62 protein-coding genes and 2 pseudogenes (2 of these 64 cut by a window edge) are annotated in these 56,529 nt (G+C 35.9%); 58 read left to right on the forward strand and 6 right to left on the reverse strand.

The genetic code is table 11. The features are described 5' to 3' along the window. On the reverse strand, positions 1-840 hold the 5' portion of the coding sequence (locus BXU11_RS04585; RefSeq protein ID WP_078211176.1) for a replication-associated recombination protein A. 438 nt of this gene lie to the left of the window's left edge; the window shows 840 of its 1,278 coding nt (coding positions 1-840); the start codon lies at positions 838-840; its stop codon lies beyond the left edge, outside the window. A 504-nt stretch (positions 841-1,344) separates the two neighbouring features. Here BXU11_RS04585 and BXU11_RS04590 point away from each other — a divergent pair. Next, a complete protein-coding gene (locus BXU11_RS04590) occupies positions 1,345-2,124 on the forward strand; it encodes a rhomboid family intramembrane serine protease (protein ID WP_078211177.1) in 780 nt (259 codons plus the stop codon). Between the two features lie 68 nt (positions 2,125-2,192). Here the strand turns inward: BXU11_RS04590 and rlmB are convergent, their stop codons facing one another. From rlmB to BXU11_RS04610, 4 genes are all read right to left on the reverse strand, one after another. Beyond that, complete coding sequence (rlmB, locus tag BXU11_RS04595) at positions 2,193-2,927, reverse strand: 23S rRNA (guanosine(2251)-2'-O)-methyltransferase RlmB (RefSeq protein WP_024981501.1); 735 nt, start codon at positions 2,925-2,927, stop codon at positions 2,193-2,195. 71 nt (positions 2,928-2,998) lie between these two features. Then, the gene (locus tag BXU11_RS04600) at positions 2,999-4,441 is read right to left on the reverse strand and encodes a SusD/RagB family nutrient-binding outer membrane lipoprotein (RefSeq protein ID WP_078212069.1); all 1,443 of its coding nucleotides are present in this window, start codon (positions 4,439-4,441) and stop codon (positions 2,999-3,001) included. A 17-nt stretch (positions 4,442-4,458) separates the two neighbouring features. After that, positions 4,459-7,542: a SusC/RagA family TonB-linked outer membrane protein gene (locus tag BXU11_RS04605; protein ID WP_189318502.1), complete on the reverse strand. Its 3,084-nt coding sequence runs from the start codon at positions 7,540-7,542 to the stop codon at positions 4,459-4,461. 86 nt (positions 7,543-7,628) lie between these two features. Beyond that, positions 7,629-9,326 (reverse strand): ShlB/FhaC/HecB family hemolysin secretion/activation protein, encoded by a 1,698-nt coding sequence (locus tag BXU11_RS04610; protein ID WP_078211178.1) that lies wholly within the window; start codon positions 9,324-9,326, stop codon positions 7,629-7,631. Positions 9,327-9,506: 180 nt separating this feature from the next. Here BXU11_RS04610 and rpsL point away from each other — a divergent pair, with 180 nt between their 5' ends. From rpsL to ctlX, 37 genes and pseudogenes are all read left to right on the forward strand, one after another. After that, complete coding sequence (gene rpsL / locus BXU11_RS04615; RefSeq protein ID WP_007136570.1) at positions 9,507-9,890, forward strand: 30S ribosomal protein S12; 384 nt, start codon at positions 9,507-9,509, stop codon at positions 9,888-9,890. Positions 9,891-9,979: 89 nt separating this feature from the next. Then, entirely contained in the window at positions 9,980-10,456 is a 477-nt protein-coding gene (rpsG, locus tag BXU11_RS04620; protein ID WP_024981505.1) for a 30S ribosomal protein S7, read from the forward strand. A gap of 11 nt (positions 10,457-10,467) precedes the next feature. After that, positions 10,468-12,624 carry an elongation factor G gene (gene fusA, locus BXU11_RS04625; RefSeq protein ID WP_078211179.1) on the forward strand — a complete coding sequence of 719 codons (2,157 nt, stop codon included), beginning with the start codon at positions 10,468-10,470 and terminating at the stop codon, positions 12,622-12,624. 11 nt (positions 12,625-12,635) lie between these two features. After that, positions 12,636-12,941 (forward strand): 30S ribosomal protein S10, encoded by a 306-nt coding sequence (rpsJ, locus tag BXU11_RS04630; protein ID WP_007803605.1) that lies wholly within the window; start codon positions 12,636-12,638, stop codon positions 12,939-12,941. Positions 12,942-13,096: 155 nt separating this feature from the next. After that, complete coding sequence (rplC, locus tag BXU11_RS04635; protein WP_024981507.1) at positions 13,097-13,714, forward strand: 50S ribosomal protein L3; 618 nt, start codon at positions 13,097-13,099, stop codon at positions 13,712-13,714. Beyond that, positions 13,714-14,343, forward strand: a complete 630-nt coding sequence (gene rplD, locus BXU11_RS04640) for a 50S ribosomal protein L4 (RefSeq protein WP_024981508.1) — start codon at positions 13,714-13,716, stop codon at positions 14,341-14,343. Before rplC ends, rplD begins: the two co-directional genes overlap by 1 nt. Positions 14,344-14,350: 7 nt before the next feature. Further along, the gene (rplW, locus tag BXU11_RS04645; RefSeq protein ID WP_024981509.1) at positions 14,351-14,641 is read left to right on the forward strand and encodes a 50S ribosomal protein L23; all 291 of its coding nucleotides are present in this window, start codon (positions 14,351-14,353) and stop codon (positions 14,639-14,641) included. A 6-nt stretch (positions 14,642-14,647) separates the two neighbouring features. Beyond that, positions 14,648-15,472 (forward strand): 50S ribosomal protein L2, encoded by an 825-nt coding sequence (rplB, locus tag BXU11_RS04650; protein ID WP_078211180.1) that lies wholly within the window; start codon positions 14,648-14,650, stop codon positions 15,470-15,472. Between the two features lie 6 nt (positions 15,473-15,478). Further along, positions 15,479-15,757 carry a 30S ribosomal protein S19 gene (gene rpsS, locus BXU11_RS04655; protein ID WP_024981511.1) on the forward strand — a complete coding sequence of 93 codons (279 nt, stop codon included), beginning with the start codon at positions 15,479-15,481 and terminating at the stop codon, positions 15,755-15,757. 6 nt (positions 15,758-15,763) lie between these two features. Further along, a complete protein-coding gene (rplV, locus tag BXU11_RS04660; protein ID WP_024981512.1) occupies positions 15,764-16,177 on the forward strand; it encodes a 50S ribosomal protein L22 in 414 nt (137 codons plus the stop codon). Between the two features lie 5 nt (positions 16,178-16,182). Then, positions 16,183-16,935 (forward strand): 30S ribosomal protein S3, encoded by a 753-nt coding sequence (gene rpsC / locus BXU11_RS04665; protein WP_024981513.1) that lies wholly within the window; start codon positions 16,183-16,185, stop codon positions 16,933-16,935. Positions 16,936-16,954: 19 nt separating this feature from the next. Beyond that, a complete protein-coding gene (rplP, locus tag BXU11_RS04670; protein WP_017495016.1) occupies positions 16,955-17,380 on the forward strand; it encodes a 50S ribosomal protein L16 in 426 nt (141 codons plus the stop codon). 11 nt (positions 17,381-17,391) lie between these two features. Continuing rightward, positions 17,392-17,589, forward strand: coding sequence for a 50S ribosomal protein L29 (gene rpmC / locus BXU11_RS04675; protein WP_024981514.1), 198 nt, complete (start codon positions 17,392-17,394; stop codon positions 17,587-17,589). Positions 17,590-17,600: 11 nt separating this feature from the next. Then, complete coding sequence (gene rpsQ, locus BXU11_RS04680; RefSeq protein WP_024981515.1) at positions 17,601-17,858, forward strand: 30S ribosomal protein S17; 258 nt, start codon at positions 17,601-17,603, stop codon at positions 17,856-17,858. Positions 17,859-17,860: 2 nt separating this feature from the next. Continuing rightward, positions 17,861-18,229: a 50S ribosomal protein L14 gene (gene rplN, locus BXU11_RS04685; protein WP_007803649.1), complete on the forward strand. Its 369-nt coding sequence runs from the start codon at positions 17,861-17,863 to the stop codon at positions 18,227-18,229. Between the two features lie 11 nt (positions 18,230-18,240). Further along, positions 18,241-18,555, forward strand: coding sequence for a 50S ribosomal protein L24 (rplX, locus tag BXU11_RS04690; RefSeq protein WP_024981516.1), 315 nt, complete (start codon positions 18,241-18,243; stop codon positions 18,553-18,555). 2 nt (positions 18,556-18,557) lie between these two features. Next, complete coding sequence (gene rplE / locus BXU11_RS04695) at positions 18,558-19,109, forward strand: 50S ribosomal protein L5 (RefSeq protein WP_024981517.1); 552 nt, start codon at positions 18,558-18,560, stop codon at positions 19,107-19,109. Between the two features lie 3 nt (positions 19,110-19,112). Beyond that, entirely contained in the window at positions 19,113-19,382 is a 270-nt protein-coding gene (gene rpsN / locus BXU11_RS04700) for a 30S ribosomal protein S14 (protein WP_024981518.1), read from the forward strand. Positions 19,383-19,490: 108 nt separating this feature from the next. Then, the gene (gene rpsH / locus BXU11_RS04705) at positions 19,491-19,889 is read left to right on the forward strand and encodes a 30S ribosomal protein S8 (protein WP_078211181.1); all 399 of its coding nucleotides are present in this window, start codon (positions 19,491-19,493) and stop codon (positions 19,887-19,889) included. A gap of 18 nt (positions 19,890-19,907) precedes the next feature. Beyond that, entirely contained in the window at positions 19,908-20,450 is a 543-nt protein-coding gene (gene rplF / locus BXU11_RS04710; protein WP_024981520.1) for a 50S ribosomal protein L6, read from the forward strand. A gap of 11 nt (positions 20,451-20,461) precedes the next feature. Further along, positions 20,462-20,812, forward strand: a complete 351-nt coding sequence (gene rplR, locus BXU11_RS04715; protein ID WP_078211182.1) for a 50S ribosomal protein L18 — start codon at positions 20,462-20,464, stop codon at positions 20,810-20,812. A gap of 6 nt (positions 20,813-20,818) precedes the next feature. Next, positions 20,819-21,343 (forward strand): 30S ribosomal protein S5, encoded by a 525-nt coding sequence (gene rpsE, locus BXU11_RS04720; protein WP_024981522.1) that lies wholly within the window; start codon positions 20,819-20,821, stop codon positions 21,341-21,343. Between the two features lie 12 nt (positions 21,344-21,355). Then, positions 21,356-21,537: pseudogene (gene rpmD / locus BXU11_RS04725) on the forward strand (50S ribosomal protein L30). Positions 21,538-21,548: 11 nt separating this feature from the next. Continuing rightward, complete coding sequence (gene rplO, locus BXU11_RS04730; RefSeq protein ID WP_024981524.1) at positions 21,549-22,001, forward strand: 50S ribosomal protein L15; 453 nt, start codon at positions 21,549-21,551, stop codon at positions 21,999-22,001. 13 nt (positions 22,002-22,014) lie between these two features. Then, the gene (gene secY / locus BXU11_RS04735) at positions 22,015-23,361 is read left to right on the forward strand and encodes a preprotein translocase subunit SecY (protein WP_024981525.1); all 1,347 of its coding nucleotides are present in this window, start codon (positions 22,015-22,017) and stop codon (positions 23,359-23,361) included. A 4-nt stretch (positions 23,362-23,365) separates the two neighbouring features. After that, complete coding sequence (gene infA / locus BXU11_RS04740) at positions 23,366-23,581, forward strand: translation initiation factor IF-1 (RefSeq protein ID WP_007136545.1); 216 nt, start codon at positions 23,366-23,368, stop codon at positions 23,579-23,581. 11 nt (positions 23,582-23,592) lie between these two features. Beyond that, positions 23,593-23,709 (forward strand): type B 50S ribosomal protein L36, encoded by a 117-nt coding sequence (gene ykgO, locus BXU11_RS04745; protein WP_002987490.1) that lies wholly within the window; start codon positions 23,593-23,595, stop codon positions 23,707-23,709. Between the two features lie 2 nt (positions 23,710-23,711). Further along, positions 23,712-24,086 (forward strand): 30S ribosomal protein S13, encoded by a 375-nt coding sequence (gene rpsM, locus BXU11_RS04750; protein ID WP_024981526.1) that lies wholly within the window; start codon positions 23,712-23,714, stop codon positions 24,084-24,086. Positions 24,087-24,094: 8 nt separating this feature from the next. Then, on the forward strand, positions 24,095-24,478 hold the full coding sequence (gene rpsK, locus BXU11_RS04755; protein WP_024981527.1) for a 30S ribosomal protein S11: 384 nt from the start codon (positions 24,095-24,097) through the stop codon (positions 24,476-24,478). A gap of 93 nt (positions 24,479-24,571) precedes the next feature. Beyond that, the gene (gene rpsD, locus BXU11_RS04760; protein ID WP_024981528.1) at positions 24,572-25,177 is read left to right on the forward strand and encodes a 30S ribosomal protein S4; all 606 of its coding nucleotides are present in this window, start codon (positions 24,572-24,574) and stop codon (positions 25,175-25,177) included. A 21-nt stretch (positions 25,178-25,198) separates the two neighbouring features. Continuing rightward, positions 25,199-26,191, forward strand: coding sequence for a DNA-directed RNA polymerase subunit alpha (locus tag BXU11_RS04765; protein ID WP_024981529.1), 993 nt, complete (start codon positions 25,199-25,201; stop codon positions 26,189-26,191). A gap of 39 nt (positions 26,192-26,230) precedes the next feature. Beyond that, entirely contained in the window at positions 26,231-26,719 is a 489-nt protein-coding gene (rplQ, locus tag BXU11_RS04770) for a 50S ribosomal protein L17 (RefSeq protein WP_024981530.1), read from the forward strand. A gap of 157 nt (positions 26,720-26,876) precedes the next feature. After that, on the forward strand, positions 26,877-27,986 hold the full coding sequence (carA, locus tag BXU11_RS04775) for a glutamine-hydrolyzing carbamoyl-phosphate synthase small subunit (protein WP_078211183.1): 1,110 nt from the start codon (positions 26,877-26,879) through the stop codon (positions 27,984-27,986). A 111-nt stretch (positions 27,987-28,097) separates the two neighbouring features. Then, positions 28,098-29,390: a phosphopyruvate hydratase gene (gene eno / locus BXU11_RS04780; protein ID WP_024981532.1), complete on the forward strand. Its 1,293-nt coding sequence runs from the start codon at positions 28,098-28,100 to the stop codon at positions 29,388-29,390. 153 nt (positions 29,391-29,543) lie between these two features. Continuing rightward, positions 29,544-30,827 (forward strand): citrate synthase, encoded by a 1,284-nt coding sequence (locus BXU11_RS04785; RefSeq protein ID WP_024981533.1) that lies wholly within the window; start codon positions 29,544-29,546, stop codon positions 30,825-30,827. A gap of 68 nt (positions 30,828-30,895) precedes the next feature. Continuing rightward, complete coding sequence (locus BXU11_RS04790) at positions 30,896-31,810, forward strand: dimethylarginine dimethylaminohydrolase family protein (protein WP_024981534.1); 915 nt, start codon at positions 30,896-30,898, stop codon at positions 31,808-31,810. A 60-nt stretch (positions 31,811-31,870) separates the two neighbouring features. Further along, a complete protein-coding gene (gene ctlX, locus BXU11_RS04795) occupies positions 31,871-32,806 on the forward strand; it encodes a citrulline utilization hydrolase CtlX (RefSeq protein WP_078211184.1) in 936 nt (311 codons plus the stop codon). Positions 32,807-32,874: 68 nt separating this feature from the next. Here the strand turns inward: ctlX and BXU11_RS04800 are convergent, their stop codons facing one another. Then, a complete protein-coding gene (locus BXU11_RS04800; RefSeq protein WP_024981536.1) occupies positions 32,875-33,501 on the reverse strand; it encodes a MarC family protein in 627 nt (208 codons plus the stop codon). A gap of 153 nt (positions 33,502-33,654) precedes the next feature. Between BXU11_RS04800 and BXU11_RS04805 the strand changes: the two genes are divergently transcribed. The 20 genes and pseudogenes from BXU11_RS04805 to BXU11_RS04905 all read left to right on the forward strand — a co-directional run. Beyond that, positions 33,655-34,020, forward strand: coding sequence for a CoA-binding protein (locus BXU11_RS04805; RefSeq protein ID WP_024981537.1), 366 nt, complete (start codon positions 33,655-33,657; stop codon positions 34,018-34,020). 96 nt (positions 34,021-34,116) lie between these two features. Further along, entirely contained in the window at positions 34,117-35,265 is a 1,149-nt protein-coding gene (locus BXU11_RS04810; RefSeq protein ID WP_078211185.1) for a DegT/DnrJ/EryC1/StrS aminotransferase family protein, read from the forward strand. Between the two features lie 78 nt (positions 35,266-35,343). Continuing rightward, on the forward strand, positions 35,344-35,973 hold the full coding sequence (recR, locus tag BXU11_RS04815; RefSeq protein ID WP_078211186.1) for a recombination mediator RecR: 630 nt from the start codon (positions 35,344-35,346) through the stop codon (positions 35,971-35,973). 59 nt (positions 35,974-36,032) lie between these two features. After that, positions 36,033-36,833 carry a polysaccharide biosynthesis/export family protein gene (locus BXU11_RS04820; protein ID WP_078212073.1) on the forward strand — a complete coding sequence of 267 codons (801 nt, stop codon included), beginning with the start codon at positions 36,033-36,035 and terminating at the stop codon, positions 36,831-36,833. 15 nt (positions 36,834-36,848) lie between these two features. Continuing rightward, entirely contained in the window at positions 36,849-39,317 is a 2,469-nt protein-coding gene (locus BXU11_RS04825; RefSeq protein ID WP_078211187.1) for a polysaccharide biosynthesis tyrosine autokinase, read from the forward strand. Then, entirely contained in the window at positions 39,317-40,291 is a 975-nt protein-coding gene (locus BXU11_RS04830) for an SDR family oxidoreductase (RefSeq protein ID WP_078211188.1), read from the forward strand. Before BXU11_RS04825 ends, BXU11_RS04830 begins: the two co-directional genes overlap by 1 nt. 80 nt (positions 40,292-40,371) lie before the next feature. After that, entirely contained in the window at positions 40,372-41,763 is a 1,392-nt protein-coding gene (locus BXU11_RS04835; protein WP_078211189.1) for a UDP-glucose 6-dehydrogenase, read from the forward strand. 968 nt (positions 41,764-42,731) lie between these two features. Further along, positions 42,732-44,021, forward strand: coding sequence for a nucleotide sugar dehydrogenase (locus tag BXU11_RS04840; protein ID WP_189318503.1), 1,290 nt, complete (start codon positions 42,732-42,734; stop codon positions 44,019-44,021). Positions 44,022-44,846: 825 nt separating this feature from the next. After that, positions 44,847-45,893, forward strand: a complete 1,047-nt coding sequence (rfbB, locus tag BXU11_RS04845; RefSeq protein WP_078211190.1) for a dTDP-glucose 4,6-dehydratase — start codon at positions 44,847-44,849, stop codon at positions 45,891-45,893. A 578-nt stretch (positions 45,894-46,471) separates the two neighbouring features. Continuing rightward, positions 46,472-46,957 (forward strand): UpxY family transcription antiterminator, encoded by a 486-nt coding sequence (locus BXU11_RS04850; protein ID WP_078211191.1) that lies wholly within the window; start codon positions 46,472-46,474, stop codon positions 46,955-46,957. A gap of 572 nt (positions 46,958-47,529) precedes the next feature. Next, entirely contained in the window at positions 47,530-47,946 is a 417-nt protein-coding gene (locus BXU11_RS04860) for an adenylyltransferase/cytidyltransferase family protein (RefSeq protein WP_078211193.1), read from the forward strand. A 4-nt stretch (positions 47,947-47,950) separates the two neighbouring features. Continuing rightward, a complete protein-coding gene (locus BXU11_RS04865; RefSeq protein ID WP_078211194.1) occupies positions 47,951-48,982 on the forward strand; it encodes a polysaccharide biosynthesis protein in 1,032 nt (343 codons plus the stop codon). A gap of 392 nt (positions 48,983-49,374) precedes the next feature. Then, on the forward strand, positions 49,375-49,836 hold the full coding sequence (locus BXU11_RS04870; protein ID WP_078211195.1) for a WxcM-like domain-containing protein: 462 nt from the start codon (positions 49,375-49,377) through the stop codon (positions 49,834-49,836). Positions 49,837-50,006: 170 nt separating this feature from the next. Next, positions 50,007-50,261: a winged helix-turn-helix transcriptional regulator gene (locus BXU11_RS18575; RefSeq protein ID WP_223253705.1), complete on the forward strand. Its 255-nt coding sequence runs from the start codon at positions 50,007-50,009 to the stop codon at positions 50,259-50,261. Continuing rightward, a complete protein-coding gene (locus BXU11_RS04880; RefSeq protein WP_078211197.1) occupies positions 50,258-51,376 on the forward strand; it encodes an NAD-dependent epimerase/dehydratase family protein in 1,119 nt (372 codons plus the stop codon). The genes BXU11_RS18575 and BXU11_RS04880 overlap by 4 nt, the downstream gene beginning before the upstream one ends. Before the next feature lie 57 nt (positions 51,377-51,433). Next, positions 51,434-51,819, forward strand: a pseudogene (locus BXU11_RS04885) (GxxExxY protein). A 130-nt stretch (positions 51,820-51,949) separates the two neighbouring features. Next, on the forward strand, positions 51,950-53,092 hold the full coding sequence (gene wecB, locus BXU11_RS04890) for a non-hydrolyzing UDP-N-acetylglucosamine 2-epimerase (RefSeq protein ID WP_078211198.1): 1,143 nt from the start codon (positions 51,950-51,952) through the stop codon (positions 53,090-53,092). A gap of 10 nt (positions 53,093-53,102) precedes the next feature. Next, the gene (locus tag BXU11_RS04895) at positions 53,103-54,320 is read left to right on the forward strand and encodes a glycosyltransferase (protein ID WP_078211199.1); all 1,218 of its coding nucleotides are present in this window, start codon (positions 53,103-53,105) and stop codon (positions 54,318-54,320) included. Continuing rightward, on the forward strand, positions 54,310-55,422 hold the full coding sequence (locus BXU11_RS04900; protein WP_078211200.1) for an EpsG family protein: 1,113 nt from the start codon (positions 54,310-54,312) through the stop codon (positions 55,420-55,422). Before BXU11_RS04895 ends, BXU11_RS04900 begins: the two co-directional genes overlap by 11 nt. A 462-nt stretch (positions 55,423-55,884) precedes the next feature. Further along, on the forward strand, positions 55,885-56,529 hold the 5' portion of the coding sequence (locus BXU11_RS04905) for a glycosyltransferase (RefSeq protein ID WP_078211201.1). 492 nt of this gene lie beyond the right edge of the window; 645 of the gene's 1,137 nt are visible here — the first part of the coding sequence; its start codon is at positions 55,885-55,887; the stop codon falls past the right edge of the window.

A 56,529-nucleotide genomic window follows, 5' to 3' on the forward strand; every position in this document is an offset into this window, starting at 1 on the left:
CATTCGTCTGGCGATGAATTTAACATCCTCGCCACCTTCAATCATCCGTGCCAGCCAATATACCGCTCCGTTGGGATCACTCCCTCGAATCGATTTTATAAAAGCGGAAACAATGTCATAATGTTGTTCTCCCGTCTTGTCATACAACACCGTATTTTGTTGCACCAATTCCAAAACCCGCTCATTGGTAATAATAATCGGTTCCGAGGCCGACGCATTGACCACCAATTCAAAAATATTCAGCAGTTTTCTACCATCGCCTCCAGATAATCGCAACAAAGCTTCGGTTTCTTTTAGCTCAATTTTTTTGCTGGCCAAAATGGCGTCCGCTTGCATCGCTCTTTCCAGTAGAGCTTCTAAATCTTGTTTGGTAAAAGCATTCAAAATATACACTTGACAACGCGATAACAAAGCGGGAATCACCTCAAAACTCGGATTTTCAGTCGTAGCACCAATCAAAGTAATCCATCCTTTTTCCACCGCTGCCAAAAGCGAATCTTGTTGCGATTTACTAAATCGATGAATCTCATCAATAAACAAAATCGGATTTTTAGCCGTAAACAATCCGCCACTTTGTTTGGCTTTTTCAATCACATCCCGAATGTCCTTCACCCCAGAATTGATAGCACTCAATTCATAAAAAGGTCGTTTAGATTCCTGTGCAATAATCTGCGCCAACGTAGTTTTTCCAGTACCCGGCGGTCCCCACAATAGCAGCGAGGGGATGATTCCGTTCTTAATTTGTTGCGTCAACGAGCCGTTAAGCCCCACCAAATGCGTTTGACTAATATAATCCGTCAAGGCTTGTGGCCGAATGCGTTCTGCTAAAGGTGCTTCCATACCACAAAAATAAACATTTTTTATAGTTTTCAGGAGCCAATCCAGCTGTACATTACAAGTCCTCGCACCGCGCTCTATTTTTCTAAGCATAAAAGGAGCTTCCTTTGGTCGCTCTTTTCTGCCAAGAAAAAAGTTGAGCGCGGTACTCCGGGCTTTTCATTCCCATCTGGGCTAAACCCTACCACAACACATTAGGTATGACAATTTAGCATTTTCGCTATTTTGGATGTATTTTTGACAGACCAGTATTGAGTTTGTCTGCTTAATGCTATAAAAGCAGTACTTAATAAAAAATGTAAAACATATAAGTCATTTTAGTTTTACATTAAGTAAGTAAAGTGAAAATAATAGATCATTTAAGTATTTTAGATTGTTTTAAATGAAGAGTAGGAACTTATTTTCACTTTTAAATATCAGTCTTAAAAAGCTATCGTAAAAAACTTACGTGACTTATATATTGACAATTTAAACACTGATTATTTTGTTATATAGTACCTTTATCCTATGGAAGAAACCCATTTTCAATTTCGTAATCGCGTAGTCCTATTACCGCTACTTTTTTTATTGACGATATGGTTGGTCTACTGGCTCGAAGTTCGTTTCCATTTCGATTTTGACAAAAATGGGATTTATCCACGTACTTTCTCGGGTTTACAAGGTGTACTTTTTAGTCCTTTCATCCATTCCGATTTATTGCATCTGTATAATAATTCCCTGCCATTACTCGTTTTGTTGACTGCCCTGTCTTATTTTTATCCAAAACAAACGCTAGCTGTTCTTTGTTTTGGAATAGTTTTGTCGGGTGTTATTACTTGGGTTATTGGTCGCCCTAATTATCATATTGGTGCTAGTGGACTCATTTATGTTTTAGTGAGTTTTATCTTCTTCAAAGGAATTCAAACCCAATATTATCGTTTGGTAGCACTTTCTTTAACTGTAGTTTTAGTTTATGGTGGTTTGATTTGGTATGTCTTTCCCGAAGTAGACAATACTATTTCTTGGGAAGGTCATTTAGCGGGTTTTATCACTGGATTTTTATTATCTATTGTTTTCAAAGCCGAAGAATATCAAAAAATATATAAATACGAATGGGAACGCCCAGATTATGACCCATCGCAAGATAAATTTATGCAACGCTTTGACGAAAACGGCAATTTTGTAAATCCGCCAAAACCAGAGGTAGAGGAGGAGGTTGATCCCATAATGGCGTATTTTACCTCCAATTTACCCATTCATTACGATTGTATACCCACACAAAAAAAGGAACCAAAACAAGAGTCCTGATTCCTTTAATATTAAGTAATTCGTGATTTTCTACCACGAACTGTATTCTATAATCTGCATTCTACAATCTAGCTACGCTGTCTCACCGCTTCATATAGGAAAGCACCACAAGCAACTGAAACGTTTAATGAACCAATGGTTCCAAACATAGGCAATTTTGCCTTCTCGTCAATGATTTTTAAAACCGATGGATTAATACCTCGGTCTTCGGCTCCCATTACAATAGCAGTAGGGCCAGAAAGGGTTACATCATACAAACTTTTTTCTGTTTTTTCAGTAGCTGCTACTGTGGTAATGCCGCTCGCTTGCAGCAAGAAAATAGCATCTTTTATATGGTCTACTTTGCAAATCGGAATGTTAAAAACAGCCCCTGCAGATGTTTTTACTGTATCTCCATTTACAGGTGCCGATCCTGATTTTTGAACGATTATTCCATTAACGCCAGTACATTCAGCTGTTCTAATAATAGCTCCAAAATTTCTAGCATCAGATATTCCATCCAATACTAAGAATAATGGATTTTTACCATTTTCAAGAACTGTTTCAATTAAAGATTCTAAATCAAAAAAGGAGATAGGAGAGATAGTAGCTACCGCACCTTGGTGGTTATTAGGTGTGAGTCGGTTTAGTTTCTCAACAGGAACATAAGAGAAATTAATATTTTCTCTTTTCATGACTTTCATTAAGTCTTTCATTAGGTCGCCACTAGCTTCCTTTTGTATGTAAACTTTATCTACTGTTGCCCCTGCTTGAATCGCTTCAATGATGGCTCTTATCCCAAATATTTGATGTTCTTTTTCCATAGGGGCAAAGATATAAAAAAAAACCACTCCAAATTTTGGAGTGGTTTTAATTGTTGGTTACATGATGTTATTTAGTTGTCCCACCATACTTTAGTAAGAAGTGTCACGTAAGGAACAGGTATGCCTGGTCCAGCTTGAAGTGAAGCACGGTTTACATTAATTTCAATTTGTGGATAAGGCAATCTTCTAGGAGTAACTCCTCCAGTACGATTTGTTTTAGGAGTAGTTAGTATTGGAAATCCTGTTCTTCTCCAGTCTACAAATGACTCATAAGAAGCTTGGTACATAGTTATCCATTTTTGCTCCATAATTCTTGCTAAAGTGTTGTTAAAGGCCACTAGTGGATTTGTTATATAAGTAGCGTCTGTTACTCCTAAAGCAGCGAAGTCATTAGCAATAGCTTTTTCATAAGCTATTTTAGAGTTAGATAAATCATTAGCTCTAAAATAAATCTCAGCTTTAATAAATTCAACTTCAGCAGCGCTAAGTAAAATTACTGGAGAATTTATTGATGCATAGCTTGGTCCTACACGAGAAAACAAATTTTCCCCAGAGTCATCTGTATCGTTACCAGGTAGGTTTCCTAAGTATTGTCCAGCAAGCCCACTATTGTTATTTGTAACTGGTAAAAAGTATTTGCTAATTCTTGGGTCATTTAATGACTTCATGTTATCTACAAGAGTTTTACAAACAGCGTTATCTTTTCTGCCTGAAAGAACATCAAATTGGTGGATTGGATTTGCATTGTTTGCAACGGTACCAAAAGTTACTTTAGCATTATTAGTAACAGTAGTGATCAATGAAGGATTTGTTTGTAAAAAGCTTAAGGCTTGTGTTGGGTTTTTTTTGCTAAGATGATTAAGCAATCTTAGTTTTAACGAATTAGCAAAAGCTTCCCATTTTACAATATCTCCATTGTATATTAAATCTGCAGTTGAAGGTTTAGCTCCAGCTCCACTCTTTAAGTTTGCTATAGCTTGATCAAGAGTTGTAATTAAAGCGGGATAAATCACTTCTTGTTTGTCATAAGCTGGGGTAATATTGCCTAGAGCACCTTTTGAGCTTTCGTTGTACGGTATGTCACCAAAAAGGTCTGTGGCAACACTAAAAGTGTAAGCTTTAAGAACTTGGGATATACCTAAATATATTTTGTCACCACTAACGATTGTTCTATCCTCAATTGTTTTTAGATCCATTAAAACATCATAAAGATTTCCCCATAAGCCATCTGTGTCAGCAGATGTTATGTTGTATTGTCCATAATTTAATGGTTGTCCTCTATGTCCAGCATAATGTTGGACAATAGTCGCAGGAATTCTTGTACCATCGCCACCTAGGGTATAAGTAAGGTTAACCTCTGATGCTGATAGTAAAGTTGCTAATGGAGCTTCTGTAGGATTATTAGGGTCGCTATTTATATCTAGTTCGTGGTCGCAAGACACGAAAACCGCTGATAATGTTATTAAGCCAACCAAAAGAGATCGCTTAAAACTACTATTGTGATTTTTTTTCATTTTCATTAATTTTAGTATTAGAATTGTGCTTTTAGATTGAAACCAATTGTTCTTGTTGTTGGAAATGCAAATCTTGAAACACCCTGAGCGTTACCTGTTCCAAATGAACTTGATTCTGGGTCAACATGAGGTATGTCAGACCAGATAAATAAGTTACGACCATACATACCTAAATCTAAAGACTGTATGTGTTTGTTTTTTAGTTTGAAGGTATAGCCTAGAGTCACTTCTCGTAATTTAATCCAGTTGTTTTCATAGACATATTGTTCATTTGGATAAGCACCAATTCCATACCAAGTTGCATCACGTTTTACAACAACATCATTAGTTGCTCCAGTTGTAGCATTTACTCCAGGAAAAATGTAGTCGTCATTACGTGTTAAAGTATTTTTGCTAACACCATAAAAATCTAATAATTCTTCAGTACCATTGTACATATATCCACCTCGTCTCATGTCAACAAGTGCTGTTAGATAAATATTTTTGTAATTAAAAGAAGAACTTATACCTGCTGTCCAATCGGCTTCAGTATGACCAAGTATTATTCCATCTAATACAGATGGTATTCCTTCATCATCTACTAATATGTTGCCGTCTTTGTCTCTTGCATAGCCTGATCCTATTAAGGTGCCTAATCTTTCTCCTTTAACTGCATATACCGCAGGGTTTCCACTAAATCCTCCAAGATATACTCTGTCTACACCAGGGTATGTTTCATCTACATGAGATCTGATTCTGCTAAAGTTAAACGTTAAATCCCATCTGAAATCTTTAGTTAAGATAGGTGTAGTTCTTAAAGCCAATTCAAAACCTTTTGAAGTTGTTTTTCCACTATTAATAATTGTTGCTGTAGCTCCTGTAGCAGGGGAAATATCTAATGGTATAATACCATCTGTATTGATGTTTCTGAAGTAAGTTGCGTCAACTCCAATTCTGTCTTTAAATAATTTTAATTCAACCCCAACTTCATATTCTGTAGTGAATTCTGGGCTCAAATTAGAATTACTTATTGTGTTTTGAATTGTGTAACCTGCTAAGTTGTTGAATGGGAACTCAATTCCTGTAGTAAATCCATCACCAAATATAGCTTTTCTGTATGCAGGCTGTGTAAGATATGGATTAGCATCTCTACCTGTTTTAGAGGCTCCAATACGTAATTTACCATAAGTTAGTGCGTCAGATTGTATTTTAAATGCATCAGTAAATATTAAGGAAGCACTAACTCCAGGATAGAAAAAACTTCTATTGTCTTTAGGTAAAGTTGAACTCCACTCGTTTCTTCCTATAATGTTTATAAAAACATAACTGTCGTAGCTCAAAGATAAGTCTCCGAACACCCCAAATAAAGTTCTTCTACTGTTAAAAATGTCTGGAGGGCTGCTTGTCTTAATGTTGTTAGTATTAATAATATTTGGCAATATTAATTCAGTTCCAACAATAGTAGATTGTTGGAAAGTTCTATTGTTGTAGTCTTGACCAGCAGTTAATGTAGCTTTAAATTTTTCAGTAATTTTTTTATTTAACGTAGCAATTAATGTTGATGTAGTTTCATTTCTGCTAATGTTGTCATAAGTTAAATTTCCTAAAGGATTTCCACCAGTGTAAATATCCTTAAACAACGTTCTTTTATCGGATAGATAATCATTACCAAGACGATAAGATATATTTAAATCTTTTAATAGATCAAAAGCGAAGTTTACACCAGTTATGTATCTCTGACTATCTGATTTTGCAGAGTTTTTGTTTACTGTCCATAATGGGTTGTCAAAAGAGCCCCCTCTAAAGTTAATTTGTCTTCCGTCAGGTCTTTGGTATCCATAGCCTGTTAAGTTCCAGGTTACAGGAGCGTGAAATAATGCAAAAATTGGATTGCTTCCGTCTTGTCCAGCAAAAGAAAGGTCGCCTTTAGAAGTGTTGTAACTTAAGTTGACACCTGCAGTGAATTTTGAACTGAATTTATAATTGCTGTTGAAGCGGCCATTGAATTTTTCAAAACCCTGACCAGGAACGATGGAGGTTTGTTTTGATTGCCCAATTGATGCGAACATATCATGTGCTTCAGTAGCGTTTGAAAGTGAAATGTTGTTATTGTAAGTTATGCCAGTTTTTAAGAATTCTTTTCTAGGATCATAGACTTTTAGTTGGATTTGTTGTGGGCCTAATCCTAGAGCAGCTCCTGCAGCTGCACTTGTTACAGTTTGACCAGTTATTTTTGGTCCAAATGATCTTGAGGTACCCTCTGCATAATTTACACTGTTTGTTCCTTGTGCATATTCAGTTTGATAATCTGGTAATACTAATGCATTGTCAGCTGCAACTGAGCTAGTGTATTCAATAACTGGTTTTCCAGCTTTATTTGATCCAGTTTTGGTAGTTATTAATACAACTCCATTAGAACCACGGTTTCCGTATAAAACGGCGCCAGCAGCTCCTTTTAGTACGGTAATGCTTGCAATGTCATTTGGGTTGATGTCTGAAGCTCTGTTCGGGCTGTTGATTCCTGTTACGGTATTTGAATTACCATCATTGGCATTGCTCATCGGTATACCGTCAATAACGTAAAGGGGTTCATTACTATTAGTTAATGATTTATTACCTCCCCTAATTACCAGTCTACTTGCTTGACCAGGGGCACCTCCAGAGGCAGTTACTTGTACACCAGCTACTTTACCACTAAGTGCGCTAACAAGATTTTGATTATTCCCTTTGGTTATGTCAGAGCCAATGATTTTTGTAGATGCATAACCAATAGCTTTATCTGATTTTTTAATGCCCAAAGCGGTTACGGCGACACTTTCTAGCTCTACAGCTGCATCTCTTAGTTTTACGCTTATTGATGTAGAGCTAGCTAGAACTTCTTGAGTGTTCATCCCAACAAAGCTAAAAATCAATACTTGGCTTGGGCTTGCTTTAATGGCAAATTTACCATCAAAATCGGTTTGTGTTCCTTTTTTTGTTCCTTTAACTAACACACTCACGCCGGGTATTGGCAATCCTGCATTGTCAGAAACAGTACCAGAAACAGATCTTTCTTGCGCAAAGGTTACTTGCGTCATTAGCACCATTAAAAGGGCTAATAGTCCGTTGAACTTTAGTTTCATTATTTAATTGTTTTGAATTAGTTTGTCAAAACTCTTAATAATTTGTTAACAATCCTAATATATTTTAATTTTTTTTAACTCACGTTTTAAAATTTAACATTGTAGCATATGTTGAGGATAATGTTAAAAAAATTGAAATCATTATAGTTTTTTATGCTATTAGATATGGATAATTTTAATAATCCGCTTTTTGTATTTAATCCTAATCCAGCGCCAATACTGCTAATTTTGTTAAAATTATTAATAATTTTTGATTTGCTTTTGTCGTTAAATAATGTGTAGTCTAAAACAGAATGGATGTATAATGAAGCATTAATAAGGTATCTGTATTCGGTAAGTATCATGTGTACCTGATTTCCTTGTAAGCTATTTTCTGCAAAACCTCTTATGGAATACAGTCCGCCGAATCTAAAAAGTTCGTTGGTTAGATAGGTGTCGCTTTTTAAGAAATAATTTTGACTTCTTAGGTTAATGCTGTGCTTTGAATTAAAGTATAAGTTGTGTGCTAGATTGAATTGTATGAAATGTTGTTTTTGGTTTGGTGTAGAAGACAGGATGTTTGTTTGATTTCTTTTTCCAGTTCCAAAACGGAATTCAATTTTTGTTTTTTCAGGAAATAAATCGTGGTTAGGGTCTTTTTTTAGGTAATTAAGGCCAGTTGTAAAAAAATGGTTGGTGTAGTTGCTTACGGTAGTGTTGCTGTTTTGAATATCGCTAGAAGTTGTAGATTCGATACCGATATTTAGTCTAGTGTTGTAGTTGATGATGTAATTTAAGTTAACTAGTGATTTTGAGTTTTGAAACGTGCTGTCTTGTTTGAAAATGTGTAGTTGGGCGTTAAGTCCCAGTGATGTTCTGAATAGGTAGTCTAAAGTGAGTCCTGTTCGAAATGTTCTTTGGTTGTTGCCGTCGCTTTTCCAATAAATAAAGAATTCTTCACCTTGCTTTAGAATATTTTGGAGATGTATATCGAGATAGCCGTTAATGGTTGTTTTTTCTGCTTCATTGTTTCCTAAGCCAATATATCCGTCAAAAGTGTTTGCTTTTCTTTTTTCGGCATAAACATAAATTAGCGTCGAATCTTTGCTTAATAGTAATTCTGGTTTTTTGTTCTGATTGGCAAATGGATATTTGTCGAATTCCAATTGTATCTCTTTGAGTGAAGCTTGGTTGAATAATTTGTTTTTGAATTTCTTGTTGATTTGCGTTAGGTGGTTATTGGGGAAGAATTTTGCTTCATTGTTTTTAAGGATAATTTGATTGATTTTTCTTTGACTGTTTGGTTTGATGTTTAAATCAGCGTAAAGGTTGTTTTTAATTTTCTTGATATTTGTTAACTGTAGTTTGGCTAGAGGGTATCCGTTTTGTTCAACTTTTCTAAGGATTTCTTCTAAGAAAGTTGGTAATTCATTGTATTTGATGACTATGTTTTTGTTGGTTGAAAAATCATCAAGTATTGGATTTAGGAGTTCGTTTTCAGGGATATATATATAGGTCTGGTTTATCCTGTCATTTAATTGGAATTCAATTGAAAAGGTGGAATCGTTTTTTTGTATTAAATCTTTTGGATAGTGATCTAGGTAGCCAATTTTTTTTAGTTTTTCGGATAAGTCGGTGATTTCGTTTTTTAAAGATTTTATGTTTAGGTGTTGGCGGGTGTAGGTTAAGGAATCGATTGTTGTTGTTTCTTGATCTGACCCTCCATTTATTTTTAAAATAAATTTTTGCGCAAAAACGGTTGAGCAAATGAGGCTGCAGAAAAAGATGTAAATGACGTGTTTCAATTTTTTTTGGTTTGAAATAAATGTAACGCAAATATCTTATGAATGTTATGAAAATCATAATCTAAAATGAGGATCTTGAAAATTAATGCATTAAGGTTTGTATAGTGAAAAATATTTTATACATTTGCAACCCCGTAAAAAGCGGGAATTTAATATAATAAGAAATTTTTAGTATTAATTATGCCAACAATTCAACAATTAGTAAGAACAGGAAGAACTCAGATAACTAAGAAGAGTAAATCGGTTGCTTTAGATTCTTGTCCTCAAAGAAGAGGGGTTTGTACGCGTGTTTACACTACTACACCAAAAAAACCAAACTCTGCAATGCGTAAAGTTGCGCGTGTACGTTTGACAAATGGTAATGAAGTGAATGCTTACATCCCTGGAGAAGGACACAATTTACAAGAGCACTCGATAGTATTAGTTAGGGGTGGAAGGGTAAAAGATTTACCAGGAGTTAGATATCACATCGTTCGTGGTGCGCTTGATACATCAGGTGTAGCAGGAAGAACGCAAAGAAGATCTAAGTACGGAGCTAAACGCCCAAAAGAAGCAAAAAAGTAATTTAAAAAGTTAATTGCTTATAACTGATTTAGAATTTTATAATTCTAAAAAGATGTTATGTGCTAATGACAAAAAATTAAAAAAAAGACATGAGAAAAAGAGCGGCAAAGAAAAGACCACTTTTACCAGATCCAAGGTTTAATGATCAACTGGTAACACGTTTTGTGAACAACTTAATGTGGGATGGTAAAAAATCTACAGCGTTTAAAGTATTTTATGATGCAATTGACATTATAGAGTCTAAGAAACAAAACGACGAAAAAACTTCATTAGAAATTTGGAAAGATGCCTTGACAAACGTTATGCCTCACGTAGAAGTACGTAGCCGTAGAGTTGGTGGAGCTACATTCCAAATCCCAATGCAAATTAGACCAGACAGAAAAATATCTATGGCTATGAAATGGTTGATTCTTTATGCAAGAAGAAGAAACGAAAAATCAATGGCGCAAAGATTGGCTTCAGAATGTTTAGCTGCGGCTAAAGAAGAAGGAGCTGCTGTTAAGAAAAGAATGGATACTCACAAAATGGCAGAGGCTAACAAAGCTTTCTCTCACTTTAGATTTTAATTCGTAAAGAAATGGCAAGAGATCTAAAATATACAAGAAATATTGGAATTGCTGCTCATATTGATGCTGGTAAAACAACAACAACGGAGCGTATATTATTCTATACTGGAAAATCACACAAAATTGGTGAAGTACACGATGGTGCTGCAACAATGGACTGGATGGCACAAGAGCAAGAAAGAGGTATTACTATTACTTCTGCGGCTACAACTTGTGAATGGAATTTTCCAACAGAGCAAGGTAAAGCTTTGCCTGAAACATTGCCTTATCACTTCAACATTATCGATACTCCTGGTCACGTTGACTTTACAGTAGAGGTAAACCGTTCGTTGCGTGTATTGGATGGATTAGTTTTCTTATTTAGTGCGGTTGATGGTGTAGAGCCACAGTCAGAAACTAACTGGAGATTAGCGGATCAATACCGTGTGCCACGTATGGGATTTGTTAACAAAATGGACCGTCAAGGGTCTAATTTCTTAGCAGTTTGTCAGCAAGTACGTGATATGTTGAAATCTAACGCGGTAGCGATTACTTTGCCAATTGGTGAGGAAAATGATTTCAGAGGAGTGGTTGATTTGGTTAAAAATCAAGCTATTGTTTGGCATGATGCTACACAAGGTGCTACTTTTGATATTATTGATATCCCATCGGATATGGTTGATGAAGTAAAAGAATACAGAGATATCCTTATCGAAGCGGTTGCTGATTATGATGAAAACTTGCTTGATAAATACATGGAAGATCCAGATTCTATTACAGAAGATGAGATTAACAATGCGTTAAGAGCAGCAACTATGGATATGGCTATCATTCCTATGATTGCTGGTTCATCTTTCAAAAACAAAGGAGTTCAATTCATGTTAGATGCAGTATGTAAGTACTTGCCATCTCCAATGGATAAAGAAGGTATTACGGGTATTCATCCAGATGATGCTGAATTATTGGAAGAAGATCAGACTCAAATCTTGCGTAAGCCAGATGTTAAAGAGCCTTTCGCAGCATTAGCATTTAAGATTGCTACTGACCCATTCGTAGGTCGTTTAGCATTCTTCCGTGCTTACTCTGGAAGATTGGATGCTGGTTCATATGTATTGAATACGCGTTCTGGTAACAAAGAAAGAATTTCTCGTATCTACCAAATGCATGCTAACAAACAGAACCCAATTGAATATATCGAGGCAGGTGATATTGGAGCGGCTGTTGGATTTAAAGATATCAAAACTGGAGATACATTGTGTGATGAAAAACACCCAATTATTTTGGAGTCAATGAAATTCCCTGCGCCAGTTATTGGTATCGCAATTGAGCCTAAAACTAAAGCTGACGTAGATAAAATGGGTATGGCTTTGGCTAAATTAGCTGAAGAGGATCCAACATTTACTGTAAGAACAGATGAGGCTTCAGGGCAAACTATTATCTCAGGTATGGGTGAGTTACACTTAGATATCTTGGTGGATAGAATGAAACGAGAATTCAAAGTTGAAGTAAACCAAGGTGAGCCTCAAGTTGAATACAAAGAAGCTTTTACGAAAACTGCACAACACAGAGAGACTTACAAGAAGCAATCTGGAGGTCGTGGTAAATTTGGTGATATTGTATTTGTTCTTGAGCCAGCTGACGAAGTAGATGGTAAAGTTCCTGTAGGATTGCAATTTATTAATTCTGTAAAAGGAGGTAACGTACCAAAAGAATATATTCCTTCTGTAGAAAAAGGTTTCCGTGAGGCTATGAAAACTGGTCCTTTAGCAGGATACCAAGTAGATAGTTTGAAAGTTACTTTATTAGATGGATCTTTCCATCCTGTGGATTCTGATGCTCTTTCTTTTGAATTAGCAGCTAGAATGGGTTATAGGGAAGTAGCAAAAGCTGCTGGAGCTGTAATTCTTGAGCCTATCATGAAAATGGAAGTTATTACGCCTGAGGAAAACATGGGAGATATCGTAGGTGATATTAACCGTCGTAGAGGACAAGTGAATGACATGGGTGATAGAAATGGTGCAAAAACGATTAAGGCTGATGTTCCGTTATCAGAAATGTTTGGATATGTTACAACTTTAAGAACGTTATCTTCAGGTCGTGCAACATCTACAATGGAATTTTCACACTACGCTGAAACACCTTCTAATATTTCAGAAGCAGTTATCAAAAAAGCAAAAGGAAACGCATAATCTTTAAGAAAATGAGTCAAAAAATCAGAATAAAATTAAAATCTTACGATCATATGTTGGTAGACAAGTCTGCTGAAAAGATTGTAAAAACTGTAAAAACTACAGGTGCTGTGGTTACGGGTCCAATTCCATTGCCAACACACAAAAAATTGTTTACCGTTTTGCGTTCACCGCACGTAAACAAGAAGGCTAGAGAGCAATTCGAAGTAATGTCATACAAGAGATTGATTGATATTTATTCTTCTTCTTCTAAAACTATCGATGCTTTAATGAAACTTGAATTACCAAGTGGAGTAGAAGTTGAAATCAAAGTTTAAGTAGTTCTAAAGTAATTAAGGACGCTGTTTTTAGGCAAAAAAATATTTTTTGGATTGTGTGTAAATAAGTTATACCTTTGCACCCACTTAAAAAATAGGATTTGCTTAAAAGCTGCGTTCTATATTTATATTTTAATAATTAATAATTAATATTTATGTCTGGGTTAATTGGTAGAAAAATCGGCATGACTAGTATTTTCGATGAAAACGGGAAAAATATTCCTTGTACAGTAATCGAAGCTGGACCATGTGTTGTTACCCAAGTCAGAACCAAAGAGGTTGACGGGTACGAAGCGTTGCAACTTGGTTTCGATGACAAAAACGAGAAACATTCCACGAAAGCGGCTTTAGGTCACTTTAAAAAAGCGGGAACTGTTGCTAAGAAAAAAGTCGTTGAATTTCAAGATTTTGCAACTGAACAAAAATTAGGAGATCTTATAGATGTTTCTATTTTTGAAGAAGGAGAATTTGTGGATGTACAAGGTGTGTCTAAAGGTAAAGGTTTTCAAGGGGTTGTAAAACGTCACGGTTTTGGTGGTGTTGGTCAAGCAACTCATGGTCAACATAACCGTTTAAGAGCGCCAGGTTCTGTAGGAGCTTCTTCTTATCCATCTAGAGTATTCAAAGGAATGCGTATGGCTGGAAGAATGGGAGGAGAAAATGTAAAAGTTCAAAACCTTAGAGTTTTAAAAGTAGTTTCTGATAAGAACTTACTAGTTATTAAAGGATGTGTTCCTGGGCATAACAACTCTTATGTAATCATTCAGAAGTAATGGAAGTAAAAGTATTAGATTTCAACGGAAAAGATACTGGAAGAAAAGTTCAACTTTCTGATTCAGTATTCGCAATTGAGCCAAACAATCATGCAGTATACCTTGATGTTAAGCAGTATTTAGCTAATCAAAGACAAGGAACGCACAAAGCTAAAGAAAGAGCTGAAGTTGCGGGAAGTACACGTAAGATTAAAAAACAAAAAGGTACAGGTACTGCTCGTGCGGGTAGTGCAAAAAACCCATTGTTTAAAGGTGGTGGAACTGTTTTTGGACCAAGACCAAGAAGTTATTCATTCAAATTGAATAAAAACTTGAAGCGTTTGGCGAGAAAATCAGCTTTCTCTATCAAAGCAAAAGAGTCTAACATTATCGTTTTGGAAGACTTTAATTTTGAAACACCAAGCACTAAAAATTTCATTAATGTTTTGAAAGCTTTAGAGTTAGAAAACAAAAAATCACTATTTGTGTTAGGCAATACGAATAAAAACGTATATTTGTCCTCTCGTAATTTAGCGTCTTCAAATGTTGTAAGTAGCTTAGAATTAAGTACTTATGCGATTTTGAATGCTAATAATTTAGTGCTTTTGGAGAGTTCTTTGGAAGTAATTGAAGAAAATTTAAGTAAATAATAGGACTATGAGCATCATAATTAAACCTATAGTAACGGAAAAAGTAACCAAAGAAAGTGAAGTTTTGAATCGTTTTGGATTCGAAGTTAACAGAAAAGCAAACAAAATTGAAATTAAGAAAGCTGTTGAAGCTGCTTATGGAGTAAATGTTGTTAGCGTTAACACGATGAATGTGAGACCAGACAGAACTACTAAATACACTAAAAGTGGTTTAATCAGTGGAAAGACAAATGCTGTTAAAAAAGCAATTGTGCAAGTACAAGAAGGAGAAACAATTGATTTTTACAACAATATCTAAGATAAAATGTCAGTAAGAAAATTAAAACCTATTACCCCAGGTCAGCGATTTAGAGTTGTGAATGGTTATGACGCTATTACAACTGATAAGCCGGAACGCTCTTTGATAGCGCCGATAAAAAACTCTGGAGGTAGAAATAGTCAAGGAAAGATGACCATGCGTTATACGGGTGGTGGTCACAAGCAGAGATATCGTATCATCGATTTTAAACGTACAAAAGAAGGAATTCCTGCTACGGTAAAATCAATCGAATACGATCCAAATCGTACTGCTTTTATCGCTTTATTAGCTTATGCTGATGGTGAGAAAACTTATGTTATCGCTCAAAATGGTTTGAAAGTGGGTCAGAAAGTAGTTTCTGGTGCAGAGTCTCAGCCTGAAATTGGTAACACTTTACCTTTAAGTAGAGTTCCACTAGGAACTGTTATTTCTTGTATCGAATTGAGACCAGGACAAGGAGCTGTAATTGCTCGTTCTGCTGGAACATTTGCTCAATTAATGGCAAGAGATGGAAAATACGCTACTATTAAAATGCCATCAGGAGAAACAAGATTGATCTTGTTAACTTGTTCGGCTACAATAGGAGCAGTTTCTAATTCAGATCATCAATTAGTGGTATCAGGAAAAGCTGGTAGAACTAGATGGTTAGGAAGAAGACCTAGAACAAGACCTGTTGCAATGAACCCTGTAGATCACCCAATGGGAGGTGGTGAAGGACGTTCTTCTGGTGGACATCCACGTTCAAGAAATGGAATACCAGCTAAAGGTTATAGAACACGTTCTAAGAAAAACCCGAGTAACAAGTATATCGTAGAACGTAGAAAGAAATAATAAGATATGGCACGTTCATTAAAAAAAGGACCTTTCGTTCATTATAAGTTAGAAAAGAAAGTTGAAGAAAACATCGCTGGTGGAAACAAAGGAGTAGTAAAGACTTGGTCTAGAGCTTCTATGATTACTCCTGACTTTGTTGGACAAACTATCGCAGTTCATAACGGTCGTCAATTTGTACCTGTTTACGTTACAGAAAACATGGTAGGACATAAATTAGGAGAGTTTTCACCAACTAGATCTTTTAGAGGTCATGCTGGAGCAAAAAATAAAGGTAAAAAATAAGAAGCAATGGGAGTTCGTAAAAGAGAAACAGCAGATGCGAGAAAAGAGGCTAATAAGTCTATTGCTTTCGCAAAGTTAAATAACTGCCCTACTTCACCTAGAAAAATGCGCTTAGTAGCAGATCTAGTAAGAGGTCAGAAGGTAGAAAGAGCACTTAACATATTAAGATTCAGTTCTAAAGAAGCTTCAAGAAAATTAGAAAAACTATTATTATCTGCAATCAATAACTGGGAGCAAAAAAATAGTGAAGCTAGTTTAGAAGAAGCTGGTTTATTTGTTAAGGAAATCCGTGTAGATGGTGGAATGATGTTGAAAAGACTTCGTCCAGCTCCACAAGGAAGAGCACACAGAATAAGAAAACGTTCTAATCACGTAACAATCGTGTTAGGAGCTATCAATAACACACAAAGCAATTCTTAAGCAGCATGGGACAAAAGACAAATCCAATTGGAAATAGACTTGGTATCATCAGAGGATGGGACTCAAACTGGTATGGTGGAAATGATTACGGTGATAAATTAGCCGAAGATCACAAAATCAGAAAGTATGTTCATGCTCGTTTATCAAAAGCTAGTGTATCAAAAGTAATCATCGAGAGAACTTTAAAACTTGTAACCGTTACTATCACTACTGCTAGACCTGGTATCATTATCGGAAAAGGTGGGCAAGAGGTAGACAAGTTGAAAGAAGAACTTAAGAAAATTACTGACAAAGAGGTTCAAATCAACATCTTTGAAATCAAAAGACCTGAACTTGACGCGTATCTAGTTGCTACAAGCATCTGTCGTCAAATTGAAAGTCGTATTTCTTACAGACGTGCTATTAAAATGGCAATCGCAGCCTCTATGCGTATGAATGCTGAAGGAATTAAAGTTTTGATTTCTGGTCGTTTGAATGGTGCTGAAATGGCACGTTCAGAAGGATTCAAAGAAGGTAGAATACCTCTATCAACTTTCAGGGCTGATATTGATTATGCACTTGCAGAAGCTCATACTACTTATGGTAGAATGGGAATCAAAGTGTGGATCATGAAAGGTGAAGTTTATGGAAAGAGAGATCTTTCTCCGCTTGCTGGTATGGACAAAAAACAAGCTGGTGGTAAAGGAGGAGATTCATCTAGAGGAGACAGAAAACCTTTTAACAAAGGTGGAAAACCAGACGCTCGTAAAAGAAAGTAAATTTTTAAACTAAAGAAAAATGTTACAGCCTAAAAGAACAAAGTATCGTAAGGTACAAAAGGGTAAAATGAAAGGGAATTCTCAAAGAGGACATGAACTTTCAAATGGAATGTTTGGTATTAAATCTGTACATGAAGATGGAATGTTCTTAACCTCTCGTCAAATCGAAGCTGCACGTATCGCTGCAACTCGTTATATGAAAAGAGAAGGACAATTATGGATTAAAATATTCCCAGACAAACCAATCACTAAGAAACCTCTTGAGGTACGTATGGGTAAAGGTAAAGGTGCCGTAGAATATTGGGCAGCTGTAGTTAAACCTGGAAGAATTATGTTCGAAGTTGGAGGAGTACCTTTGTCAGTTGCAAAAGAGGCGTTACGTCTTGCAGCTCAAAAGCTTCCAGTTAAAACTAAATTCGTTGTTGCAAGAGATTTCGAAGCATAATCTATATTATTATGAAACAATCAGAAATAAAAGATCTTTCTGCAGCGGAGTTGCAAGAAAAACTAAGTCAAACTAAAAAGGTTTATGCCGATTTAAAAATGGCTCACGCTATTTCTCCGATCGAAAATCCACTTCAAATTAGAAGTGTACGTAGAACGGTTGCTAGATTAGCTACAGAACTTACTAAAAGAGAGTTACAATCATTGTAATCTGCTGAAAGATGGAAAAAAGAAATTTAAGAAAAGAAAGAATTGGTGTAGTTACTTCAAACAAAATGGATAAATCTATTGTTGTTGCTCAAGTAACTAAAGTAAAACACCCATTATACGGTAAGTTCGTGTTGAAAACAAAGAAATTTGTTGCACACGACGAAACAAACGACTGTAACATTGGAGATACTGTAAGAATTAGCGAAACGCGTCCTTTGAGTAAATCAAAATGTTGGAGATTAGTTGAAATCCTAGAAAGAGCTAAATAATTATGGTACAACAAGAATCAAGACTAAAAGTAGCAGATAACACAGGAGCTAAAGAAGTTTTAACTATCCGTGTTTTAGGAGGTACCAAAAGAAGGTATGCCTCTGTTGGTGACAAGATTGTAGTTTCTATCAAAGATGCAACTCCAAACGGAAACGTTAAAAAAGGAGCTGTTTCAACTGCAGTTGTTGTACGTACCAAAAAAGAAGTGAGAAGAGCCGATGGTTCATACATCAGATTCGATGACAATGCTTGTGTGTTGTTAAACGCAGCTGGTGAGATGAGAGGAACTCGTGTTTTTGGTCCGGTAGCAAGAGAACTTCGTGAAAAACAATTCATGAAAATTGTATCATTAGCACCAGAAGTGCTTTAATTCGTTATAAGATGATAAAGCTAAAAATAAAATCAGGAGATATCGTAAGAGTAATTGCTGGTGACCATAAAGGTGAAGAAGGTAAAGTATTACGTGTTTACCGTGAGAAAAACAAAGCGATTGTTGAAGGTGTAAACATGGTTTCTAAACATACGAAACCTAGTGCGAAAAACCCTCAAGGTGGTATTGTAAAAAAGGAAGCTTCTATACAAATTTCTAACATAGCACTTATAGATCCTAAAACAAAGGAAACTACAAGAGTTGGTATTAGAGTAGAAGGAGATAAGAAAGTAAGATTTTCAAAAAAATCTAATCAAGTACTATAGTAATGGCATATATACCTAGACTAAAAGAAGAATATAAGAGCAGAGTAATTGCTGCTCTTAAAGAAGAGTTCGGTTACTCAAACGTAATGGAAGTTCCAAAATTGGAAAAAATTGTTTTGAGTAAAGGAGTTGGAGCAGCAGTATCTGATAAAAAACTAATTGACTATGCAGTTGAGGAGTTGACAAAGATTACTGGACAGAAAGCGATAGCTACTATTTCTAAAAAAGACGTTGCGTCTTTTAAACTTAGAAAAGGAATGCCGATTGGTGCAAAAGTGACTTTACGTGGTGAAAGAATGTATGAGTTTTTAGATAGACTTATTACTTCATCTTTGCCTCGTGTTAGAGATTTCAGCGGAATCAAAGCTACTGGTTTTGATGGAAGAGGAAATTATAACTTAGGTGTTTTAGAGCAAATCATTTTCCCTGAAATTGATATTGATAAAGTAAACAAAATATCTGGTATGGATATTACCTTTGTTACTTCTGCTAAAACAGATAAAGAAGCAAAGTCATTGTTGGCTGAATTAGGTTTACCTTTTAAAAAGAATTAAGATATGGCTAAAGAATCAATGAAAGCCCGTGAGGTGAAAAGAGAAAAAACGGTAGCAAAGTATGCTGAGAAAAGAAAAGCTTTGATAGAAGCTGGAGATTTCGTAGGTTTGCAGAAATTACCGAAAAATGCTTCTCCAGTTCGTTTGCATAATCGTTGCAAATTGACTGGTAGACCAAGAGGGTATATGCGTCAATTCGGTATTTCACGTGTTACATTCCGTGAAATGGCTAACAATGGATTGATACCAGGTGTTAAAAAAGCATCTTGGTAGAAAAATAATATTCAGACGTGAGTAATCACGTCTGTTTTTTTCACATTTATAAACTGGTTTCAGGTTCGTTTAAGTTTATTCGAAAACCGTTACCGCAAATTAATACATATGTATACAGATCCGATTGCAGATTATTTGACGAGAGTTAGAAACGCTGTGGCTGCAAGCCACAAAGTTGTTGAAATTCCCGCTTCTAATCTAAAAAAAGAAATAACTAAGATCTTATTTGATCAAGGTTATATCTTAAGTTACAAATTTGAAGACAACTCTGTTCAGGGTTCTATCAAAATTGCTTTAAAGTACGATAAAGTTACTAAAGAGCCTGTAATTAAAGATATCCAAAGAATTAGTAAACCAGGTTTACGTAAATACGCAGGTGCTTCTAAATTGCCGAGAATCCTTAATGGATTAGGTATTGCGATTGTTTCTACATCAAAAGGATTGATGACTGGAAAACAAGCTAAGCAATTGAATGTTGGAGGAGAAGTAATTTGTTACGTATACTAATTTTAAAGTCTAGATAAGATGTCAAGAATAGGTAAAAGCCCAGTAACTATACCTGCTGGAGTAACTGTTACAGTTGCTGATGGTGTAATTACAGTAAAAGGAAAGAACGGTCAATTGACACAGGAGTTTTCGGACGTAACTGTGACTGTTGAAGGAGATCAAGTTCAAGTAGAAAGATCTTCTGATCATAAAAACCAAAGAGCAAAACATGGTTTATATCGCTCATTAATCAATAACATGATTGTTGGTGTAAACGAAGGTTTTACAAAATCTTTAGAGTTGGTTGGAGTTGGTTATAGAGCTTCAAATCAAGGTCAAAAACTAGATTTAGCTTTAGGTTTTTCTCATAATATTATTTTGGAAATCGCACCAGAGGTTACTTTGGAAACTATTTCTGAAAAAGGAAAGAACCCAATTGTTAAGTTAACTTCTTTTGATAAACAACTTTTAGGACAAGTTGCTGCCAAAATTAGAGGTTTCCGTAAACCAGAACCTTACAAAGGTAAAGGGGTTAAATTTGTAGGTGAAGTATTAAGAAGAAAAGCAGGTAAATCAGCTTAAAAAATAAGATTATGTCATTAACAAAACCTGAAAGAAGACAGAGAATTAGATTCAGAATTAGAAAAACGATTAGTGGTGTTGCTACTAAACCAAGACTTTCTGTTTTTAGAAGTAACAAAGAAATTTATGCTCAATTAATTGATGACGTAAACGGAGTTACTTTATTAGCTGCCTCTTCAAGAGAAAAAGAAATAGGAAAAGGTACGAACATTGAAGTGGCTACTGCAGTTGGTAAATTAGTTGCAGAGAAAGCTTTGAAAGCTGGTATTGAAACGGTAACTTTCGATAGAGGAGGTTATTTATATCATGGTCGTATTAAATCATTAGCGGAAGGCGCAAGAGCGGCTGGGCTTAAATTCTAATATAGTATGTCTAATAAGTACAAGAATATAGAGTTAGTAAAACCAAGTGGTTTAGAATTAAAAGATCGTTTGGTAAGTGTAAATCGTGTTACTAAAGTTACAAAAGGGGGTAGAGCTTTTGGTTTTTCTGCTATTGTAGTGGTTGGTGATGAAAACGGAGTAGTTGGTCACGGATTAGGAAAATCAAAAGATGTTTCTGAAGCTATTGCTAAAGCAGTAGAAGATGCTAAGAAAAATTTGGTTAGAATTCCTTTGAACGGTCAATCTGTTCCTCACGAGCAAAAAGGTAAATTTGGTGGTGCACGTGTATTCTTAATTCCTGCCTCTCATGGTACTGGAGTTATTGCTGGTGGAGCTGTTCGTTCAGTTCTTGAGTCAGTTGGAATTCACGATGTATTGTCAAAATCTCAAGGATCATCAAATCCTCATAATGTTGTTAAAGCAACTTTTGATGCTTTATTACAAATGAGAAGCGCTCACACTGTTGCAAAACAAAGAGGTGTTTCTTTAGAGAAAGTTTTTAAAGGTTAATTCAAGGAAATTATGGCTAAATTATTAGTAAAACAAGTACGTAGCAAAATCAACTGTCCACTTACTCAAAAGAGAGGGTTAGAAGCTTTAGGTTTACGTAAAATGGGACAAGTTGTAGAGCATGATTCAAATCCTGCTATCCTTGGATGATAAATAAAGTTAAACACTTAGTTTCTGTAGAAGAAATTAAATAACAAATACTGGTATGAATTTAAGTAATTTACAACCTGCTGAGGGTTCTACACACAATCAAAATAAGAGATTAGGTAGAGGTGAAGGTTCTGGTAAAGGTGGTACTTCTGCAAGAGGTCACAAAGGAGCTAAATCTCGTTCTGGTTACTCTAAAAAGATTGGTTTTGAGGGTGGTCAAATGCCACTTCAAAGACGTGTGCCTAAGTTTGGTTTCACAAACATCAATCGTAAAGAATACGAAGGTGTTAATTTAGATACCCTTCAATTGTTAGTAGATAATGGTATTGTTACAGATGCTGTAGATATGTCAGTTTATGTTGCAAATCGTTTGGCTACTAAGAATGAGATCGTTAAGATTTTAGGAAGAGGTGAATTGAAGGCGAAATTAAAGGTATCTGCTCACAAATTTACTGCTACGGCAAAAGCGGCTATTGAAGCTGCTGGAGGTGAAGCTGTAACATTATAATTTTTCAACTCATATGAAGAAATTTTTTGAATCATTAAGTAATGTTTGGAAGATTGAGGAACTAAAAAACAGAATTCTTATTACACTAGGACTTCTTTTAGTTTATCGTTTTGGTGCACACGTTACATTGCCTGGTATTGATGCAACTCAATTAACAGGTTTAGCTGGTCAGACAAAAGAAGGTATCGGATCGATATTGGATATGTTTACTGGTGGTGCATTCTCTAAGGCATCAGTTTTTGCTTTAGGTATTATGCCTTATATTTCAGCATCTATTGTGGTACAGTTAATGGGAATTGCTATTCCTTATTTGCAAAAACTACAAAGTGATGGGGAAAGTGGCAGAAAAAAAATCAATCAGATTACGCGTTGGTTGACTATTGCTATTACCTTAGTACAAGGCCCAACTTATATCTACAATCTTTACAGAACATTACCAAGTAATGCCTTTTTGTTAGGGTTTAATTCTTTTGAATTCTTATTTTCTTCAGTTGTTATTCTGGTAACGGGAACAATTTTTGCAATGTGGTTAGGTGAAAAGATCACTGACAAAGGGATTGGAAATGGTATATCGCTTTTAATTATGGTAGGTATCTTGGCAAGGTTTCCACAAGCCTTTATACAAGAGTTTACTACGAGAGTGACAAACAATAATGGAGGACCGATGCTTTTAGTTATCGAGATAATCATTTGGTTGTTAGTTATTATTTCTTGTGTATTGCTAGTTATGGCAGTTAGAAAGATACCAGTACAGTATGCTAGACGTACTACATCTGGTGATTTTGAACAAGATATGATGGGAGGTAATAGACAGTGGATTCCATTGAAGTTAAATGCTTCTGGTGTAATGCCAATTATTTTTGCGCAAGCCATTATGTTTATTCCTGCTGCAGTAGCTGGTTTGTCAAAGTCAGAAACTTCACAATCAATTGTTAGTGCTTTTAGTGATATCTTTGGTTTTTGGTATAATTTTGTATTTGCTAGCTTAATTGTTATCTTTACATTCTTTTATACTGCAATCACAGTGCCTACTAACAAGATGTCTGATGATTTAAAAAGAAGCGGTGGTTTTATTCCAGGGGTTAGACCTGGGGCTGAAACATCTGATTATCTTGACAAAGTGATGTCTTTAATAACTTTCCCAGGATCTTTATTTCTTGCTTTAATTGCTGTGTTCCCAGCCATTGTCGTAAGTCTTATGGATGTACAACAATCATGGGCAATGTTTTTTGGAGGTACTTCATTAATCATTATGGTTGGTGTAGCTATAGACACAATGCAACAAATTAATTCATATTTGTTAAATAAACATTATGATGGTTTGATGAAAAGTGGTAAAAACAGAAAAGCAGTAGCTTAATTTTATGGCAAAACAATCAGCAATAGAACAAGACGGATCAATTATTGAAGCATTGTCAAATGCTATGTTCCGAGTAGAGTTAGAAAATGGACATATTGTAATTGCTCATATATCTGGAAAAATGCGTATGCATTACATCAAATTATTACCTGGTGATAAAGTGAAACTAGAAATGAGCCCTTATGATTTGTCAAAAGCAAGAATTACTTATAGATATTAAAGATATTCAAAATGAAAGTAAGAGCATCAGTTAAAAAAAGAAGCGCCGAGTGCATTATTGTGCGTAGAAAAGGCAGATTATACGTAATCAACAAAAAGAATCCTAGATTTAAACAAAGACAAGGATAATTATGGCAAGAATAGCAGGGGTAGATATCCCAAAAAACAAGAGAGGTGTTATAGCACTTACCTATATCTTCGGATTAGGAAAAAGTAGAGCAATTGAGATTTTAGAGAAAGCTCAAGTAAGCCAAGATAAAAAAGTTCAAGAGTGGAATGATGATGAGATCGGTGCAATTCGTGAAGCCGTTTCAGCTTTTAAAATTGAAGGAGAATTACGTTCTGAAGTATCTTTAAACATCAAACGTTTGATGGATATTGGTTGTTACAGAGGTATTCGTCATAGAACTGGTCTTCCATTAAGAGGGCAAAGAACTAAAAACAACTCTAGAACTAGAAAAGGTAAAAGAAAAACTGTTGCGAACAAGAAAAAAGCAACTAAATAATAAGTAATATGGCTAAAGCAACTGCAAAAAAACGTAAAGTTATCGTTGAATCAACGGGAGAGGCTCATATTTCTGCTACCTTCAATAACATCATTATTTCGTTAACAAACAAAAAAGGTGAAGTTATTTCTTGGTCTTCAGCTGGTAAAATGGGCTTTAGAGGTTCTAAAAAGAATACTCCATATGCAGCTCAAATGGCAGCAGAAGATTGTAGTAAAGTAGCTCTTGAGGCTGGTCTTAAAAAAGTAAAAGTATATGTTAAAGGACCTGGAAATGGACGTGAGTCTGCTATTCGTTCTTTGCATAATGGTGGAATTGAGGTTACTGAAATCATTGATGTAACGCCAATGCCTCATAATGGATGTCGTCCTCCTAAAAGACGTAGAGTTTAATACTCAAAATTTATTTATAGTATAACCTAGATAGAAAATAGATTATCGAAGGATAAGACCTGAATTCATAATCTCTATCTTAATCAAATTAAAATGGCAAGATATACTGGTCCAAGCACAAGAATCGCTCGTAAATTTGGCGAAGCAATTTTCGGAGATGATAAAGCTTTCGAAAAAAGAAATTACCCTCCTGGACAACACGGGATGGCTAAAAAAAGAGGAAAAAAATCTGAGTATGCTGTTCAGTTAATGGAAAAGCAAAAAGCTAAATATTCTTACGGAATTTTAGAAAAACAATTCAGAAATTTATTTGAAAAAGCATCAGCGACTAAAGGTGTTACTGGTGAAGTTTTATTACAATTATGTGAGGCAAGATTAGACAATGTTGTTTTTAGAATGGGTATTGCTCCTTCTAGAAGAGGTGCTCGTCAAATCGTATCACACAGACACATTACTGTTAATGGTGAAGTGGTTAATATTCCTTCTTACCACCTTAAGCCTGGTGATAAAGTTGCTGTTCGTGAAAAGTCTAAATCATTAGAAGCTATCGAACGTTCTTTGTCTAATTCAAGTCATGTTTATGAATGGATTACTTGGAATAATGATCTTAAAGAAGGAACTTTTGTTTCTGTACCTGCAAGACTTCAGATTCCTGAAAACATTAAAGAACAATTAATCGTAGAGTTGTACAACAAATAATAATTGACTTAGTCGAAATTTATGGCAATATTTAATTTTCAGAAGCCCGATAAAGTTATCATGATCGATTCAACCGATTTTGAAGGTAAATTTGAATTTAGACCTTTAGAACCTGGATATGGATTGACTGTTGGTAATGCACTTAGAAGAGTTTTGCTTTCAGCATTAGAAGGATATGCAATAACGTCTGTTCGTATCGAAGGTGTAGATCATGAGTTTTCCACTATTTCAGGAGTTGTTGAAGATGTTACCGAAATTATCTTGAATCTTAAGCAAGTACGTTTTAAACGTCAAATTGAGGATATTGATAATGAATCAGTTACTATTTCTGTTTCAGGTAAAGATCAGTTAACAGCTGGTGATTTTCAAAAATTTATTTCAGGTTTCCAAGTTTTGAATCCAGAACTTGTAATCTGTAATTTAGACAGTAAAATCAAATTAAGTTTTGATTTAACTATTGAAAAAGGAAGAGGTTATGTTCCTGCAGAAGAGAACAAGAAACAAAATGCACCAATTGGTACTATTTTTACAGATTCAATTTTTACTCCGGTAAAAAATGTAAAATATGCTATTGAAAACTTCCGTGTTGAGCAAAAAACAGATTACGAAAAATTAGTTTTTGAAATTAAAACTGATGGTTCTATTAATCCTAAAGATGCTCTTACTGAAGCTGCAAAAGTTTTAATTCACCATTTCATGTTGTTTTCTGATGAAAGAATTACACTTGAGGCTGACGAAATTGCACAAACAGAATCGTATGATGAGGAATCATTACACATGAGACAATTGCTTAAAACTAAGCTTGTTGATATGGATTTATCTGTTAGAGCTTTAAATTGTTTGAAAGCGGCTGAAGTTGATACACTTGGTGATTTAGTATCTTTTAATAAAAATGACTTAATGAAATTCCGTAATTTCGGTAAGAAATCTTTAACTGAACTTGATGAGTTAGTAGCAGTTAAGAATCTTACTTTCGGCATGGATTTAGCAAAATACAAACTAGATAAAGAGTAATCTAATCCACCTTATAGGTGTGATTAAATTTATAAAGCAATGAGACACGGAAAAAAATTCAATCACTTAAGCAGACAGACTGCGCATAGAAAATCTATGTTAGCTAATATGGCTTGTTCTCTTATTGAGCACAAACGTATTAATACTACTGTTGCTAAAGCTAAAGCGTTAAAACAATTTGTTGAGCCGCTTATAACAAAATCTAAAGCTGATACTACACACAATCGTCGTATCGTTTTTTCTTATTTACGTAGCAAGTATGCTGTAACTGACTTGTTCAGAGATGTTGCTGCTAAAGTTGGTGACCGTCCAGGTGGTTACACTCGTATTATTAAAGTTGGAAATCGTTTAGGAGATAATGCTGATATGGCAATGATCGAATTAGTTGATTTTAACGAACTTTACAACGGAGGTAAAAAAGAAGTTAAAAAAGCAAAAAGCCGTCGTGGTGGTAAAGCTAAGAAATCAGAAGAAGCTGCTGAAGCTCCTGCTGATGCTGCTGAACCAACAGCTGAGGCAGCTGAATAATTATGAAAATAATTTTTCAATAGAAAATAAGGATAAGCTATTTATAGTTTATCCTTTTTTTTTTGGTTTTATGCATCTCATTTTTTATTTACTTATTGTAGATATAAATTGTTTTGCCTTCTTTTAAAATTTAAATTTGCAAAATTTTTAACTACTTATGAAATATACAACAAGACAACAAGCTCTTCTTTTACTTAGTGATGGTACCATTTTTTATGGAAAATCTATTGGCCTTAGCGGTGTCGCTTTTGGTGAAGTTTGTTTTAATACTGGAATGACTGGCTATCAAGAAATTTTTACTGACCCCTCTTATTTCGGACAATTGATGGTGGCTACTAATGCGCATATTGGTAATTATGGAGTTAATGAAAAAGAAGTGGAATCAGATGGTATTAAGATTTCTGGTTTGATTTGTAAAAACTTTAGTTTCAATCATTCAAGACCTGATGCTGCTGAAAGCCTTGAGAGTTATTTTAAGAATCAAAATTTGATTTGTATTTCAGATGTTGATACTAGAGCTTTGGTGAGCTATATTCGTGAAAATGGTGCTATGAATGCTGTTATTTGTACTGATGACACACCTGTTGATGAATTAAAGAAAACGCTTTCTGAGGTTCCAAACATGAAAGGATTGGAATTGGCTTCTAAAGTTTCGACTAAGGCTCCTTATTATTATGGAAATGAAAATGCAAAGTATAAGATTTCTGCTTTAGACCTTGGAATTAAGACAAATATTTTACGAAATCTGGCTAAGAGAGATTGCTACATTAAAGTTTTTCCTTTTGATGCATCCTATCAGGATTTATGCTCTTTTAATCCAGATGGTTTTTTCTTGTCTAATGGCCCTGGAGATCCTGATCCGTTGCATAGTGCAATAGCAGTAGCAAAACAAATTATTGCTGAGGACAAACCTTTGTTTGGTATTTGTTTAGGTCATCAAGTAATCGCCTTAGCAAATGGTGTTTCGACTTACAAAATGTTTAACGGTCATAGAGGGATTAATCACCCAGTAACAAATTTAGTTACAGGAAAAGGTGAAATTACTTCGCAAAATCACGGTTTTGCTGTGAATAAAGAGGAGCTTGAGCTACATCCTGATTTAGAAATTACCCATTTGCATTTAAATGATGGAACCGTTGCTGGAATGAGAATGAAGAGTAAAAACTGTTTTTCTGTTCAATATCACCCAGAAGCAAGTCCTGGGCCACATGATTCGTCCTATTTGTTTGATCAATTTATTGCTAATATTGAGAAAGCTGTAGGCTAAAACGTTATCGTTAATAAATTATCGAATATAGTAGTTTCTTTATTTAAGATTATCATTTAATTTCTGTAATTTTGAGTAAAATACAAATTAATAACATAAAATTTAAGGATAATGAGTATTATAGTTAAAATTTTCGCAAGACAAATCTTTGATTCTAGAGGGAATCCAACCATTGAAGTTGATGTAATTACTGAGAACGGTATTGTAGGTAGAGCAGCAGTTCCATCAGGAGCTTCTACAGGTGAACATGAAGCAGTAGAGTTGAGAGATGGAGGAAAAGCTTTTTTAGGAAAAGGAGTTTTGACAGCTGTAAATAATGTAAATACACTTATTGCTGAAGAATTGGTTGGTACTTCTGTTTTTGAACAAAACAAACTTGACCAAATGATGATTGATTTAGATGGCACACCAAATAAATCAAAATTAGGAGCTAATGCAATTTTAGGTGTTTCTTTGGCTGCTGCAAAAGCAGCTGCTAATGAATTAGGTTTGCCTTTATATCGTTATGTAGGTGGTGTTTCTGCTAATACATTACCATTGCCAATGATGAACATCATTAATGGTGGTTCTCACTCTGATGCGCCTATCGCATTTCAAGAGTTCATGATTATGCCTGTAAAAGCTACTTCATTTACACATGCTTTGCAAATGGGTACTGAAATTTTTCATAATTTGAAAAAAGTACTACATGATAGAGGATTGTCAACTGCTGTTGGTGATGAAGGTGGATTTGCTCCTAATTTAGCTGGAGGTACAGAAGATGCTTTGGATACTATCAAAAAAGCAGTTGAGGCTGCTGGTTATACATTTGGTGATGAAGTAATGGTAGCTTTAGATTGTGCTGCTTCTGAATTTTATGTGGATGGTAAATACGATTACTCTAAGTTTGAAGGTCCAAATGGTAAAGTAAGAACTTCTGCAGAACAAGTTGCTTATTTGGCTGAATTAGCAGCTAAATATCCAATTATTTCTATTGAAGATGGTATGCAAGAAAATGATTGGGATGGTTGGAAATTATTAACTGAAAAAATTGGTGATAAAGTTCAATTAGTTGGTGATGATTTATTTGTAACCAATGTAGAGCGTTTATCTACTGGTATTGAGAAAGGAATTGCTAACTCAATTTTAGTAAAAGTAAACCAAATTGGTACATTAACTGAAACTATTGCTGCTGTTAATATGGCTAAAAATGCTGGATACACTTCTGTAATGTCACACCGTTCTGGAGAGACTGAAGATTATACTATTGCTGATTTAGCTGTAGCTTTAAACTGTGGTCAAATTAAAACAGGATCTGCTTCACGTTCTGATCGTATGGCTAAATACAATCAATTGTTAAGAATTGAGGAGGAATTAGAGGCAACTGCTTATTTTCCAGGTCAAAAAGCATTTAATGTAAAATAATTTATTGGTCATTATCTCGTTATAATTAAGCCGTCTGTTTTTTAGACGGCTTTTTTTGTTAAGTTTTATAAGTTCTCTTGATTTTTTTTTTATTTAACACTAAATTGATTAGTTTTGACGAAATATAATTAATCAAAACTATCCAAAAAAATCATGTCAAAAATAGCTACATTAGAATTCGATGGCAATAAGTTTGAACTTCCTATTATTATTGGAAGCGAGAATGAAGCTGCTGTTGATATTAGTAAATTACGAGATATATCAGGAATGATTACTCTTGATCCAGGATATAAAAATTCTGGTTCATGTAAAAGTGAAATTACTTTTTTAGATGGTGAGCTTGGAATTCTTCGTTACAGAGGGTATGCTATTGAAGATCTAGCCAAAAGCGCACATTTTTTAGAAGTTTGTTACTTAATCGTTTTCGGAGAATTGCCTACTAAGGATCAATTGTTTCAGTTTGAATCGGATATTCATCATCATACTTTAGTAAATGAGGAAATGAAGATTATAATTGATGGTTTTCCTAAAACTGCGCACCCTATGGGGGTTTTGTCAGCTCTAACAAGTGCGTTAACTGCTTTTAATCCAAAGTCTGTTAATGCAGATAACTCAAAAGAAATGTACGATGCGGTTTGTAAAACTATGGGTAAATTTCTTGTTATCGCTACTTGGACTTATAGAAAAAGCATGGGGTATCCTTTAAATTATTATAATAATGAAATAGGTTATGTTGAAAATTTCATGCGTTTAATGTTTGAAATTCCTACAGGACCTTATAAAGCAAATCCAATCATTGTTGATGCTTTGGATAAATTATTTATTTTGCATGCTGATCATGAACAAAATTGTTCTACTTCAACAGTACGTATGGTGGGTTCTTCACATGCAGGTTTGTTTGCTTCTATTTCTGCTGGTGTTTCTGCGCTTTGGGGGCCGTTACATGGCGGTGCAAATCAGGCTGTACTTGAAATGCTTGAAGAAATTCATAAAGATGGTGGTGATGCCGATAAATACATTCAAAAAGCAAAAGACAAAAATGATTCTTTCCGTTTGATGGGATTCGGTCATAGAGTGTATAAAAGTTTTGATCCGAGAGCAAAAATCATTAAAAAAGCGGCGGATGAAGTGTTAGCTACTTTAGGTGTTGATGATCCAATTTTGGAAATAGCTAAGAAATTAGAAATTGCAGCTTTAGAGGATGAGTATTTCAAATCAAGAAATTTGTATCCTAATGTTGATTTTTATTCAGGTATTATTTATAGAGCATTAGGTATTCCAACAGAAATGTTTACAGTTATGTTTGCTATTGGTCGTTTACCAGGATGGATTGCTCAATGGAAAGAAATGCGAGAGAATAAAGAGCCTATTGGTCGCCCTAGACAAGTGTATGTCGGATATCCATTACGTGATTTTGTAAGTGTAGAGAAACGATAAAAATTTTTGATTGCAAAAAGCTCCACTAAATTGTGGGGCTTTTTTGGTTCATAATAAAATAGAAGTGTATGTTAAACTTGAATATTAAAAACGAAACAGGTAGGTTAAAGATGGTGATCTTGGGAGTTGCCAATAGCAATGGTCCAACTCCAAGTGTTGCAGAAGCTTATGATCCAAAATCGTTAGAGCATATCTTAGCGGGTACTTATCCACTAGAGGTTGATATGATCAAAGAAATGGAAGAATTGAATGCTGTTTTTCAAAAGTATGAAGTTACTGTACTTAGACCGCAATTGATTTCAAATTACAATCAAATTTTTGCTAGGGATATCGGGTTTGTAATTGATGATGTTTTTATCAAATCAAATATTTTGCCTGATCGGGAAAGAGAATTAGACGCGATTCAGTATGTTATTGACCAAATGAATCCTGAAAAAGTGGTTAGACCACCTGAGGAAGTACATATTGAAGGAGGAGATGTGATGCTTTGGGGTAATTATATTTTTGTTGGGACCTATAAAGGAAGTGATTATAAAGATTACATAACCGCCAGAACCAATTGGCAAGGGGTAGAATATATCAGGCAACTTTTTCCTAATAAAATTGTGAAAGAATTTGATTTGGTTAAATCTAAAATTGAAGCTAGAGATAATGCCCTACATTTGGATTGTTGTTTTCAGCCAGTTGGTCCTGATAAAGGAATCATTTACAAAAGTGGTTTTAGAGAAGAATCGGATTATTTGTTTTTGGTGAATTTGTTTGGGAAAGAAAATTTATTTCATATCACAAGAGAGGAGATGTATCATATGAATTCAAATGTTTTCTCCATAGCGCCTAATGTGGTGGTTTCTGAAAAAAACTTTACACGCCTAAATCAATGGTTGCGCGAGCAGGGATTTATAGTTGAAGAAGTAAATTATGCTGAAATTGCCAAACAAGAAGGCTTGTTGCGTTGTTCAACCTTGCCGTTATTGCGAGATTAATTGTTTTAGAGGGATTAATTGATTAATTTTAATTTTTTCAAAACACCAATACAAAATAAAATGAAACAGACTACAAATTCAATTCTGATGATACGTCCTGTTGCCTTTCGAATGAACGAGCAAACAGCCGTTAATAATTATTACCAAAAAGTTTTAGATGGACTTTTGCCTGCTACGGTAAATGCCAAAGCTCAAGAAGAGTTTGATGTTTTTGTAAAGAAATTGCGTGCGGTTGGTGTACATGTAATTGTTGTTGATGACACACTTTCGCCTGACACACCCGATAGTATTTTTCCAAACAATTGGGTTTCTTTTCATGAAAATGGCGATGTTGTTTTGTATCCGATGTTTGCCGAAAATAGACGATTGGAACGAAGAGAAGAAATTTTCGATATTCTTGAAGATGAGGGTTTTGTTATTCATGAAATTATGGATTATACAGAAGCCGAAATGGATAGTATTTTCTTAGAGGGAACGGGAAGTTTATTGTTAGACCGCGCTAATGGCAAAGCCTATTGCGCCCTTTCGCCCAGAGCTGATGAAGAATTGTTTATCGAGTTTTGTGAGGATTTTGATTATGCTCCAGTAATTTTCGAAGCTTTTCAAACTGTCGATGGCGAGCGTAAACTGATTTATCATACCAATGTAATGATGTGTTTGGGAGAAACCTTTGCTGTGCTTTGTGCTGATGCAATTGATGATAAAAAAGAGCGAAAAATGGTGATCGATAGTTTAAAGAATGATGATAAAGAAATCATTTTGATTACTGAAGATCAAGTGAATAATTTTGCAGGAAATATGCTTGAGGTGAAAGGAGCAGATGATAGAAGGTATTTGGTGATGAGTGCTGCAGCTCATCATGCTTTAACGAAAAAACAAATAGCACAGTTGGAAGAACATGTTACTATTTTGAGTTCAAGCTTAGACACAATTGAAGCTTGTGGCGGAGGTAGTGCACGATGTATGATGGCAGAGATTTTCTTACCTAAAGCGTAATTCAAAATATTTTATAGCAAAAAAGTCAGTCATTTTCACGATGGCTGACTTTTTTTTGTCTTTATATTTTAAAAATTAGCTTTGAAGATGTTGATCAAAGCGCTAATAATGTATTCTATTCCAATAGCGATAACAATAAAACCAACAATTCTAGAGATCGCAACGATACCAGAAGCACCTAAAGCTCTGGCTAAAAAATGAGCACTTCTTAGAATGCCAAAAATAGTAATCGAGATAGCGACGATGGATCCGATGGCAATAATGATTTCTGTTGTAGAATTATGCTGGTTGTAAAAAGCGATGAGTAGTGACATTGATCCTGGTCCAGCAAGCATTGGAATAGCCAAGGGGGTTAGGGCAATATCGTTTCTTTTATGGGCTTCGTTTTCTATTTTTTTGTTAATTCCTCTTTTTTTGTTGAATTTTCCGGATAGTAAAGAAAAGCCAGAACTTACAATTACGATGCCTCCTGCAATTCGGAGGGAGTCGATGCTGATGCCAAAAAAAGTAAGTACATATTGTCCGATCAAGAAAGAAACCACTAGGATGATGCAGACGTTAATGGCGGTCCAAAGGGAGAGTCTGTTTCGCTCTGCAGGAGAGTCTTCTTGTGTGAGTCCTACAAAAATAGGCACAGTTCCGATGGGATTGAGTACAGAAAATAACGCAGCAAAGAGATAAATGAATAATTCCATATTGTAAAATTTTACACAAAGCTACAATTTTTACTAAGATAGCTTTTACTCCTTTGTTATTTTAATGTTTATGAATCGTCAGAAAACCATAGGTTAATTGTCAGAGTGCTGCTGAATTTTTGATTACTTTTGCAAAATATTCTTATTCAAATGATAAAAAATAAAAAAACGGTGGTGCTTGGTGCTACTTCTAAGCCAGAGAAGTATGCTTACAAAGCGATTCAGATGTTGGTAGAAAAAGGACACTCGGTATTGGCTATTGGTCAAAATGCTGGCGAAGTAGCGGGAGTGAAAATCCGTACCAAAATGATTCCCTTGAAAAATATTGATACTGTTACTTTGTATCTGAATCCTGCGCGACAACGCGATTATTATAATTACATTGTGGAGGCTCAACCCAAACGAGTAGTTTTCAATCCTGGGACTGAAAATCCAGAGTTGTATCAATTGTTGGAGTTGAACGGTATTAAGGCTGAAGTGGCTTGTACTTTGGTCTTGTTGGCGACTAATCAATATTAAGGGACGATGTTGGTTGATTTGCGCTTTTTTGGGCTGTTTCAAATGCTTTTCTTTTTTTTTGTTGTGCTGCTGTAATGTTAAACTTTAAGCAACTTTATGGATTGGATTTATCTCTCGGAGCCGCATCCTAGTGGCAAAGAGTTGCGGTACATTGAAGAAGCGTTGCAGAGCAAGAGAATCACGTCGGGTGGTCTTGGTGTACAGGGTTTTGAAGAGGATGTAGCGCGTTTTTTGGATACTGAAATGCTGGTTTGCGCGACCAATTCTGGTACTTCGGCTTTGCATTTGGGGCTTTTGCTTTTGGGTGTTCAAGCGGGAGACGAAGTGTTGTGTCAAACTTTTACTTTTTCGGCGTCGGTGAATCCTGTTTTTTATCTGGGAGCGACACCTGTTTTTGTGGATAGCGAACCCTTGACTTGGAATATGTGTCCTGAGGCCTTGGAAACTGCCATCAAGGATAGAATGAAAAAAGGCAAGAAGCCTAAAGCAATTATTGTTGTGGATTCATACGGGATGCCTTTTCAGGCGGACAGTATTCAAGCGATTGCCGCAAAATATTCGATTCCGATTTTGGAGGATAGTGCCGAAGCCTTGGGAAGTCGATATAAAGGAAGGCCTTGTGGTACGCTGGGTGATTTGGGTGTTTTTTCGTTCAACGGCAATAAGATTATTACTACGTCAAGTGGAGGAGCTATTTTGGTGGCTAATGAGAAGCAAAAAGAAAGAGCTGTTTTTTTGGCTTCGCAAGCTAGAGAAGAGGCGCCTCATTATGAGCATCATGAAGTGGGATACAATTATACTATGAGTGCGATGGCTGCTGCTGTTGGTAGAGGGCAAATGGAAGTTCTTGAAGATCGAATTGAGGCTAGGCGGGCAAATCATTTTTTTTATAAAGAAAACTTTGATGAAGTTGCTGGTATTTCTGTGTTTTCAGAGCCTGATGCGGATTATTTTTCGAATCATTGGTTGTCGGCTATTTTAATCGACGCTCAACTTACGAAAGGTTTGACTCCAACTTTTTTTAGGACATTTTTGGAAGAAAGAGCTATTGAAACACGTCCTTTATGGAAACCCATGCATCAGCAATCGGTGTTTTGTGCGTATCCGTATTATGGTGGAAAGGTGGCGGAGCATTTGTTTGCAACAGGACTTTGTTTGCCTTCCAGTTCTAGTCTCGATGCAGCAAGCCTCAATAAGATTCATTCTTGTGTAGGTCAATTGTTAACAGAATATGTTGGTTTGTAAAGGATGAATTGAGAGTTAACAGGGCTTGTTTGCGCTTATAACTAGGGTTTTTTGATTATATAATGTATTTTTGTTGTCATGGAATTTTCTTCAAAATTATTAGAACGAGCGGTTGGCGAAATGGCACAATTGCCAGGAATTGGAAAAAGAACGGCCTTGCGATTGGTGTTACATTTGTTGAAACAACCTAAAGATCAAGTGCAGTTTTTATCCGAAGCCTTAACGAGTATGCGCAACGACATTCAGTTTTGTTCGAACTGTCATAATATTTCGGATACAGAATTGTGTCAGATTTGTGTCAATACGTCTAGAAATCATCAGTTAATATGTGTGGTTGAAGATGTTCGGGATGTAATGGCTATCGAAAATACAGGGCAGTTCAAAGGAGTATATCATGTTTTGGGCGGAAAAATTTCGCCTATAGATGGTGTTGGGCCAAGCCAATTGACTATTAGTTCTTTGGTTGAAAAGGTCAAACTAGGTCAAGTTAAGGAATTGATTTTTGCCCTTAGCTCTACCATGGAAGGTGACACCACTAATTTTTATATATACAAACAAATTGCCAGCACTGGTATATTGTTTTCTACTATTGCAAGAGGTATTGCTGTTGGCGATGAGTTAGAATATGCCGACGAAGTGACGCTTGGAAGAAGTATTTTACAAAGGGTTCCTTTCGAATCTTCTTTCAAAACCTCGGGGTCTAATTAACTTTTTTGACCACCCTTTAATTGTCCATGAAAAACTATATTTGTAACAAAATTAAAAGTATGAACAAATCGATTGGCTTTTTGATGATAATGAGTAGTTTGCTTTTTACTTCATGTATTCCCATCAAAGATTTAACCTATTTACAGCAAAAAGAATCTGAGTCGCCTGAAAAAGCAATTATTGCCTCGGAATCTAAGCCTTATCGCTTGCAAACCAATGATGTTTTGAGCATTAATCTTAAGGCAATAGATCCTAAATTAGTAGCTATTTTTAATGCTAGTACACAAAATGGGGATGCGGACTTGAATCAAAACTCTGAAAGTGGTTTGTATTTTAATGGGTTTAGAGTGGATGATCACGGAAACATTCGTATGCCAATTTTGGGAGAAATTAATGTTTTGGGTTTTACTGTAGAAGAAGTACGAGTAAAAATTGAAAAACAATTGTTGGAAGAATACTTCAATAAAGAAGCGAATCTTTTCGTAAATGTTAAGTTGTCTGGTTTTCGATATACGATTAATGGTGAAGTTGGGAGTACAGGAACCAAAACGCTATTTCAAGAAAGAGTCAATATACTAGAAGCCATTGCCAATGCTGGAGATATCACCATGGTAGGAAATCGAAAAGAAGTAACCATCATGAGAACATCACCTACTGGAGTCGAAATGCATAACTTAGATTTAACAGATAGAAATGTAATTTATTCTCCTTATTATTATTTGCAGCCCAATGATTATATTTATGTAAAACCATTAAAACAAAAATCTTGGGGTACAGGTAGAACGGGTCTTGAATCCTTAGGTACCATAATTACAGTATTGTCTCTGGTAACTACTACTTTCTTATTATTAAAAAATTAAATTCATTTTTGTGAAATGCTTGATCTAAAAGACTTCTCTATTTTTGAAAATCAATCTACATTTGATTTTAAAGGACTTTTAATAAAAATTGCAGGTTATTGGAAGTGGTTTTTGATCAGTTTGGCGATCACTTTTTTTGTTGCTTATCAAGTCAATATTAGAAAAGAAAAAATCTACGGTTTAGATACTTTGATTTCCGTAAAAGAGGAGAACAATCCTTTATTTACCTCTAATACTAGCTTAACTTTTAATTGGGGCGGAGTTTCAGACAAAGTACAAACGGTAACCACTACTTTGCAGTCTCGTTCGCATAACGAATTGGTAGTCGAAAAATTGCAATATTATATTGACTATTTAGTCCAAGGCGAATACAATTTAGTGGATGCTTATGGAGCGGTCCCTTTTCGATTAGAATTAGATAAAAACAAAGGACAGTTGGCAGGAACCCTAATTAGTATCGTGTTTTTGTCGGAGTCGGAATATGAAATTAAAATTCCTTTCGAAGGGTCTTCGGTTGCTTTATTTCATTATGCAAGTAATACCATGTCCAACACCGCTGTAGCCAATGGTGAATTCAAAAAGCGTTACAAAGTTGGAGAAGCGGTACAACTTCCTTTTTTAAACTGGCGTCTTCAAATCAATGAGAATCCTGGATTTTATAAAGGGAATGAGTATTTTGTTCGTTTCAATAATTTTGATAGTACTGTTGCTAATTATCGTGGTATCGGCATCAAGGCCGATGACAAAGGAGGTTCTATTTTGACCTTAAGTCTCCAAGGCACCAATAAAGCGCGATTGGTAAATTATTTGAATGCTACCGTAAAAATGTTGATCAAGAGACAATTGGATAGTAAGAATCAATTTGCGACCAATACTATTGCTTTTATTGACAGTACTTTGGTGTCTATGGAATCGCAATTGAAAGAAACGGGGAATGAATTGAAAGCGTTTAGAAAAGATAAAAATATTATTAATATTGAGGATGGTGGTGCCAAATTTTCGGACAAAATTCTAGAGTACGATGTGCAGAAAGATGAAATTGAACGAAAAATGGCGTATTACAATTCGCTAAAAGCCTATTTGAAAAATAGTGTAGATTATTCAAAGCTTCCCGCACCTTCTGTAGCTGGAATTGAAGATCCTAACATTGTGGTTAATGTTTCTAAATTGATTGCTTTGTCTACACAACGTTCCGAAATGGCTTATGCGGTAAAGAGCGAGAAGATTTTTAAAGATTTTGACAATCAGATGATGGCTGTTAAGAATGTTTTGCTCGAAAATATAGTAACAGCAAAACAATCATTACAATATGATTTGGCTACCATTAACAGTAAAATTGGCATTTCTGAAAATGAGATTAAACAATTGCCCGATGATCAGCAAGAGTTGATTAAAATAAAACGTAAATATGACTTAAATGATAATATTTACAATACCTTTTTACAAAAGCGAACCGAAGCTGATATCGTAAAAGCTGCTAATTTATCTGATATTCGTTTTATTGATCCAGCCAAAGATGTTGGAGGTGGTTTAATTGGTCCCAAGACTTCTGTAAATTATGTTCTGGCTTTCTTTTTAGGATTGTTGATTCCTTTGGTGGTTGTTTTAGTGATTTTCTTCATCAATAATTCTATCCAGAATACCGATGAGATAAATAGTCTCACCAAAATCCCTATCATTGGTGTCATTGGCGTAAATAATGAAAAGTCAGACTTAGCAGTATTTAGAAAGCCTAAATCGGCTTTGTCAGAATCTTTTAGAGCCATTCGCTCCTCATTGCAATTTTTATATAAAAAACAAAATGTTGATGGCGCCAAAACACTTATGATAACCTCTTCAGTAAGTGGCGAGGGGAAAACGTTTTGTTCAATCAATATTGCTACTGTTTTTGCATTAAGCGAGAAAAAGACAGTGATAGTAGGTTTGGATTTGAGAAAACCGAAGTTGTTTGACGAGTTTAATCTTAATAATTCTAGGGGAGTAGTAAATTATTTAATCAATCAAAATGGGTTAGATGAAGTAGTAAACAAAACAGAGATCCCTTATTTAGATGTAATTATATCGGGACCTGTTCCTCCTAATCCTGGGGAACTAATCATCAGCGAACGCATGGGCGATTTAATCGAGGAATTAAAACAACGCTATGATTATATTATCCTTGACACTCCTCCAGTTGGCTTGGTTTCGGATGCATTGGAGTTGGATCAGTTTTGTGATGTCACGTTGTATATTGTGCGACAAAATTTTTCCAAAAAAGATATGATTACGCTATTGAACAATAGGGTGAAACGAGGTGAATTAAAAAACACCAGCATTATAATGAATGGTTTTGAAAACAAAGCGCGATACGGCACCAGTTATGGCTATGGCTACGGTTATGGCTATGGGAATAACTCGTACGCAGCTGGATACCATGAAAAGGAAATTCCGAAAACTAGGATTGAAAAAATATGGGATTGGTTGAAAAAGGAAAGAAAAGTGTAATGAGTGAAACAATTTTAATTACCGGAGGCGCTGGATTTATAGGTTCTAATTTAACGGAGTATTTTTTGTCTAAGAGATACAAAGTGGTTGTTTTGGATAATTTTGCCACGGGACATCGACATAATCTTTCGGATTTTGAAAGCGATAGTAATTTTACCTTGATAGAAGGTGATATTCGGAATCCTAGCGATTGTGCTTTGGCGGTACAAAATGTAGATTATGTAATGCATCAAGCAGCGTTGGGTTCTGTGCCGCGGTCCATTGCAGATCCTGTGACTACCAATGAGGTGAATGTTTCAGGTTTTTTAAATATGTTGGTTGCAGCTCGAGACGCTAAAGTAAAACGTTTTGTGTATGCCGCTAGTTCGTCTACTTATGGAGACTCCCAAGGATTGCCTAAAGTGGAAGCTGTGATAGGGAAACCACTTTCTCCTTATGCCATTACGAAATATGTAAATGAATTGTATGCCGAGATTTTTGGAAAAACCTACGGCATTGAAACCATTGGTTTGCGCTATTTTAATGTTTTTGGACGCAAGCAAGATCCTAAAGGAGCTTATGCTGCAGTGATTCCAAAATTTGTGATGCAGTTCATGCAGTTGGAAAGCCCTGTGATTAATGGCGATGGGAACTATTCCAGAGATTTTACCTATATCGACAATGTGATTCAGATGAATGAATTGGCCATGACGACTACCAATCCGGAAGCGATTAATACTGTTTTTAATACCGCTTTTGGGGATCGAAATACGCTGAATGATTTGGTTGGCTATTTGAAATTGTATTTAGGCGAATTAGACGAAAGAATACAAGATGTTGCCATAGCGTATGGCCCTAATCGTGCGGGTGATATTCCCCATTCACTCGCGAGCATTGATAAGGCCAAGCAATTGCTGGGCTATAATCCGAAGTTTTCTTTACAAGAAGGATTAAAAGAAGCCGTACAATGGTATTGGGAGAATCTTGGTGATTAGTAATTAGTGATTAGTAATTAGCGAGGAGTGAAATGTGAGAAGTAAGAAAGATGAAAGAAATGAAATGAAAAAATGAATATATGAAAATTACAAAAATATGTTGCATAGGAGCCGGATATGTTGGAGGGCCAACGATGGCGGTTATAGCACAAAAATGCCCACAAATTCAAGTTACTGTAGTCGATTTAAACCAAGAGCGTATTGCGGCTTGGAATAATGCTGACGTGAATACTATTCCTATTTATGAGCCTGGTTTAGCCGAGATCGTCAAGGAAGCCAGAGGACGTAATTTGTTTTTTTCAACTGAAGTGGAAAAAGCCATTGATGAAGCTCAAATGATTTTTATTTCGGTGAATACCCCTACCAAAACCTATGGTAAAGGAAAAGGGATGGCAGCTGATTTGAAATATATTGAATTGTGTGCTCGCCAGATTGCTAAGATTGCCAAAGACAATAAAATTGTAGTTGAAAAATCGACCTTGCCTGTGCGTACGGCTGAGGCGATAAAAAGTATTCTGGACAATACGGGCAATGGTGTGCAATTTCAAATTTTGTCCAATCCAGAGTTTTTAGCAGAAGGTACTGCCGTGAGCGATCTTTTGCATCCGGATCGCATTTTGATTGGTGGCGATACTACGGCTCAAGGGCAAGAAGCGATTCAAGCTTTGGTAGATGTGTATGCCAATTGGGTGGCACCCGAGAAGATTTTGACCACTAATGTTTGGTCTTCCGAGTTATCGAAATTAACAGCTAATGCCTTTTTAGCGCAACGTATTTCTTCTATCAATGCGATGTCGGAATTGTGTGAAAAAACAGGCGCAGATGTGAACGAGGTGGCTCGAGCGATCGGAATGGATAGTCGTATTGGACCCAAATTTTTGAAAGCCTCAGTAGGGTTTGGAGGATCATGTTTCCAGAAGGATATTTTGAACTTGGTCTATATTGCTAAATCGTATGGTTTGCATGAGGTGGCCGATTATTGGGAGCAAGTGATCATCATGAACGATCATCAGAAAAGACGTTTTTCTAATAAAATAGTGCAAATTTTATATAATACGGTAGCCGGTAAAAAAATCGCGTTTTTAGGTTGGGCCTTCAAGAAAGATACCAATGATACTAGAGAATCTGCCGCTATTTATGTGGCTGACGATTTGATTAATGAAGAGGCTATTATTTCGGTATATGATCCAAAGGTGCCGTTCAAAAAGATGTTAGCTGATTTGGATTACTTAGACTCCAGAACTTCGGAGCAAAATAGTCGTCAGATTGCAGCCGCTTCTTCTGCTTATGAAGCCTGTGAAAACGCACATGCTATAGCGATACTAACAGAATGGGATGAGTTTACAACCTATGACTGGAAAAAAATATATGATAGCATGCAAAAACCTGCTTTTGTTTTCGACGGCCGAAATATTTTAGATGCCGATCAGATGAGAGCCATTGGTTTTGTGTATTGTGGAATTGGGGCGTAGGATTTGGTTGGTTTATTGTTAATAGTTTGTTGTTTGTGGAGTTGTGAGTTGTGAGTTTTGAGATGTGGGTTTTGAGATGTTAGTTTTGAGATGTGTTCACTACACACTAATTGATTTCTATTCGCTTTTTGTAAAATGTAAAATTAAGAATGGCTAAAGCTCATTTTTATTGCTCTTTTTCAAATGAAAGGTAAGGTCTATTTCTATTGAAATTGTTCAAAAAATAGTATTTGATGTTGTTTTGAAGGGGTGGTGTTTTCAAAGTAAGTTGATTTTTTATTGGTCTCAAATAGAGTTTATAACTATGCGCTTTCAGTGCATCTCGCTTTAGCTTCTAAAAATTTTTACACCGCAGATTCGCAGATTTTAAAAAATTAATAATTATAAAAATTTGCGAATCTGCGGTTAAATTATATTCCAACCTTGCAGACTTTAAGTCTGCCAAACCAAATCTATTGACTTTTAGTCCATAGTGGTTTAGTTATAAAATTTAATTGGTTGATCGTTTGATCGCTAATTTGTTTAAGGAGTAATCTGATGGTGTAAAATGTAAAATAATCAGTATTAATTCGGTGATTCCTTGCCGGATGTGGTCTCACTACTTTTAGTGATTTTTTATTTATTTAAAAAGGAATCAAAGGATGTTAGTGTTTCAAAAACAGAAGGTTGTATTCCAGGGCAATGGAGTGCAACCTTTTCCTTTTTTGGCGCTGGTTAATAACTGGTTTTAGCTGTTATGAAATTCTTATATTTGCAGACGCTGGTGTGGAACAGGGATGTTTTGGTTTTAATAAACTAGACGTCTTGAGGACTACCGGCTGCTGCGTTAGGGATTAGAGTGGAAATCCTTTTTGAGGCTTTTTCGGCCTCAAAAAGATTGTAGCGGAAAGCCCGACCCTTGTGGTAACGCCCCAAAAAAAGAAATTGAAGTAGCTTGTTTCTGGTGAGCTACAGCTAAAAAAAATAAAATGGTGGATACAAAAATAAAAATTGCCGTAATAGGGTTAGGCTACGTAGGATTGCCGTTGGCGCGACTTTTTGCTACCAAGTACCAAGTGGTAGGATTTGATATCAATGAAGGGAGAATTGCTGAATTACGTCGGGGTACGGATAGTACTTTAGAGGTGTCGGATGCTGTGCTGCAATCGGTTTTGGTTGCTGATTTTGAGTCCGCTTCAACAGGTTTGCTGTGTTCTAATGTTATGGATGACATTGCGGATTGCACCTATTATATTGTGACGGTTCCTACGCCTGTGGATAAAAATAACCGTCCGGATTTGACTCCTTTGTACAAATCGAGTGCGACCGTTGGACAGGTCCTTAAGCAAGGGGATGTGGTTATTTATGAATCTACTGTTTACCCCGGTGTTACCGAAGAGGAATGTGTGCCTGTATTGGAGCGCGTTTCGGGTTTACGATTCAATGTTGATTTTTTTGCAGGTTATTCGCCCGAACGTATCAATCCTGGGGATAAAGAACATACGGTTGAGAAAATTTTAAAAATCACCTCTGGTTCCACTCCAGAAATTGGACAAAAAGTCGATGCCTTATACCAATCGGTTATTATAGCCGGTACGCATTTGGCCCCGTCTATCAAAGTAGCCGAAGCAGCCAAAGTGATTGAAAATTCCCAAAGAGATATCAATATTGCGTTTGTTAACGAACTGGCTAAAATCTTTAATTTATTAGACATTGATACCAGTGCCGTATTAAAAGCAGCGGGTACCAAGTGGAATTTCTTGCCCTTCAAACCCGGTTTGGTAGGTGGTCATTGCATTGGAGTAGATCCCTATTATTTAGCACAAAAAGCCCAAGAGAAAGGGTATCATCCAGAAATTATTTTGGCTGGACGACGCTTGAATGATAGTATGGGTGAATATGTGGCCTCGCAAGTAGTGAAGTTAATGATCAAAAAAGGGGTGGTGATCAATGGTGCTAGCGTTTTAATGCTGGGCATCACTTTCAAAGAAAATTGCCCTGATGTACGCAATACCAAAATTGTAGATGTCGTTCGTGCCTTTCAAGATTATGGTATTGCCGTAACGATTTACGATCCTTGGGCCAATCCTGCTGAGGTGGCGCACGAGTACAACTTGGTCACTAGTACTGATTTGCCCAAAGTGGCTTTCGATGGTATTGTTTTGGGAGTGGCTCATGAAGCTTTTTTAACTATGGACTATACCGCTTTGCGAAAAGAAAAAAGTGTGTTGTATGATGTGAAAGGGGTGTTGCAAGTGTCTGTTGATGGAAAGTTGTAGGGTGGTGAATAGTGAATAGTAATTAGTAATTAGTGAATAGTGAATGGTCCTTAGTGAGCAGTGAGGATGAAGAGTTAGTTTTCGTTTTGGCCGACCCTAATGTCATTAAGTTAAGGAATAATCAACAATTTGATTGCTGATTTTTGAATAACGATTTTTGATTTCTGATGTGTAAACCATTGAAAAAATTAGTCTTTTTTATTTATTAGCACAAAATCTAAAATCCAGAATCGTTACTCTTTAATCTAAAATCTCTTAACTTAATGACATTGGGGCCGACCCCAAAGGGAGTCAAAAAGAAGACTGTTTAGTTGTATGAGGCCTCGATGGTACTTGGCTCAAAACTAACTACTCGAGGAGATTAACTAGGGTGTGAGTCGTTAGATATTGGCGGGGTTTAACCGCAAAGAACGCAAAGGGTTACGCAAGGTTCGCTTAGGGGTGTTTGCTTTGTGCATTGGTTCTCTTGGTTATGGGTTTTGATGGAGGTTTAACCGCAAAGAACGCAAAGGGTTACGCAAGGTTCGCTAAGGAGTGTTTGCTTTGTGTATTGGTTCTTGGTTATGGGTTTTGATGGAGGTTTAACCACAAAGAACGCCAAGGGTAACGCAAGAGGGTGAGGGTTTGTTGTTGTCAATTATAGGTTGTGGCGTTTAATGCAAAATTAGCAAGGATTAAGAGTTCAACGTTACTACGAATAATCAGTTAACCATTTGTCCAATGAAGCAAATAGTCGATTTAACAGTTCAACGATTAAACAATTCAACAAATAAACGATTCAACTCAAATTAAATATAGAACACTAAAAAAGAAACTAGATAAAAAATGAAAAAAATTGTTATTACAGGAGGAGCGGGGTTTATTGGGTCGCATGTGGTGCGTCGTTTTGTGACGAAATACCCGGAGTATCATATTTTTAATTTAGATGCCTTGACGTATGCTGGGAATCTAGAGAATGTTAAGGATATTGAAAAATCGCCTAATTACACTTTCGTGAAAGGTGATATTACGGATGAGACTTTTATTAACGACTTGTTTGCCAAGCATCAATTTGATGGTGTTTTGCATTTGGCTGCAGAATCTCACGTAGATCGTTCGATTACGGATCCGTTGTCTTTTGTGAAAACCAATGTTTTCGGTACCATGATTTTATTGAATGCTGCTAAAAATCTGTGGAAAGATAATTTTGAAGGGAAACGTTTTTATCATATTTCGACCGATGAGGTGTATGGTACTTTGGGAGCAGAAGGCTTATTCACCGAAACGACCCCTTACGATCCGAATTCTCCTTATTCGGCTTCTAAAGCGAGTTCGGATCACTTTGTGCGTGCGTATGGCGAAACCTATGGCTTGCCGTATGTATTGACCAATTGTTCTAATAACTACGGCCCCTATCATTTTCCTGAAAAATTGATTCCACTTTTTATTAATAATATAATTAATAATAAGCCCTTGCCTGTCTATGGCGATGGGAATTATACCCGTGATTGGTTGTTCGTGAAAGATCACGCTGTAGCTATTGATTTGGTGTTTCATCAGGGAAAAAATCACGAGACCTACAATATCGGTGGCTTTAATGAATGGAAAAATATCGACTTGGTAAAAGTACTTTGCCAATTAATGGATCAAAAACTGGGTCGCCCAGAAGGGATGTCTCAGGCCTTGATCACTTATGTTAAAGATCGCCCAGGACACGATTTACGTTACGCTATCGATGCCAATAAAATCAATCAAGAATTGGGTTGGAAGCCGTCGGTTACTTTTGAAGAAGGTTTAGAACAAACTATCGATTGGTATTTGAGCAATCAAGAGTGGTTGAATAGCGTGACTTCGGGGGCGTATGCTTCGTATTATGAAAATCAGTATTTGTAGGTAGTTGTGAGGGGTGTGAGTTGTCTGGGTTGTGAGTTGTGTGGTAAAGTTTTCGTTTTGCCCCAATCAAATGGGGAAGTTAGAAATTAGAGATTAAAAGTATTGAAAGGGAACAGAAAAAAAGACTTATTGACTTGCCAAAGCTGCACACCACGTCAGTTCGAGTGTTTTTAGGAAAATGCGGTAGCCTTTTCTTAAAAATGTATCGAGAACGTTTGGGTGCACGAAAGGTTCTCGATACATTTTCTATACCTTGCTGTCGCAGTGCATAGAAAACACTCGAACTAACCGATAGGTGTTGAGGGCGTTTAGGTGCAGCGTCGTTCTCGATACATTTTAATCGCCTTCGCTATCGCGTGGCAATTAAAACACTCGAACTGACGTCTCGATATGATTTAAAAGGCTGTCGCATTTCAAATTTACTCGAACTGAAGAAGAGGGAGGTATTGAGAGTATTTGGGAGCAGAGAAAGTTGGTTATGAGTCTTGAACTTAAGTTCAGTATGTAGTATGAATGACCTTAAAACTGAAAATAAAAAACAATATACTACAAACCAAAAACAATAAACAATTTTTCAGATGAACTGGTACGTACTCTATACAAAGCCCAAATGGGAGAAGAAAGTAGCTGATAAGCTAGTGGGGATGGGTATCGTTGCCTATTGCCCGACGGTAGTGAAGGTGCAACAATGGAGCGATCGCAAAAAGAAAGTGGAAGTGCCGCTGTTTTCCTCCTACGTCTTTGTACAGTTGGAGGAGAAAGATCGAAATGCCGTTTTTGCAGTAGTGGGGGTGCTACGCTATTTGTTTTGGTTAGGTAAACCGGCCATCGTTAGAGATCTGGAGATGCAATCGTTACAACATTGGTTGTCGGGTCCCGAGGACTTTGATGTCGAAGTGGCTGCTTGGCAGCCCGGAGATCGCATAGTACTCGAACAAGGGATGTTCAAAGATCAAGTGGCCATAGTACAAGAAGTGAAGCATAGTAGTTATGTGTTAGTCTTGGAGGCTTTGGAATGTGTGTTGAGGGTGGAGAGAAAAAGGGGGGAGGGTTTAACTGTTTAATCGTTTATTCGTGTAATCGGTTAACTGTTTAATTGTTTAATTGTAAGCTGTTAATTGGTTGTAAAGTTAGATGATTAAACAGTTCACCAATAATTAAGGTAATCAATTAAATAATTAAACAATTAAACGATTCAACCGTAAATCAGTTAACGAATTAACCTTTAAGTCAATAAAAAAAACACGAATTTAAGTTTTAAATAAGCCTACAATTCTTGTTTATTTGTCTTAAATTCGCAAAAAATTTAAATAGGGAGTCTTGTATGGGACTCACAGTGGCGAAGCCGTGGAAGGAAGTGAGAAGTGAGAGGTTAGAAGTGAAAAGTGAGAAGTGAGAGGTGAAATGGGGGATATCATGTCAAAGGCTACATCTGAACGCTGAAATGTAAAGTCGAGCGTAGTCGAGACTTTAACCGACAACCGACAACCGACAACCGACAACCGACAACCGACAACCGACAACCGACAACCGACAACCGACAACCGACAACCGACAACCGACAACCGACAACCGACAACCGACAACCGACAACCGACAACCGACAACCGACAACCGACAACCGACAACTAAAAAAATGAAAGTAGGAATCACCTTTAGTGCCTTTGATTTATTACACGCTGGGCACATTAAAATGTTAGAAGAAGCCAAGCGACAATGTGATTATTTAATTGTGGGTTTGCAAACGGATCCCACTTTAGACCGACCAGAAAAGAATCGACCTGTGCAGACTGTAGTGGAACGATACATTCAATTGAAAGGCTGTCGCTTTGTGGATGAAATTGTGCCTTATGCTACGGAACAAGATTTGGAAGATATTTTATGTTCCTTTAAAATTGATGTTCGTATAGTAGGCGATGAATATAGAGAACAAAATTTTACGGGCCGTATGTATTGCGAAGCTAAAGGAATTGAATTGTATTTCAACACCAGAGACCATCGATTTTCGAGTTCAGGGTTAAGGAAAGTTGTGGTAGAAAAAGAAAAAAAATAATTATATGTTTAATAATAAAGTACTTTTAATAACTGGTGGTACAGGCTCTTTCGGGAATGCCGTATTGAATCGATTCTTGCATACCAGTCACTTCAGTGAAATTCGTATTTTTTCTCGTGATGAGAAAAAACAAGAGGACATGCGCATTCAATTGAAGAATGAAAAATTAAAATTTTACATAGGAGATGTTCGTGATTATGCTAGTGTAGAGCGTGCTATGCGAGGCGTAGATTATGTCTTCCATGCGGCTGCCTTGAAACAAGTGCCTTCTTGTGAATTTTTCCCTATGGAGGCGACCAAAACCAATGTGTTAGGAACACAAAACGTGATTGATGCGGCAGTAGCCCATCAGGTACAAAAAGTGATTTGTTTGAGTACCGACAAAGCTGCTTATCCAATTAATGCAATGGGAATTTCGAAAGCCTTAATGGAAAAAGTGGCCGTAGCAGCCTCTCGGAATGCTAATCAAACCACTGTTTGTTTGACCCGTTATGGGAATGTGATGGCTTCGCGTGGGTCTGTGATTCCACTATTTGTGAAGCAGATTCAAGCAGGCCAACCTTTGACAATTACCGATCCGAACATGACCCGTTTTTTGATGTCGCTTGATGAGGCGGTGGAGTTGGTATTGTTTGCTTTCGAACACGGAAACCCAGGGGATTTGTTTGTGAATAAAGCGCCTGCTGGAACCATACGCGATTTGGCAGAAGCGTTGATGCGTTTGTGTCAATCGGAAGTTACAGTGAAAATTATTGGCACACGACACGGAGAGAAGTTATACGAAACGTTGTGTACCCGAGAGGAAATGATGAAAGCAGAGGATATGGGGGATTTCTACCGTATCCCAGCTGATAATAGAGATTTGAATTACAATCAGTATTTCACAGAAGGGGAAGTGGATATGTCGAAGATAGAGGATTACCATTCTCATAATACTGAACAAATGGATGTTGAGGGGATGGTGCAACTGCTACGCAACTTACCGTTTATTCGAAAAGAAGTGCTGGGTGAGGAGATAGATCAGTTGTTGGTCTAAGTAGCTGCTGTGAAGTTAGCACGCAGATTTCGCAGATTGGTGCAGATGTTGAGTGTTTTTATGTGTTGTGTGTTGTGTGTGATGGAACGCGGATGAAGCGGTTCTTTTAAAGTGGCACGCAGATTTCGCAGATGGACTCAGATATTTTTTGTGTGTTGTGTGTGTGATGGAATGCGGATGAGGCGGATGGAGCGGGTTTACACGGATTTTTTTAATAGCACTCAGATATTGCAGATTGTAGCAGATTTGTTTGTTTTGGAACGCGGATGAGGCGGTTAAAGTGGAGTTTGGTTGATTTTTTAAGAAGCGCGCACCTTTCGCAGATGGGCGCAGTTTTTTTAAAAATAGAGGGAACGGATAGAAGTGATTAATTGTACTATTTTAAATTATATATGAGTACTAAGATAGCGCCTGTTTTAATAAAAGGGAATGTTCATAGTGATCAAAGAGGACAGTTGTTTTATAACAATGATTTTAATGCACTAGGGATCAAGCGAATTTATTATATTCAGAATACAGATACAGAATTTGTTCGTGGATGGCAGGGACATAAAATTGAGCAACGCTGGTTTTCAGTTGTTCAAGGTGCTTTTAAAATTGTACTTATTGCTATTGACAATTGGGATACTCCTTCAACTAATTTCAAACAGTTTGAGTTTCATTTAGATGCTCAAAAAATGGATGTTTTACACGTGCCTCCTGGATACGTTTCCAGCATCCAATCACAAGAAAAATCTTCAAAATTATTAGTGATGTCCGATTATTTATTAGGCGAGATTCAAGATGAATATCGATTTGATGGTAGTTATTTTCAAGAGCCAAGGCATAAGAGAGAAGAGCCAAGACAAAAGTGAGAAGAGCTAAGGCAGAAGTGAGAAGAGGCAAAAGTAAAAAGAGCCAAGGCAAAAGTGAAAAGAGTCAAGACAAAAGTGAGAAGAGCCAAGGTGAAAGTAAAAAGAGGTAAGTAGGTAATCAATTTATCAACTGGAACTTTTCTGAAGAGGCTTTGGGTTTTTTGTGGAAATTGTATTATGATGTTCAGAAGATAAGTGCTGAAAACATTGAAAAGGTCGGAGAAAGAATTACCCAAAATCAACGAAAAATACTAGAATGTATTCAACATAATCCCTATTGCTCTGCTAAGGAAATGGCGGTATTCGTTGGGATTTCCTCACGTAAAATTGAGGGTAATTTAAAAAAGCTTAAAGCATCCAATATGCTAGAACGTGTTGGAAGAACAAAAGGCGGTTATTGGAATATTATTAAGACAGATATATGATTAAAATAGGAATTACTGGACAAGAAGGTTTTGTCGGGACGCATTTATACAATACGATTGGACTTTTTTCTGAGGAATTTGAAAGGGTCCCATACGATATCAGTTTTTTTAAAACCGACGATTTGTTGGATCGTTTTGTGGAACAATGTGATGTTATAGTGCATTTGGCAGCGATGAATCGTCATAATGACCCGCAGGTTTTGTATGATACTAATGTGGGATTAGTAGAAACTTTAATAGCAGCGCTTCAAAGGACAGGTTCGAAACCACATGTTATGTTGTCCTCTTCCTCGCAAGAAGAACGTGATAATTTGTATGGCAAGTCCAAAAAAGTTGGAAGGGAGCTTTTAATGCAATGGGCAAATGAATCTGGAGCACCCTTTACGGGCTTGATTATACCCAACGTGTTTGGTCCCTTTGGACATCCTTATTACAATTCTGTCATTGCTACTTTTTCACATCAAATATCGCACGGAGAAACACCACAAATCCAAGTGGATGGTGAATTGAATCTAATATATGTAGGGGAGTTGGTCAGCGAAATTCTTCGAAAAATCAGAGAAAGTAAAACGACTCCCGCTTATGTAGTGCCCCATACACATACAGCCAAAGTATCGGAATTGCTGTCATTGCTACAAGGCTATAAAAGCTTGTACCAAGACAAAGGAGAAATCCCAACTTTACATTCCAAATTTGAATTGAATCTGTTCAATACGTATCGTTGTTATATGGATATTCAGAATCATTTTCCAGTAAAGTTTGTACAGCATACCGATCCTAGAGGGGCTTTCGTAGAAATTATTCGATTGGGAGTCGGAGGTCAGGTGTCTTTCTCCACTACTGTTCCAGGTATCACGAGAGGAAATCACTACCACACTCGAAAAATCGAGCGTTTTGCGGTGATCAAAGGTAAAGCCTTGATTCAATTGCGTCGTATTGGCACGGATGAGGTGTTGGATTTTTACTTGGACGGTGAGGAGCCGGCTTATGTCGATATGCCAATTTGGTACACCCACAACATCAAGAATATAGGAGACGAGGTATTGTATACTAATTTTTGGATCAATGAGTTTTATGATCCGGAGGATGGGGATACGTATTTTGAGAATGTTTAGAAATTTGTTTTGCTTGTTTTTTGGTCACTCAGATTTTAAGGATTGAAAAGATTTTTTATGGAAGTGAATGACATAACTTATAAAATTAGAGGGTGTATTTTTAAGGTATATAATACTCTTGGTCCGGGATTATTGGAATCTGTGTATGAGGCAGCTTTAATGCATGAGTTTCAAAAAAAGGTGTTCGGGCACAAAATCAAGTAGCCTTACCTGTTTTGTATGACGATGTAGTTTTGGAAATTGCTTTTCGGATAGACATTTTAGTAGAAGATTCTATTATCATAGAACTAAAATCGGTTGAGGAGTTTTCTAAGGTTCATTATAAACAGTTATTGACCTATCTTAAATTAGCCAATAAGGAAATTGGAATTCTTGTTAATTTCAATTCGGATGATATAAATGAAAACACAAAAAGGATTATTAACAACTATTATCAGGATTAATAAATATTTCCCAGTGCGTAAATTCCTTTATATCCTTTTAATCTGCGTGCTGTAACTTGTTTGTAAATTAAAAATAAATTATGAATGCATTTTTTCTATAAATGGAAGAATTTGCGTGAAAAAAATACATATGAAATCAAAACTAAAAGTGATGACGGTCGTAGGAACCCGACCAGAAATTATACGATTATCAAGAGTATTATCCGCCTTAGATGCTTCTGAAGCCATAGAACATGTGATTGTACATACAGGACAGAATTATGATTATGAGTTGAATCAAATCTTTTTTGAGGATTTGGGATTGCGCAAGCCGGATTATTTTTTAGAGGCTGCGGGTGCAACGGCTACGGAGACGGTGGGGAATATTTTGATTAAAATTGACCCATTGTTAGCGGAAGTGCAACCGGATGCCTTTTTGGTGTTGGGGGATACCAACTCTTGTTTGTGTGCGATTCCTGCTAAAAAGCGCCATATTCCTATTTTCCATATGGAAGCGGGGAATCGTTGTTTTGACCAAAGGGTGCCAGAAGAAACCAATCGCAAGATTGTGGATCACGTTTCGGATGTGAATTTAACCTATAGTGATATTGCTAGAGAATATTTGTTGCGCGAAGGCCTGCCAGCCGACCGAATCATTAAAACGGGTTCGCCTATGTTTGAGGTATTGCATCATTATTTGCCACAAATTGAAGCGTCGAAGGTGTTGGAGAAATTAGACTTAGAAGAAAGAAAGTTCTTTGTAGTTTCGGCACATCGAGAAGAAAATATCAATTCTGAGAAAAATTTTATGGGCTTGATGACGGCTTTGAATGCCATTGCGGATACCTATAAAATGCCTATTATCGTTTCTACGCATCCACGTACCCGTAATATGATTGAAAAAATGAAGGTGGAAGTTCGACCTGAGATACAATTCTTAAAACCGCTAGGGTTTCATGATTACAATGCTTTGCAAATGCGTTCTTATGCTGTGTTGTCTGATAGTGGTACCATTTCGGAAGAATCTTCTATTTTGAATTTTAGAGCCTTGAATATCCGTCAAGCCCACGAACGTCCTGAAGCTATGGAAGAAGCATCGGTAATGATGGTAGGTTTGAGTCCCGAGCGCATCTTGCAAGGTTTGTTGCAAGTACAAACCCAAAACATAGATGGAGAACGTAATTTTAGAAAAGTAGCCGATTATTCGATGCCGAATGTTTCCGAAAAAATGGTACGTATTATTTTGAGTTATACGGACTATGTGAAACGTGTGGTTTGGAGTGACACATTCTAGATTGGATTTTATGAAAGTAGTAATGATTAATTCGGTTTCTGGTTATGGCAGCACAGGTTCTATCTGTGTAGATATTGCTTTGGAATTGGAGCGTCAAGGTCATGAATGTTTTATTGCGTACGGTCAGGTTTCGCGGGGGTATCAAAATGAATTCAAAATAGGTACCAAACTAGAAAATCATTTGCACAATGTAGGTTCAAGATTGTTTGGTAAGCAAGGGTATTTTACAAAAAGAGGCACAAAGAAATTAGTTGATTTTTTACGTTCTTACAATCCAGATGTTATACATCTTCATAATTTACATGGTAACTATTTGAATTTAGAAATTTTATTTAAATACCTTATTGAAGTGCAAAAACCTGTTGTCTGGACACTTCATGATTGTTGGGCTTTTACTGGTAAATGTGCGCATTACACAGATGTAAATTGCTACAAGTGGGAAACACAATGCAAGCAGTGTCCGCAGTTAGCTAGTTATCCACCAAGTTTGTTTTTTGACTATTCCAAAGAAATGTTTAATGATAAAAAGAAATGGTTAATAGGTTTACAAAATCTTCAAGTTATTACCGTTTCACATTGGCTTAATCAAGAAGCTTCGCGTTCTTTCTTAAAAAAATATCCAATTAGTACCATTTACAATTGGGTTGAGCACAGTATCTTTAAAGAAAGCAGGAATGATGATTTTATTAAAAAGTATAGTATAGATTGTTCGAAATTCACAATTATTCTGGTAAGTGCTAGCTGGCATGCTCAAGATGTAAAATGGCAAGATGCCCTCAAATTAGCGCAAATCATCGATAGTGATTCACAAATAATTTTAGTCGGAAATGTGGCGTCTCCCAATTTGGTGCCGAAAAATTGTATTCATATCGATTATTTACATGGTAACGAAGAACTCGCTATAGCCTATTCGGTTGCCGATGTTTACGTTCATCTCTCTACTGAAGATACCTTTGGTAAAGTTATCGCAGAAGCGATGAGTTGCGGCACACCAGCCATAGTTTATGATGCAACGGCTTGTCCTGAGCTAGTAGATGAAGGTTGTGGTTACGTTGTCGAAAAGCGCAATATTGAACAAGTTAACGCTTCTTTACTAAAAGTGAAAGCCCATACTAAGAAGTTCTATTCTCAGAGCTGTGTTGATAAGGTAACGCAGGATTTTGACTTAAAAACTAATGTAGAAAACACGATTTTACATTATAAAAAAGGTATGAGTTATGGTAACTAATCTTTTCGTTATATTACTTATTCTAATCATAGGTTTTCATTATTCTAGAAAGAATGATTGTAATAATTATTTAAATCGGAAAAAATACATTTGGGTGATTTGCTTTATTTTAATCTTACAGTCTGGATTGCGAAATGTAGCTGTTGGGGCTGATACTTATGCGTATTTTAATTCTTTCGAAAATTCAAAAAATCAGTCTTGGGATGATGTTTGGGAAATTGTAAGCGAATATTATAAATATGACATTGGTAAAGATCCAGGTTTTCCAGTTTTTGAAAAGTTTTGTTCTACTATTAGCGATAGCTATCAAATTTTTTTGGTTATAATAGCAATATTGTTCTTTGTTTCTTTAGGTAATTTTATACTAAAGAATACTACTAAGCTTCAAGATGTAATTTTAGCTTTTGTAATCTATTCCGTTTTATTTTACGGTTTTTTTTCCATTACTGGACATAGGCAAACTTTAGCTACAGCTTTAACTTTGTTAAGTTTTGAATTCATTAAAAAAAGGAAAATTATTCCTTTTTTAATTGTAATTCTAATCGCATCAACACTTCACAAATCTAGTTTGATTTTTATTCTTTTTTATTTTGTTTGTAGAATAAAAAAACCAAAGATTATTTTTATTTCAACATTGCTATTATTTCCATTGTTTATGAGTACCAGAGATTTGCTTGCTGCCTTTTTCCAATCCATTAGTGGTTATGAAGGTTATGATCAATTTGAAGGTGCGGGGACATTCACATTTTCTGCTATCTTTTTGTTAATTTGTATTACTGCTTTGATACGACAAAAAATTTTGTTAAAAAGTAATAGTAATACTCAAAATTACTTCAATGCTTTTGCCTTGGCATTGTTGTTTTTACCCTTGACTTGGATAAATCCATCAATGATGCGCGTTGTGCAGTATTTCTCCATTTTCATGCTAATATTCGTGCCTGAAATTATAAGGTCTTTTGAATTCTATTCTGAAGATATACATCAAAGAGTAAGAATTGTTACCTTATTTGTTTTGATTTTACTATTTCTAAAAAGTAGTCAGAATGGAGAGCCGTATAGTTTTTTTTGGGAGGAAGTAAAACTTGGTAAACATTATGAGTAATATAAAATACATAGTATTTTATCATTGTTTTGAACCCAAGTTGAAGAAAAACTTCAGTTTAGCTGGAACTAACAAAATTGATTATGTGGAAAAAGTATTAAACAGAGATTTAAACTTAGAGGTAGAACTGATTTAGATTGTTGCGTTTTTGAGAAGCAAAATCATTTTACAAGATAATAAAAAGACACAGCAGTATTACAATGCATTTGCAATAGCTTTACTTTTTATACCCTTAGCCTGGGTAAATCCATCTGTAATGAGTGTTGTTCAGTATTTCTCTATTTTTATGTTGATTTTTGTTCCGGAAATAATCTATTCTTGTCAAGCAGTTTCCTCAAGGATAAAAAGAGACCTTGCAGTTTTTCTATCATTGTATTGATTGCTTTATTTCTAAAATCAAATTGGAATAGTCCTAATGTTTATAGTTTTTTTGGGAAGAAGTTCAATTCAAATTTATATTTAATGAATAATAAGGTAAAGGTTTTACAGGTGGTTTTCGGTATGCATTATGGAGGTACCGAAGCATTTATTTTAAATACTTGGAATTATATCGATAAAGACAACTTTTCATTTGATTATCTTTATTTTACAAAGCAAGAATGTCCTAGGGATTATGAACTTCTTTCAAATAGATCAATAATATATAGAGTTGTAGAGCCTAAATTTTTAAATCAAATAAATTTTACATATCAAATTTTTAAAGTTATTAATAAAAATAAGATAGGTATTATTCATTCGCATGTTAATGAATTAAATAGTTTGGTATGTTTTGCAGCTTATCTAGCAGGAGCTAAAGTAAGAATATCGCATATGCATTTTCCATTTGATTATTATAATTTAGGTTTTATAAAAAAGTTATATAGACAATTTCAGGTAAAATTTATTGAATTGTTTTCTACAAACATACTTTATTGTAGCAAACCTACTTTTGATACCTATAATTTCAAGGCAAAAATATTCTCTAAGTCTAAACTTTTAAATAATACAATTGATATAAAAAAATTCTCTGATGAAAGTTTTGACTTAAATAAAATTCGTTCAGAATTTGCTATACCTAATGGTTATAAAGTAATAGCAAATATTTCAAGATTCGATAAGAGTAAAAAT

The sequence above is a fragment of the Flavobacterium sp. LM5 genome (genome assembly GCF_002017945.1).
Lineage (GTDB): Bacteria > Bacteroidota > Bacteroidia > Flavobacteriales > Flavobacteriaceae > Flavobacterium > Flavobacterium succinicans.

What these genes read in the sequence shown, in the direction of transcription:
- BXU11_RS04820 (WP_078212073.1), top strand. Translation starts at nt 36,033, where the DNA reads ATGAACAAATCGATTGGCTTTTTGATGATAATGAGTAGTTTGCTTTTT.
- rplE (WP_024981517.1), top strand. Translation starts at nt 18,558, where the DNA reads ATGGCATATATACCTAGACTAAAAGAAGAATATAAGAGCAGAGTAATT.
- rplN (WP_007803649.1), top strand. Translation starts at nt 17,861, where the DNA reads ATGGTACAACAAGAATCAAGACTAAAAGTAGCAGATAACACAGGAGCT.
- rpsD (WP_024981528.1), top strand. Translation starts at nt 24,572, where the DNA reads ATGGCAAGATATACTGGTCCAAGCACAAGAATCGCTCGTAAATTTGGC.
- BXU11_RS04825 (WP_078211187.1), top strand. Translation starts at nt 36,849, where the DNA reads ATGCTTGATCTAAAAGACTTCTCTATTTTTGAAAATCAATCTACATTT.
- rlmB (WP_024981501.1), bottom strand. Translation starts at nt 2,927, where the DNA reads ATGGAAAAAGAACATCAAATATTTGGGATAAGAGCCATCATTGAAGCG.
- rpsG (WP_024981505.1), top strand. Translation starts at nt 9,980, where the DNA reads ATGAGAAAAAGAGCGGCAAAGAAAAGACCACTTTTACCAGATCCAAGG.
- rpsE (WP_024981522.1), top strand. Translation starts at nt 20,819, where the DNA reads ATGTCTAATAAGTACAAGAATATAGAGTTAGTAAAACCAAGTGGTTTA.
- ctlX (WP_078211184.1), top strand. Translation starts at nt 31,871, where the DNA reads ATGAAACAGACTACAAATTCAATTCTGATGATACGTCCTGTTGCCTTT.
- rpsN (WP_024981518.1), top strand. Translation starts at nt 19,113, where the DNA reads ATGGCTAAAGAATCAATGAAAGCCCGTGAGGTGAAAAGAGAAAAAACG.
- BXU11_RS04870 (WP_078211195.1), top strand. Translation starts at nt 49,375, where the DNA reads ATGAGTACTAAGATAGCGCCTGTTTTAATAAAAGGGAATGTTCATAGT.
- BXU11_RS04600 (WP_078212069.1), bottom strand. Translation starts at nt 4,441, where the DNA reads ATGAAAAAAAATCACAATAGTAGTTTTAAGCGATCTCTTTTGGTTGGC.
- BXU11_RS04835 (WP_078211189.1), top strand. Translation starts at nt 40,372, where the DNA reads ATGAAAATTACAAAAATATGTTGCATAGGAGCCGGATATGTTGGAGGG.
- rpsL (WP_007136570.1), top strand. Translation starts at nt 9,507, where the DNA reads ATGCCAACAATTCAACAATTAGTAAGAACAGGAAGAACTCAGATAACT.
- rplP (WP_017495016.1), top strand. Translation starts at nt 16,955, where the DNA reads ATGTTACAGCCTAAAAGAACAAAGTATCGTAAGGTACAAAAGGGTAAA.
- BXU11_RS04865 (WP_078211194.1), top strand. Translation starts at nt 47,951, where the DNA reads ATGTTTAATAATAAAGTACTTTTAATAACTGGTGGTACAGGCTCTTTC.
- BXU11_RS04830 (WP_078211188.1), top strand. Translation starts at nt 39,317, where the DNA reads ATGAGTGAAACAATTTTAATTACCGGAGGCGCTGGATTTATAGGTTCT.
- rplW (WP_024981509.1), top strand. Translation starts at nt 14,351, where the DNA reads ATGAGCATCATAATTAAACCTATAGTAACGGAAAAAGTAACCAAAGAA.
- BXU11_RS04840 (WP_189318503.1), top strand. Translation starts at nt 42,732, where the DNA reads ATGGTGGATACAAAAATAAAAATTGCCGTAATAGGGTTAGGCTACGTA.
- BXU11_RS04800 (WP_024981536.1), bottom strand. Translation starts at nt 33,501, where the DNA reads ATGGAATTATTCATTTATCTCTTTGCTGCGTTATTTTCTGTACTCAAT.
- rpsH (WP_078211181.1), top strand. Translation starts at nt 19,491, where the DNA reads ATGTATACAGATCCGATTGCAGATTATTTGACGAGAGTTAGAAACGCT.
- BXU11_RS04900 (WP_078211200.1), top strand. Translation starts at nt 54,310, where the DNA reads ATGGTAACTAATCTTTTCGTTATATTACTTATTCTAATCATAGGTTTT.
- rpmC (WP_024981514.1), top strand. Translation starts at nt 17,392, where the DNA reads ATGAAACAATCAGAAATAAAAGATCTTTCTGCAGCGGAGTTGCAAGAA.
- rplD (WP_024981508.1), top strand. Translation starts at nt 13,714, where the DNA reads ATGGAAGTAAAAGTATTAGATTTCAACGGAAAAGATACTGGAAGAAAA.
- infA (WP_007136545.1), top strand. Translation starts at nt 23,366, where the DNA reads ATGGCAAAACAATCAGCAATAGAACAAGACGGATCAATTATTGAAGCA.
- rplF (WP_024981520.1), top strand. Translation starts at nt 19,908, where the DNA reads ATGTCAAGAATAGGTAAAAGCCCAGTAACTATACCTGCTGGAGTAACT.
- rplV (WP_024981512.1), top strand. Translation starts at nt 15,764, where the DNA reads ATGGGAGTTCGTAAAAGAGAAACAGCAGATGCGAGAAAAGAGGCTAAT.
- carA (WP_078211183.1), top strand. Translation starts at nt 26,877, where the DNA reads ATGAAATATACAACAAGACAACAAGCTCTTCTTTTACTTAGTGATGGT.
- BXU11_RS04810 (WP_078211185.1), top strand. Translation starts at nt 34,117, where the DNA reads ATGGATTGGATTTATCTCTCGGAGCCGCATCCTAGTGGCAAAGAGTTG.
- fusA (WP_078211179.1), top strand. Translation starts at nt 10,468, where the DNA reads ATGGCAAGAGATCTAAAATATACAAGAAATATTGGAATTGCTGCTCAT.
- rfbB (WP_078211190.1), top strand. Translation starts at nt 44,847, where the DNA reads ATGAAAAAAATTGTTATTACAGGAGGAGCGGGGTTTATTGGGTCGCAT.
- secY (WP_024981525.1), top strand. Translation starts at nt 22,015, where the DNA reads ATGAAGAAATTTTTTGAATCATTAAGTAATGTTTGGAAGATTGAGGAA.
- wecB (WP_078211198.1), top strand. Translation starts at nt 51,950, where the DNA reads ATGAAATCAAAACTAAAAGTGATGACGGTCGTAGGAACCCGACCAGAA.
- rplR (WP_078211182.1), top strand. Translation starts at nt 20,462, where the DNA reads ATGTCATTAACAAAACCTGAAAGAAGACAGAGAATTAGATTCAGAATT.
- rpsK (WP_024981527.1), top strand. Translation starts at nt 24,095, where the DNA reads ATGGCTAAAGCAACTGCAAAAAAACGTAAAGTTATCGTTGAATCAACG.
- rplB (WP_078211180.1), top strand. Translation starts at nt 14,648, where the DNA reads ATGTCAGTAAGAAAATTAAAACCTATTACCCCAGGTCAGCGATTTAGA.
- BXU11_RS04590 (WP_078211177.1), top strand. Translation starts at nt 1,345, where the DNA reads ATGGAAGAAACCCATTTTCAATTTCGTAATCGCGTAGTCCTATTACCG.
- BXU11_RS04895 (WP_078211199.1), top strand. Translation starts at nt 53,103, where the DNA reads ATGAAAGTAGTAATGATTAATTCGGTTTCTGGTTATGGCAGCACAGGT.
- BXU11_RS04790 (WP_024981534.1), top strand. Translation starts at nt 30,896, where the DNA reads ATGTTAAACTTGAATATTAAAAACGAAACAGGTAGGTTAAAGATGGTG.
- rpsC (WP_024981513.1), top strand. Translation starts at nt 16,183, where the DNA reads ATGGGACAAAAGACAAATCCAATTGGAAATAGACTTGGTATCATCAGA.
- rpsJ (WP_007803605.1), top strand. Translation starts at nt 12,636, where the DNA reads ATGAGTCAAAAAATCAGAATAAAATTAAAATCTTACGATCATATGTTG.
- BXU11_RS04850 (WP_078211191.1), top strand. Translation starts at nt 46,472, where the DNA reads ATGAACTGGTACGTACTCTATACAAAGCCCAAATGGGAGAAGAAAGTA.
- recR (WP_078211186.1), top strand. Translation starts at nt 35,344, where the DNA reads ATGGAATTTTCTTCAAAATTATTAGAACGAGCGGTTGGCGAAATGGCA.
- rpsM (WP_024981526.1), top strand. Translation starts at nt 23,712, where the DNA reads ATGGCAAGAATAGCAGGGGTAGATATCCCAAAAAACAAGAGAGGTGTT.
- rplO (WP_024981524.1), top strand. Translation starts at nt 21,549, where the DNA reads ATGAATTTAAGTAATTTACAACCTGCTGAGGGTTCTACACACAATCAA.
- BXU11_RS04765 (WP_024981529.1), top strand. Translation starts at nt 25,199, where the DNA reads ATGGCAATATTTAATTTTCAGAAGCCCGATAAAGTTATCATGATCGAT.
- rpsQ (WP_024981515.1), top strand. Translation starts at nt 17,601, where the DNA reads ATGGAAAAAAGAAATTTAAGAAAAGAAAGAATTGGTGTAGTTACTTCA.
- eno (WP_024981532.1), top strand. Translation starts at nt 28,098, where the DNA reads ATGAGTATTATAGTTAAAATTTTCGCAAGACAAATCTTTGATTCTAGA.
- ykgO (WP_002987490.1), top strand. Translation starts at nt 23,593, where the DNA reads ATGAAAGTAAGAGCATCAGTTAAAAAAAGAAGCGCCGAGTGCATTATT.
- rpsS (WP_024981511.1), top strand. Translation starts at nt 15,479, where the DNA reads ATGGCACGTTCATTAAAAAAAGGACCTTTCGTTCATTATAAGTTAGAA.
- rplQ (WP_024981530.1), top strand. Translation starts at nt 26,231, where the DNA reads ATGAGACACGGAAAAAAATTCAATCACTTAAGCAGACAGACTGCGCAT.
- BXU11_RS04605 (WP_189318502.1), bottom strand. Translation starts at nt 7,542, where the DNA reads ATGAAACTAAAGTTCAACGGACTATTAGCCCTTTTAATGGTGCTAATG.
- rplC (WP_024981507.1), top strand. Translation starts at nt 13,097, where the DNA reads ATGTCTGGGTTAATTGGTAGAAAAATCGGCATGACTAGTATTTTCGAT.
- BXU11_RS04860 (WP_078211193.1), top strand. Translation starts at nt 47,530, where the DNA reads ATGAAAGTAGGAATCACCTTTAGTGCCTTTGATTTATTACACGCTGGG.
- rplX (WP_024981516.1), top strand. Translation starts at nt 18,241, where the DNA reads ATGATAAAGCTAAAAATAAAATCAGGAGATATCGTAAGAGTAATTGCT.
- BXU11_RS04785 (WP_024981533.1), top strand. Translation starts at nt 29,544, where the DNA reads ATGTCAAAAATAGCTACATTAGAATTCGATGGCAATAAGTTTGAACTT.
- BXU11_RS04880 (WP_078211197.1), top strand. Translation starts at nt 50,258, where the DNA reads ATGATTAAAATAGGAATTACTGGACAAGAAGGTTTTGTCGGGACGCAT.